Origin of the sequence: Vibrio sp. N418 (assembly GCF_000222565.1) — a bacterium.
GTDB lineage: Bacteria > Pseudomonadota > Gammaproteobacteria > Enterobacterales > Vibrionaceae > Vibrio > Vibrio scophthalmi.
The window spans coordinates 57,672-115,342 of record NZ_AFWD01000006.1 but is presented as its reverse complement, the minus strand read 5'-3'; the positions used below and the strand labels follow the sequence as shown (position 1 = coordinate 115,342).

Sequence of the window (57,671 nt, the reverse complement as noted above, 5' to 3'; positions counted from 1 at the left end):
GATTTCAGATGAGTTTGCTGGCCTTAAAAAAGCCATTGACCGTTTTATGCTAGTGCTTTCTACGCTGCATCGTATTGATCCAGAAAGCTTTTCGGAAGCTACCCAAGTTAAAGGCCGTAAGCGTGTCTACTTTGCTGATAATGAGCAAACGTTGCTAGCGAACGGTAACACCACGAAACCGAAGGCGATTCCAGCCTCGCCTTTCTGGGTGATTACTAATAACAATACCAGTCGTAAAAGACAAATGGTTGATCAACTCATGTCACGGATGAGTTTCCCTGCAGACCTGATTGAAAAAGTAACCCTCTCAATCTAGTTTGTAGCACAGAGCCTCATAATATTGCGTTAACAGTTATGGGGCTTTTTTGTATCTATAAAATTTAGAAAGGATGTCAAAATGGCTATGCACCCGAGAGCTGGACAAAAGGCTCAACAACAGGATCTTCATAATATTCCTGTTTTAGTTTCGAATTACTTCCTGTTGCAACCAGACCCAAGTAACCCCGCTCATAAAGTTGAGTTTGGTACTTCAGGTCACCGTGGTACGGCAGACAAAGCGACTTTTAATGAAAACCACATCTTAGCGATCGCACAAGCGATTGCGGAAGTACGTGCTGAGCAAGGTACTAAAGGTCCGCTGTTTGTCGGTAAAGATACTCACGCTTTGTCTGAACCTGCATTTGCTAGCGTACTTGAAGTATTGGTGGCAAATGGTATCGAAGTGATTGTCCAGCAAGATAATGGCTATACGCCAACACCGGGTGTGTCGCATGCTATTTTGACTTACAACCTTGCGCACCAAGATAAAGCTGATGGTATTGTGATTACGCCATCGCACAACCCGCCGCAGGATGGGGGTATTAAATACAACCCAACTCATGGTGGCCCTGCTGAAGATGCGTTAACTAAAGCGATTGAAAACCGTGCGAATGTTCTGATTGCAGAGGGTTTGCAAGGGGTGAAGCGTATGCCGTTAGCCGATGCCAAAGCATCGCCATTGTTTAAACAGGTGGATTTGGTTAAGCCATACATTGATGACTTAGTTAATGTTATCGATATGGAAGCGATTCAAAAAGCCAACTTAAAGCTGGGTGTTGATCCACTTGGTGGCAGCGGTATCGATTACTGGCGTCAAATTGGTAAAGCGTACAACCTTGATCTAACTCTGGTTAGCGAAGCGATTGATCCTACGTTCCAGTTTATGTCTTTGGACAAAGATGGTGTTGTTCGTATGGACTGCTCATCGCCATACGCAATGGCGGGTCTACTGGCACTTAAGGACGATTATGACTTGGCATTTGGTAATGATCCTGATTACGATCGTCACGGCATTGTGACCGCAAAAGGGTTGATGAATCCAAACCACTTCTTAGCGGTATGTATCGACTACCTATACCGTCATCGTCAAGGCTGGGGTAAAGAGGTTGCAGTAGGCAAAACACTGGTTTCTAGTGCTCTGATTGACCGTGTTGTCGCCGATCTTGGTCGCGAACTGTGCGAAGTGCCGGTTGGCTTTAAGTGGTTTGTTGATGGCTTATACAGCGGTCAGTTTGGTTTTGGCGGCGAAGAGAGCGCAGGGGCTTCATTCCTACGTAAAGATGGCACGCCTTGGTCAACTGACAAAGATGGCATCATCTTATGTTTACTTGCGGCGGAAATTACGGCAGTAACCGGTAAAAATCCACAGCAATATTACGAAGAGCTTGCGGCGAAGCACGGTGAATCGAAATATAACCGTATTCAAGCGGTGGCGAATGGCCCACAAAAAGACGTATTGAAGAAGCTTTCTCCAGAGATGGTCGCTGCCGATACGCTAGCGGGTGACGCGATCACTGCTCGTCTTACGCACGCACCAGGTAATGGCGCAGCAATCGGTGGTTTAAAAGTGACCACTGAAAATGGCTGGTTTGCCGCTCGTCCATCAGGCACTGAAGATATCTACAAGATCTATTGTGAAAGCTTCAAAGGTGAAGAACACCTCAAGCAAATCGAGCAAGAAGCCCAAGAGATCGTAAACCAAGTGTTCAAGGACGCGGGTTTATAGAATCAAGAAGTGAGAACCTAGAGGCGAGAATAGAGAATCGGAAGGCGAGAATAGAGAATAGAGAAAGAGCATCGAGCGCAATGTTCGGCTTTCGCTTTCCACCTCTCGCTTCTCGCATTTTCTCGCCTCTCAAAGCGTAGCATTCTGCTTTTAACCTCTCGCCTCTCAAAGCGTAGCATTCTGCTTTTAACCTCTCGCCTCTCAAAGCGTAGCATTCTGCTTTTAACCTCTCGCCTCTCGAAGCGCAGCGTTCTGTTTTCATCTCTCGCTTCTCAAAGCGCAGCGTTCTGTTTTCATTTCTCGCCTCTCAAAGCGCAGCGTTCTGTTTTCGCTTTTCACCTCTCGGTTCTCGCATTTTCTCACCTCTCGAAGCGCAGCGTTCTGTTTTCATCTCTCGCCTCTCAAAGCGCAGCGTTCTGTTTTCACCTCTCGCCTCTCGAAGCACAACGTTCTGCTTCGCTCAGCCGTGCGGCCAGCAATCGGGTACTACAAACCAAAACTGGCCCTGTTTAGTTTGGGCATGGATAAAGCGTTCTGGATTTGGGTTAATCGGCTCTAACTGCTCTCCTAAGCCAATCGCCCAACGTTCTTTGGGCAGATGAAATAGTGGTTGCTTGATTTGTTTAGATTGCGAGTAATAGCACCAATAGCCATTGATGAGTTGATCATTGAGCGGGTAGCCAAGGCAATGGGTTGGGGTGATTTCGTCACTAAATGGGTTGGTGTAAAGCCGCCCTTGCATCAATAAATGATGCGATGAGATTTCAAGTTGCGGGTACTGCTGGTGGAAGGTGTCAGAGCAAGACATCGCCAATTGATGATTAAGCATACGGTCGAGCTTTTTATCAAGCTGATCATGCGCATTGGGGCCAAACCATGTTCCTTTATGAAGAAGATAAAATTTGATCGCCACTTCCCAATGTTCAAGTTGATCGCGTTGCTGGTTATGCAATAACAGATCGATGGCTCCAAGTGTTTTACCCGCTTGGTTTAGTTGGACCTCTTCCATTGCAACGCGGTAATTGTCGCTGTGCTTGAACGCTTCGGTACACAAGTGTTGATAAAGAAAGCCTAAGCGGCGATTGCCGTGATACTGGCTATTTTCAGCCAGAGGTTGTACCTGCAAATGGCTAAGATCACTAAAGGGCTGATCGGCGGCTATCAGGTTAGGCTGGGTAATAATCCAATCATAAAAATCAGTTAGGGCAGTCATGATAATCCGTTAGCAATTGTTCGCGTTTTTTTCGACATTGAGCAGTGAAGTTGCTATAACCACGACAATACACGTCGCTCAAGTCAGGATACTGGAAAGTAAGATGAATAATCTACAACTAGAAAAATTACTTAACGAAAAATTGTCCCCTCATTTAATCAAAGATTACAGCCCAAACGGTCTGCAAGTCGAAGGGGCGGCTGAGGTTAACGTCATCGTTACTGGTGTCACAGCATCGCAAGCGCTAATTGATAAGGCGATAGAGCTTAACGCCGATGCGTTGTTGGTGCATCACGGCTACTTTTGGAAAGGTGAACCCGAGCCAATTAGAGGTATGAAAGGTAAGCGTATTCGTACCTTGATTAAAAATGACATCAATTTATTCGGTTATCACTTACCACTTGATATTCATCCTGAGCTGGGCAATAACGCGGAATTAGCCCGTCTGCTTGAGATTGAAGTCGAAGGTGGTCTTGAAGGGCATCCTCAATCAGTGGCCATGTTTGGTCGTTTAAAACAGCCTCTAACGGGGGCTCAGCTTGCGGAACGTATCAATCAAGTGCTTGATAGAGTCCCATTGCATATTGCGCCTGACAACGCAGACAAGCGGATTGAAACGATTGGTTGGTGCACTGGCGGTGGTCAAGATTACATTGAATTGGCTGCGCAACACGGCTTAGATGCGTTTATCTCTGGTGAGATTTCAGAGCGTACCACTTACAGTGCGCGTGAGCTTGATATTCATTACTTCGCCGCAGGCCATCATGCAACAGAGCGCTACGGCATTAAAGCGCTGGGCGAGTGGCTCGCCGCTGAGCACGGTTTGGATGTGACCTTTATCGATATCGATAATCCGGTTTAGAGAAAGGAAGGAACGGACTTCGTCCTTTAAGAGGCGAGAATTGAGAGCTTAGAAGCGAGATCTTAGAAGCGAGTTCCCCAACTCGCTCGTACCTCACTCTTGAGGATTACGACAAAGTGCAGGACTCAAATGATGTTATTCCTGATTGCGACGAAGGAGCGCAGTCGGGAATCCGTGTTTATTCAGGTGGCAGCCATAGATCCCCAACTCGCTCGTACCTCACTCTTGAGGATGACGATAAGTGCAGGGCTTAAGTGGTGTCATTCTCGATAGCGACGAAGGAGCGCACTCGGAAATCTTATTTAATCAGCTGGCTACCATAGATCCCCAATTCGCTCGTACCTCACTCTTGAGGATGACGATAAGTGTAGGGCTTAAGTGGTGTCATTCCCGATAGCGACGAAGGAGCGCAGTCGGGAATCTGTTTTTATTCAGGCGGTTGCTATAGATCGCCAACTCGTTCGTACCTCACTCATTGAGAATGACGACAAAGTGCAGGTCTAAAATGATGTTATTCCCGATAGTGTAATCGGGAATCTCTCGAATCTCGCAGCGAAGCGTTCCTGAGAGCGCAGCCCGTTCTCGAATCTCAAAAAGAAAGGGTTGACGCTTTCACGCCAACCCTCACAATTATTCGCTTCTCGCTTCTCGCTTCTCGCTTCTCGCTTCTCGCTTCTCGCTTCTCGCTTCTCGCTTCTCGCTTCTCGCTTCTCGCTTCTCGCTTCTCGCTTCTCGCTTCTCGCTTCTCGCTTCTCGCTTCTCGCTTCTCGCTATTCGCGCTCGTGAATTGGAGCAAACTCGCGTTGTGTTTGACCAGTGTAAAGCTGACGAGGACGACCGATGCGGTTGGCAGGATCACTGTGCATTTCATTCCAGTGTGCGATCCACCCGATGGTACGAGACATCGCGAAGATAACCGTAAACATAGAAACAGGAATACCAATCGCTTTAAGAATGATGCCTGAGTAGAAATCTACGTTCGGGTAAAGCTTCTTCGATACAAAGTATTCATCAGACAGTGCAATTCGCTCAAGCTCCATCGCAACATCGAGCAGTGGATCTTGGATGTTTAGCTCTGTCAGTACTTCATGACACGCTTCACGCATTACTGTTGCACGAGGATCGTAGTTCTTGTAAACACGGTGACCAAAGCCCATCAGACGGAATGGGTCATCTTTGTCTTTCGCGCGTTCAACAAACTCAGGAATGTTATCGACACTGCCGATCTCTTCCAACATCTTCAAGCAAGCTTCATTTGCGCCACCGTGAGCAGGGCCCCAGAGTGATGCGATACCCGCGGCAATACATGCAAATGGGTTAGCACCAGAAGAACCCGCTAGACGAACAGTCGAGGTGGATGCGTTTTGCTCGTGATCTGCGTGTAGGGTGAAAATTTTATCCATCGCACGTGCAACCACAGGGTTCACTTCGTACTCTTCACATGGGTTAGCAAACATCATGTGTAGGAAGTTTTCTGCGTAGTTAAGGTCGTTACGCGGATAGATGAATGGCTGGCCGATTGAGTATTTGTAACACATCGCCGCCAATGTTGGCATTTTAGACAGTAGACGATATGCCGCAATTTCACGGTGAACGTCATTATTGATATCGAGTGAATCGTGGTAGAAGGCTGCGAGTGCACCAACCACACCACACATAACCGCCATTGGGTGTGCATCGCGTCGGAAACCATGGAAGAAGCTAGCGATCTGCTCATGTACCATAGTGTGGCGAGTAACGGTTGTTTTGAATTGTTCGTATTGCTCACGAGTAGGGGCTTCACCGTAAAGAAGAATGTAACAAACTTCTAAGTAGTCAGCATTGTTTGCTAACTGATCGATAGGGAAACCGCGGTGCAGTAGGACACCCTTGCCGCCATCGATGTAGGTGATTTGGGATTCACAAGATGCAGTGGCAAGAAAACCTGGGTCAAAGGTAAAGTAGCCATTTGCTCCAAGTTTACGAACATCGATTACTTGAGGACCGATAGTCCCATCCATAATCGGCAGTTCGATTGGCGCAATGCCTTCGACATGAAGGGTCGCTTTCTTATCCGCCATAACAATCTCCTTTGTTTATTATTTAATCCATCCAGGATGTTTATGTGCCATTTTTGTACGTCTCTTCACGTACAAAGTCAATTTTTCTCCTCTGATGTGTGCACTTGTTATTATTTTTTACGCGCATTAAGTTAAAAGTCTGGTCTGTGTAGCAAAAATTGTTACATCAATTGTATTAGAATGTTGCCAATCGTATAGTAACGATGTGAAATTTGAGAGAAACCTAATAAATTCAAGGTTCGAAAGTAATTATAGTTTGAAACTTGAGTGCTGTTGTTAACATTGCGTTTACAATTAAAAGGTGCCATTTGGTGTTCGTTTGTTAACTTAATGTTAAGTTTTGTTCGGTTCAGCTCTTAATTTCTTTAATAACTATAAATGCTCTAGTGAGCTGAGTGAGCAAGCCCGTGAAAGAAAGAAAGTCAAGACCAGTAAACCTAGACTTGCAAACCATGCACTTTCCGATCACTGCTATCGCATCCATCGTCCATCGTGTGGCGGGTGTGATTACATTTGTAGCAGTCGGTATCCTGCTGTGGTTGCTGTCTCTATCTCTATCCTCTCCTGTAGGATTTATGCAAGCGGCTGACCTGATTGATGGTTGGTTCGTTACATTTATTCTGTGGGGAATCCTAACCGCTTTAGCTTACCACATCGTGGGTGGTGTTCGTCATTTGCTGATGGACATGGGCTATTTTGAAGAACTCGACACTGGCGCGTTAAGCGCGAAAGTCTCTTTTGCTGTGACTGGTGTGTTGTCGTTACTTGCGGGGATTTTGGTATGGTAAAACACGTTTCATCCTTCGGTCGTAATGGTGTGCACGATTTCCTATTGATTCGTGTGACGGCCATTCTTATGACCTTATACACGATCTATTTGGTGAGCTTTTGTGCGTTCACTGATATCTCTTACGTTTCTTGGACCCAGTTTTTCGCGGGAACCTTCACCAAAGCCTTTACCATGGTGACGCTTACTTGCGTATTAATTCATGCGTGGATAGGCCTCTGGCAAGTTCTGACTGACTATATTAAATGCACCAAATTGCGTGGTGGATTGCAAGTTGGTGTTGTTGCGTTGCTATTAGGTTACTTCTTCTCTGGTCTGTTTATTTTGTGGGGTGCGTAAGTGTCTATTCCAGTTCGTGAATTCGATGCCGTAGTAATCGGCGCAGGTGGTGCGGGCATGCGTGCTGCACTGCAAATCTCTGAGCAGGGCCTTTCATGTGCTCTGCTGTCTAAAGTTTTCCCAACCCGTTCTCATACGGTATCTGCCCAAGGTGGTATTACGGTTGCGTTAGGTAATGCGCACGAAGACCATTGGGAACAGCATATGTACGATACCGTAAAAGGTTCTGATTATATCGGTGACCAAGATGCGATCGAATACATGTGTAAAAACGGTCCTGAATCGGTGATTGAACTTGAGAAGATGGGCCTACCTTTTTCTCGTTTTGATAACGGTACAATCTATCAACGTCCGTTTGGTGGTCAGTCGAAGAACTTTGGTGGTGAACAAGCAGCTCGAACCGCAGCAGCGGCTGACCGTACCGGTCATGCGTTATTGCACACCTTGTATCAACAAAATATCAAACATAAAACGACCGTCTTTTCAGAATGGTACGCGCTTGATTTAGTCAAAAATGAAGACGGCGCTATTCTTGGTTGTACGGCACTTTGCATGGAAACGGGCGAAGTGTGCTATTTCAAATCGAAAGCAACGATTCTGGCTACAGGTGGTGCTGGGCGTATTTACGCATCAACCACTAATGCGCACATCAACACTGGTGATGGTGTTGGTATGGCAATTCGTGCAGGCGTGCCAATGCAAGATATTGAGATGTGGCAGTTCCACCCAACCGGTATCGCTGGCGCAGGTGTGCTAGTAACGGAAGGTTGTCGTGGTGAAGGTGGTTACCTTCTTAATAAAGACGGCGAACGTTTCATGGAGCGTTATGCACCTAATGCGAAAGACTTAGCAGGTCGTGACGTGGTTGCTCGCTCAATGATGATTGAAATTCGTGAAGGTCGTGGTTGTGATGGCCCATGGGGTCCACACATTAAACTGAAGCTGGATCACTTAGGTAAAGAAACATTGGAATCGCGTCTACCTGGTGTATGTGAGTTGTCACGTACCTTCGCCCACGTTGATCCGGTGAAAGAACCCATCCCAGTGATACCAACTTGTCACTACATGATGGGTGGCGTGCCAACGCAGGTGTCTGGTCAAGCGATTAAGCAAGACGATGCCGGTAATGACGTTGAAATCCCAGGTCTATTTGCTTGTGGTGAAATTGCTTCTGTATCGGTACACGGCGCTAACCGTTTAGGCGGCAACTCATTGCTTGACCTTGTGGTCTTTGGTCGCGCGACGGGTCTACACCTTGGTGAAGTGCTGGATAAGCAAGCAGAGGCAAAACCTGCAACGGATGCAGATATTGAGCGTTCACTTGAGCGTTACAATCGTTGGGAAAACAGTACTGACGGTGAAGACCCAGCTCAAATTCGTAAAGACCTACAGCAGTGCATGCAAAACAACTTCTCAGTATTCCGTGAAGGCGATGCAATGGCCAAAGGTCTTGAAGAGCTGAAAGTGATCCGTGAGCGTTTGAAGAACGCACACCTTGCCGATAAATCGACAGAATTTAACACTCAACGTATTGAGTGCCTTGAGTTGGAAAACTTGATGGAAACGGCTTATGCGACCGCGGTGGCAGCAAATTTCCGTACGGAAAGTCGTGGCGCTCATGCTCGCTTTGATTTCCCTGATAGGGATGATGAGCAATGGCTATGTCATTCGATTTACAACCCTGAGACAGAAGCAATGTCGAAGCGTGGTGTGAATATGGAGCCTGTTCATCGTGAAGCTTTCCCGCCGAAAGCTCGTACATACTAAGGGAGGATAGATGATGAAAATGAACTTCTCTTTGTATCGTTACAATCCAGATGTTGACGATAAGCCGTACATGAAAGACTACATTCTTGAGGTAGAAGAAGGCTCAGACATGATGCTTTTGGATGCGCTGATTCTACTTAAAGAACAAGATCCAACCATTTCGTTCCGTCGCTCATGTCGTGAAGGTGTGTGTGGTTCCGATGGTTTGAATATGAACGGAAAAAATGGTCTTGCTTGTATTACGCCATTATCTGCGCTTGCCGGAGATAAGATAGTGATTCGTCCGCTGCCTGGCCTACCTGTGGTTCGTGACCTGATCGTTGATATGACTCAGTTCTATGATAACTACGCGAAAGTGAAGCCATTCTTGCAGACCGAAGGGGCTCTACCACCATCGCGTGAGAATCTACAAACACCCGATGAGCGTGCGCATCTTGATGGCTTATATGAGTGTATCATGTGTGCATGTTGTACCACTTCGTGCCCATCTTTCTGGTGGAATCCGGATAAATTTATTGGTCCGGCAGGCTTATTAGCGGCGTACCGTTGGCTAATTGATAGTCGTGATACTGCAACAGATGAGAGATTGTCCGATCTCGACGACGCTTTTAGTGTTTTTCGTTGCCATGGCATAATGAATTGTGTAAGTGTTTGTCCTAAGGGATTAAATCCGACCAAAGCAATTGGCCATATCAAGACGATGCTGGTCAATCGCTCAGTGTAAATAGAGATAAGATTGCCGCTGTTCATTGTTGAACAGCGGCTTATTACAAGCTCGGGATAGACCGCAGCAAACGTGAAAACTACTGGTTAAGGGAAAATATGCACAACGGCGTGATGAAGGCATGGCTCGAGTCTTCACACTTGGCTGGCGCCAATGCAACGTATGTAGAGGATCTCTACGAACTGTATCTAAGTGATCCCGATCTGGTAAGTGAGGAGTGGATTCGTGTATTTGATGGGCTACCTAAGCCTGATCAGGATGTAGTTGAACAACCGCATTCACGTGTCCGTGATTACTTCCGTCGACTCGCTCAAGAAACAAAGCATTACAATGTCCAAGTTAGTGACCCCGATGTCGATGCTAAACAAGTTAAAGTACTCCAGCTGATCAATGCGTACCGTTTCCGCGGGCATGAAGCAGCTGAACTCGATCCCCTCGGTCTATGGAACCGCCCTCCGGTGGTTGAACTAGATCCTTCGTTCCACAATCTTACCGAAGACGACTTAGAAGAAAGTTTCAACGTAGGTTCGTTCGCGATTGGTCAAGAGACCATGCGATTGAAAGATATTCTTGCTGCGTTGAAAAAAATCTACTGTGGATCTATCGGTGCAGAATACATGCACATCATCGATACCGAACAGAAACGTTGGATCCAACAACGTCTTGAGCCGGTGGTTGGTGAGCCTCAATTTACTTCTGAGGAAATGCGAGACTTCTTGGACGAGCTAACTGCCGCTGAAGGTCTTGAGCGTTACTTAGGTGCCAAATTCCCAGGCGCGAAGCGTTTCTCATTGGAAGGTGGCGATGCCATGATCCCAATGATGAAAGAGCTGATCCGTCATGCGGGTAAAAGTGGCATGCGTGAGGTCGTCATTGGTATGGCTCACCGCGGTCGCCTTAATATGCTGGTCAACGTTTTGGGTAAAAAGCCTCAAGATTTGTTTGATGAGTTCGCGGGCAAGCATGGTGAATCGTGGGGTACTGGTGATGTGAAATATCACCAAGGTTTCTCGGCAGATTTTGCTACGCCGGGCGGTGATGTCCACTTAGCACTGGCATTTAACCCTTCTCACCTTGAGATCGTGAACCCAGTTGTTATGGGCTCGGTGCGCGCGCGTCAAGATCGTCTTGGCGATAAAGATGGCAGTACTGTATTGCCGATTACCATTCACGGTGACTCAGCGATTGCGGGCCAAGGTGTTGTAGCAGAAACCTTCAATATGTCGCAAGCGCGCGGCTATCGAGTTGGTGGCACGGTGCGAGTCGTGGTCAACAACCAAGTTGGTTTTACCACCTCTAACCCACGCGATATGCTTTCAACCATGTACTGTACTGACATTGCAAAAATGGTACAGGCACCGATCTTCCACGTTAATGCTGATGATCCTGAAGCGGTGGCGTTCGTGACTCGAATTGCGCTTGATTACCGTAATGAGTTTAAGCGTGACGTAGTGATTGATTTGGTTTGTTACCGTCGCCATGGTCACAACGAAGCGGATGAGCCAAATGCGACTCAGCCGTTGATGTACCAAAAAATTAAGAAGCACCCAACCCCACGTAAACTATACGCTGACGTGCTGATCGAACGCGGTGATTATGACATTGAAACGGCAACGCAAATGGTCAACGAGTACCGTGATGCGCTAGACCGTGGTGAAGTTGTAGTTAAAGAGTGGCGTCCGATGGCGTTGCACTCTGTCGATTGGTCTCCGTACCTTGGTCATGAGTGGGATACGCAGTGGGATAGTCAATATGGCAGAGAGCGTCTAGTTGAGCTTGGCCACCGCCTATGTCAGGTGCCTGAAAGTCACAAGTTACAGAGCCGCGTTAACAAGCTCTACAACGATCGTATTGCCATGATGAGTGGTGAGAAAGCGGTTGACTGGGGCATGGCTGAAACATTGGCTTACGCAACCCTTGTTGATGATGGCAAGCGTATTCGAATTTCGGGGCAAGATGCTGGCCGCGGTACCTTCTTCCACCGTCACTCAGTACTGCATAATCAAACCGATGCAAGCACCTATATCCCATTGGCTAACGTGCATGATAAACAAGGTCCATTCCAAGTAATCGACTCGGTGTTGTCAGAAGAAGCGGTATTGGCTTTTGAATATGGCTATGCGACAGCCGAACCAGGTGGTTTAACCATTTGGGAAGCGCAGTTTGGTGATTTCGCCAATGGTGCTCAGGTGGTGATTGATCAGTTTATCTCATCAGGTGAACAGAAATGGGCACGTTTATGTGGCCTTACTATGTTGTTACCACACGGCTATGAAGGTCAAGGTCCTGAACACTCATCGGCACGTTTAGAGCGCTATCTACAACTGTGTGCGGAACAAAACATGCAGGTGGTCGTTCCTTCGACTCCAGCTCAGGTTTATCACATGATTCGCCGTCAGGTTGTACGCCCAATGCGTCGTCCTCTGATTGTGATGTCACCTAAGTCATTGTTGCGTCACCCATTGTGTACCTCAAGCTTAGATGATTTATCAGAAGGCACGTTCTTGCCAGCCATCCCTGAAATTGATCAGATGGATGCGAGCAAAATAAAACGCGTGGTGTTCTGCTCTGGTAAGGTTTATTTCGACCTACTTGAACAGCGTCGTAAAGATGAACAGCAAGATGTTGCGATTGTCCGTATTGAGCAGCTTTATCCATTCCCACTGGAAGAAGTGAAAGCGGCGATAGAAGCGTATACCAACGTAGAAGATTTTGTTTGGTGTCAGGAAGAGCCACAAAACCAAGGTGCTTGGTATTGTAGCCAACATAACTTCCGTGCGGCGATCCCGGCAGGAACTGACCTAAAATACGCAGGTCGTCCGGCTTCAGCATCACCTGCGGTCGGATATATGTCGGTTCACTTGAAACAACAAAAAGCGTTGGTTGAAGATGCTCTGACTATTGGTGCAAACACCTCAGATTCTAAAACCTCGAATAAAGAACTAGAAGTATAAGGAAGATAGAAATGACAATTGAAATTCTGGTTCCAGATTTACCTGAATCAGTCGCTGACGCAACCGTTGCTACTTGGCACAAACAACCGGGCGATATCATTGCTCGTGATGACGTCTTAGTTGATATCGAAACGGATAAGGTTGTGCTTGAAGTCCCTGCGCCAGAAGCGGGCATACTTGAAGCCATTATTGAAGTTGAAGGTGCAACGGTGCTGTCGAAGCAGTTAATTGCCAAGATCAAACCGGGTGCGGTAGCGGGCGAGCCAACAACCGATACCACTGAAGAGTCGCAAGCGTCACCAGACAAGCGTCACAAAGCGTCTCTGACTGAAGAGAGCAATGACGCGCTAAGCCCAGCAGTTCGTCGCTTGTTAGCAGAACATGGTCTTGAAGCTAGCCAAGTAAAAGGCACGGGTGTGGGTGGTCGTATCACTCGTGAAGATGTTGATGCCCACCTTGCGAATGCAAAAGCGGCGCCTGCAGCTCAAACCGAGGTTGCACCCGCACCAGCGACGGCGCGTAGCCAAAAACGAGTGCCAATGACTCGTCTACGTAAGACGGTTGCAAACCGTCTGCTTGAAGCGAAAAACAGCACGGCAATGCTTACCACGTTTAACGAAGTGAACATGAAACCAATCATGGACTTGCGTGCGCAATATAAAGATCAGTTCGAAAAACGTCATGGTATTCGATTGGGCTTTATGTCGTTCTATGTAAAAGCGGTAACGGAAGCACTAAAACGCTACCCAGAAGTGAATGCATCGATCGATGGTGAAGATATCGTTTACCACAATTATTTCGATATCAGCATGGCTGTGTCTACACCACGTGGCCTAGTGACACCAGTCCTTAAAGACTGTGACACATTAGGCTTTGCTGATGTTGAAAAAGGCATTAAAGAGCTCGCAATCAAAGGCCGTGACGGTAAGTTAACGGTTGATGAATTGATGGGTGGTAACTTCACCATCACCAATGGTGGTGTGTTTGGTTCACTGATGTCGACGCCAATCATCAACCCGCCACAATCGGCTATTTTGGGTATGCATAAGATCCAAGATCGCCCAATGGCCGTGGATGGTAAAGTTGAAATCTTGCCAATGATGTATTTGGCATTGTCTTATGACCACCGTTTAATCGATGGCCGTGAGTCAGTAGGTTTCCTTGTGACGATTAAAGAGTTACTTGAAGATCCAGCACGTCTCTTATTAGACGTTTAATATCGCTGAAACGTCGAGTTATCGCCGATAGCTCGACGCATAAAGTGGTAGAGGCTAGACTCGCTCAACGGTCCGGCCTTCATTTGAATCGTATTGCGATTGATTTGAGAAGACCCTACAGACGTAAAAGCAGTGCTCAAACTGTGACGTTATGGAAATTATAAATCCCTTAAGGGAATAATAAACGGAATATCAAAATGAATTTGCATGAATACCAAGCCAAACAGCTGTTTGCAGAATTCGGTTTGCCTGTGCCAGAAGGCTATGCTTGTGATACCCCGCAAGAAGCGTTCGAAGCGGCAGGCCGTATTAGTACTGAGAAGAAAGTCGTTAAATGTCAGGTTCACGCTGGTGGCCGCGGTAAAGCGGGTGGCGTTGAATTACATGATACGAAAGATGGCGTAAAAGAATTTGCGCAAAAGTGGCTAGGCAAAAACCTAGTAACTTACCAGACTGACGCCAATGGTCAGCCGGTATCGAAAATCCTAGTAGAAGAAGCCTCAAGCATTGCTAACGAGCTTTACCTAGGCGCGGTTGTTGACCGTTCGACTCAACGTATTGTATTCATGGCTTCAACTGAAGGTGGCGTGGAAATTGAAAAAGTAGCGGAAGAAACGCCGGAACTTATTCACAAAGCGGCTATCGATCCACTGGTTGGCCCTCAGGCATATCAAGGCCGTGAGCTGGCATTTAAACTAGGCCTTAAAGGCGACCAAATTAAGCAATTCGTGAAGATCTTCATTGGTCTTGGCGAGATGTTCGCGCAATACGATCTTGCGCTACTTGAGATTAACCCTCTGGTGATTACTGGCGACGACAACCTATTGTGTCTCGATGGTAAAATCAATATTGATTCAAACGCACTCTACCGTCAGCCAAAACTGCGTGAAATGCACGATCCTTCGCAAGAAGATGAGCGTGAAGCACATGCGGCTCAGTGGGAGCTAAACTACGTCGCACTTGATGGCAATATCGGCTGTATGGTGAATGGTGCGGGTCTTGCCATGGGTACGATGGACATCGTTAACTTGCACGGTGGCCAGCCTGCGAACTTCCTTGATGTTGGCGGCGGTGCAACAAAAGAGCGCGTAACAGAAGCCTTTAAGATCATCCTTTCTGACAGTAATGTGAAAGCGGTATTCGTTAATATCTTTGGTGGTATTGTTCGTTGTGACCTAATTGCCGAAGGCATTATTGGCGCAGTTGAAGAAGTTGGTGTTGAAGTGCCAGTGGTTGTGCGCCTGGAAGGTAACAATGCACCACTCGGTTCGCAAAAATTGGCTGAAAGTGGCCTAAACATCATCGCTGCAAATTCTCTATCAGAAGCTGCAGAAAAAGTCGTAGCGGCAGCGGAGGGCAAATAATGTCAGTACTAATTAACAAAGATACCAAGGTTATTTGTCAAGGTTTCACTGGTGGTCAGGGGACTTTCCACTCTGAGCAAGCAATTGCTTACGGCACAAAAATGGTTGGCGGTGTGTCACCAGGTAAAGGTGGTCAGATGCACCTTGGCCTACCGGTATTTAATACTGTGCGCGACGCAGTTGAAGTAACGGGTGCAACCGCATCGGTTATCTATGTGCCAGCGCCATTTTGTAAAGACGCCATTCTTGAAGCTATCGATGCGGGTATTAAGCTGATTGTTACGATCACAGAAGGCATTCCAACGCTTGATCTGCTGGATGTAAAAGTACGTCTTGATGAAGCAGGTGTGGTGATGATCGGTCCAAACTGTCCAGGTGTGATCACACCTGACGAATGTAAGATCGGCATTATGCCAGGTCACATTCATAAGAAAGGTAAAGTTGGTATCGTATCTCGTTCGGGCACCTTAACTTACGAAGCGGTTAAGCAAACCACAGACGAAGGCTTTGGCCAATCGACGTGTGTTGGTATTGGTGGTGACCCAATTCCGGGTTCAAACTTTATCGATATCTTAAAACTGTTCCAAGCAGACCCTGAAACAGAAGCGATCGTGATGATCGGTGAGATCGGTGGTACAGCGGAAGAAGAAGCGGCGGCATTTATCAAAGATAACGTCACTAAACCCGTTGTGTCATACATCGCAGGCGTGACAGCGCCTCCGGGTAAACGTATGGGCCATGCTGGTGCCATCATCTCTGGTGGTAAAGGTACGGCAGAAGATAAGTTTGCTGCGCTTGAAGAAGCGGGTGTTAAAACGGTGAAGTCGTTGGCTGATATCGGCAAAGCACTACGCGAGATTACCGGCTGGTAATAGGTAACGGTAAACCAAATGACAAAGGCTCAGCATTGCTGAGCCTTTTTGTTTTTAGATGCTATGTTTCTAGACGCTACATAGAAGCGAGAAGAGCGAGAAACGAGAGTCGGGAATTGAAAAGCGAGAACTAAGAATCAAGAAGCGAAAAGTGGCATTGGAAAGGGGTCTTTCTTAAGCTAACTTCGCTTCTAATGCAGCAAGTCGTTGTTGCAATTCGAGTACTTGTGCTTCTAATTGAGTGATGCGGTCCGATTCCGGTTTTTTCTCTGCGGCAACCTCAATTTTGGGCACGCGATTGCTACTCTTCCAACTTTTTATTGTGCTGATGAGTGCAGGCATCGGCACTGATGTTTTAAGGCGTGCTTTAACCAATGCGACGGTAGGCTCTTTGCCTTCCGCAATTAAGGTCGTAATAATTTGCTCAAGTTCTAAGCTGACATCTTTAGTAAGCATGGCGTTTCCTTTTTAGCGCTCTAACATCATTGTTGGATTTATTGGCATCATACTAACTTGTGTTGAAATTGGCGAATGGAAAAATAGGAAATCGCCTGTGCGAGATCTCTCACAAGCATTGTAGGAAAAAGAACTGACTGCATGAAGATGTTGGGATATTAAAATCGTTAACCCTATGACTTATAAGGCTTTGCTTATTTGTTGTTCAGCGTCGCATTCTGTAAGTGTGATTGGGTGCAATTGTTTCTGCTTAGGATTCGCGTAAATTAACCCTTGTCGAATGGAGTTTGGCAAAAATATAGAACCACTAAGGATGTGGTGATCTTCAGGATGAAGGTTTTAAGTTCGCACGGAGTGATGAACTTAGCATGGAGCAAGGACTGTAGAAGGATCTCACTGCGCTAAAGGTATAGCGTAGGCACGGAATGCATAGGACATCTCTAGGATAGAGAAAGGACAGCATTAGGATGATGCAAGGGACACCGCTCAGGGATCAAGTGAAGTGCGCTAACGGGGATTGGTTAGCTAATAGGAATTAAAGGACACCGCTAGGACAGCGATGAACGGATATTACTGAAGGATTCAGTAGCTATTAAGGATGATGCATGGAGCACCTATAGTGGCTGGATTGCTACGAGTGAGACTATAGCCCCGATACTCACGTGTCGGGGCTTTTCTTATTACCAAAAATAAATCTAACAACGTTAATTCTAATCATAATAAGAACCCAACCTAGCTTCATGAAAGTGTTCGGTATAGAGGTTCGGCTAAATAAATTCGGCTTAGGCTCTTTCTTTACGGATAGGGTATTTACTACAAAGATTGTTTATTAAGCAAGGAAGTGTTGTGACTATAGTAACTCGCCGAGTGTTATTAGTGCCTTATAACGAGTCGTTACAGTCGGATTTTCTGGTCCTAAATTGTTGTGCAAAAAATCGTGCACAAATGAATGGGCCACATACCGTTGCTACCGCTAAACTGCTATTCCAAAATATCCTCAATGATGAAACCTTATATGCCCGAGCGGTACTTGATGGTCGTACACGTGATTATGTGGGGCATATTTTTATCAGCCATCTCGATAGCAAGCCAGAGCTTGGGTATATTTTCGATAAAGCGTATTGGGGGCAAGGTATTGCCTATGAAGCGCTTAGAGCATTTTTTACCAAAGCGGTAAGAGATTTACGCTTACCGCAAATTAACGCGACCTCAAAGGTTGGTCATGGAGCATCAATTCGCTTATTAGAAAAGTTAGGTTTTGAATTAATAGGCCAAAAATGCGATGACTTTGGCCCGTATAATCAGTACCGATTTATCTCGGACGACTTTCGTTCTGATGATTGTCTATCTGATGATGCTACATTCGGTGAGGGGGCAGATAAAATTTTGCGACCCGAAACCCTTGCATAATGAGTTCGCCTTGGTAGCAGTCATCACCCAGTGCTGAAAACTCAAATTGATAGATACTATGCCAACGCCAGACTCCGTCTGGCGTTTTGACTTTATGCGTTTTTAATGCGGTGCTGATTAGCTGTAGTTCTAGCTGTTCACATTTACGTTGAATCGCGATTTTGGCTAATTCAGATTGGCGACGTTGCTGCCAGAAAAGCATACAGAGGAAGCATAACGCTAAAATGGCCAATAGATCAGAAATCATAGGTCTTCTCTTGCTTAAGCTTTGGTAGCTTGTTGCAGTTTTAACAGCGCATTAGCCAGTTCTGGTGAAGGCGAAGAATGCAACAATGGCAAGAGCACCATACGCAGCTCAGGTAACATGACTAAATCTGCAAAAAGCTGATTGAAGAGTGCTTGGTTACCCGTTTGCGCTAAGCGGAGAAGAAATTGTTCGGCAGTCGTTGCATTGGCGAGTAAATGCCAGCAGCGGCCTGCAATGCCGATCAGAACTTCTTGGTGACTTAAACGTGGATGAGTCAGGATTGCATCAATCAGTGGTGCAGAAATTGCGATGTTTGCTCCGGCAAGCGCGCGCGCATAAGCGGATAGCAAAAACAGGTCGGGATTCTGACCGTCGATCTCAATGCGCGCAAGCTCAGCGATACGCGTAGCCAGTTTCTCTTTGATATCGACATGCTCAAGCGCCCCCAAGGTGGCATAGAGCGGTTCGTTGGGTAAGTGTTTGAGTGCCTTACGGAGCGATACGCCATTCTCTTCTTGGCCTAAACGGGCACACATATCTGTGATGCCTTGCAAACCGACAGTCTGCCATTTTTCCCAGCCGAGGCCGCCAGAGAAATAGTGTTGAGCATGTTCGTAGTATTGGCTGCATGGAAGATTTAATTCAGCACGAATCTGGCTGTGAAACACCGCCATTTTTTCTTCAGCAGGCTTAAACGTATAAGGATTATTCGCCAATTTTTGCTGTTGGTCTTCATTCATCTCTTGGTTTAAGCGTGTCCCCATTGCTTCTAATACATACTTAATGAAGTTGCCGACTTCTGTCTGCTTTAACAAGCCGCGTTCATCGAGTTCAAACTTGAGAAACCAAATCCAAGGTTGCTTCGCTTCGTTCCAATAGGCAATCGCAAGGTGCGCTTTACGCTGTAAAGGATACGGGTAGGGTTGCTGACCCTGTTCAATATCGGCAAAGGTTTGGTTTGAGATGGTTTTAATTCGACGTCCCAAATCAAAGATTTGGTAATTACAGCCGCTGTTTTTTAACAGTTCACTTAGAGTATGAATCGTATCCATGGAAGACTTTTCCTAACTTTCTTTCCCTTATAGATGGTACTCTATGCGCTATTTTCAAGGTCCTCGACAAAGATAAATGAAACAAGATATTCCTTTGCTCGCATTATTAGATGAGCTAGAGCTGCAGATGCGCACTCTAGGGTGTTGGCAACATGAAATGCCCTCCTCACAAGCATTGGCGAGTATAGAGCCTTTTGCGATTGATACTCTTGAGCCGCAGCAATGGTTGCAGTGGGTGTTTTTGCCGAAAATTCGCGCCATGATTAATGCTCAACAACCGTTGCCATCAGGATTCTCTATGGCCGCTTATTTTGAACAGAGCTGGCAGCAGCTGGCGCAATACTCAGCGTTAATTGCGGTCATTCGCCGTATCGATCAAGAGGTCGCTTAGATGTTAGAAATCGTTTATCAGGACGAATATTTTATTGCGATTAATAAGCCAGCAGGCATGTTGGTGCATCGCAGTTGGCTCGATAAGCATGAAACGCAATTTGCTATGCAAACCTTGCGCGATCAAATTGGTCAGCATGTTTTTCCTTTACATCGACTAGATCGACCAACATCTGGTGTCTTAGTGTTTGGTTTATCTAGCGAGATTGCGGCAAAAATGATGCCCATCTTTGCCAACCATGAAATGAAGAAAACCTATCATGCGGTGGTACGCGGTTGGATAGAAGAGGGCGGGCGTCTTGATTACGCATTGAAGGTTGATCTGGATAAAATTGCCGATAAATTCGCTAAGCAAGATCAAGAAGCGCAAGAAGCGATCACCGATTACCTTCCTTTGGCGAAAGTAGAAGTACCTCATTCCACGGGCAAGTTCCCAACGACGCGTTATAGCATGGTGGAATTGAGCCCTCTAACCGGACGTAAACACCAGCTACGTCGCCATATGGCTCATCTGCGTCACCCGATCGTCGGAGACACGACCCATGGTGAAGGTCGTCATAATCGCTTGTTCAATAACGTTTATGATTCGCATCGTTTGCTTTTGCATGCCTCATCGCTTGAATTTATTCATCCGTACACTCAACAAAAGATCGTAATTTCTGCTGGATTTGATGATACCTGGCTGAAGTTATGCGCTGAATTTGAATGGCAAGTGCCGAACCACCAAGCCTAAATTGACAAAAAGCCCTCGAGAGAGGGCTTTTTATATTAGAGCAGATTAGTCAGTTTGAATGACGACATTTATTTCGCCAAATAGTCACGGATGGCTTGTTCAATACCTTGAGCATCTAAGCCAAGTTCTGCGTACAGTTCTTCTTGAGTGCCCTGTGGCACAAAGTAGTCCGGTAAACCAAGGTTCAATACTGGTTTCAGGATCTTCTCGTGCATCATGTACTCAATCACACCTGCGCCAGCACCGCCGGCAATGGCGTTTTCTTCGATCGTTACTAGTACGTCGTGATCAGCGGCAAGCTGTTTAATCAAATCATGATCGAGAGGCTTGGCAAAGCGCATATCTGCAACCGTAGCATTCAGCGCTTTGGCTGCTTCAAGTGCGTTTGGCATGAAAGTACCGAAGTTTAGAATCGCTACTTTTTCACCTTGACGAACCAAACGACCTTTACCTATTTCAAGTGCGGTAAACTCAGTTTCAATGTCGGTACCCATACCGCTACCACGTGGGTAACGTACTGCACTTGGACCAGTGTGAATATGACCGGTGTAGAGCATTTGACGACACTCATTTTCGTCACTTGGTGTCATGATCACCATATTAGGAATGCAGCGCATAAAGCTAATATCAAACGCACCTTGGTGAGTTTGACCATCAGCGCCAACCAAGCCCGCACGGTCAATGGCGAACATCACAGGCAAGTCCATGATCGCTACGTCGTGGATCAATTGATCATAACCGCGTTGTAAGAACGTTGAGTAAATAGCCACAATCGGGCGGTTGCCTGCAATCGCCATACCTGTTGCTAGTGTTACGGCATGTTGCTCAGCAATCGCAACGTCAAAGTACTGCTGTGGAAATTCTTTCGAGAAACGAACCATGCCTGAGCCTTCACGCATTGCTGGCGTAATCGCCATCAACTTAGGATCTTGCGCGGCCATATCACACAGGAAGTCACCGAAAATCTTAGAGAAAGTCGGTTTGCTGCTGGTGCTCTTTGGCAAGCTCGAATGGCTTGGGTCGAATTTTGGTACGCCATGGTAACCAATCGGATCTTTCTCCGCTGGCTCATAGCCTTTACCTTTTTTGGTCATAATGTGCAGAAATTGCGGACCTTTAAGTTCACGCATGTTCTTGAGCGTTTTCACTAACTCAATCACATCATGGCCATCCACTGGGCCGATATAGTTAAAACCAAGCTCTTCAAATAAAGTGCCCGGGATCATCATGCCTTTTAGGTGTTCTTCTGTACGTCGTACCAACTCCTTGATTGGTGGTACTCCTGAAAGTACGCGTTTGCCACCTTCTCGAATTGAGGTATAAAAGTTACCCGATAGCAGTTGTGCAAGGTGGTTATTCAATGCACCGACGTTCTCAGAAATTGACATCTCGTTGTCGTTAAGGATCACCAACATATCTGGATGAATGTCACCGGCGTGGTTCATCGCTTCAAAGGCCATACCTGCGGTAATTGCACCATCACCAATGACACTAACAACTTTACGATTCTGCGCTTCTTTGTGAGCACTGATTGCCATGCCAAGTGCTGCGCTAATCGATGTTGATGAGTGGCCGACAGAAAGCGTGTCGTATTCGCTTTCACCACGCCATGGGAATGGGTGCAGCCCGCCTTTTTGGCGAATGGTTGGCATCTGCTCACGGCGACCAGTCAGAATTTTGTGTGGGTATGCTTGGTGGCCTACGTCCCAAATAAGTTGATCAAACGGGGTTTTATAGACGTAGTGAAGCGCCACGGTTAATTCAACCGTGCCTAACCCTGATGCCAAGTGACCACTCGACTGGCTCACAGAGTTCAAAAGATAGGTGCGTAGCTCATCACATAGCTTTGGCAGCACATCTTTCGGTAGGCTGCGCAGCTCATCAGGCGTATTTGCCAGTGCCAGTGTTGGGTACTTTGATATATCAAGAGTCATAGTATTGCGCGCTTATAGTGTTAATTTTTGCGCTCGATGACGTATCGGGCGAACTCTTCTAGTAATCGGGTATTGTAGGGGATCGCTTGCAAAGCTTGAAGCGCTTCCTCTAATAGATTGTTAGCTTTATTTACAGCACCCTCTAATCCTAGCAAAGCCGGGTAGGTGCTTTTATTTAATTCTTGGTCCGAGCCTTGTGGCTTACCAAGAGTTTCTGTGTCGCCGATGATATCTAAAATATCGTCTTGTACTTGGAATGCTAAACCGATGGCATCGGCGTACTTATCCAGCAAAGGCAATACTTCAATACCTTTTTCACCAGCGGCGAGTGCGCCTAAACGAATTGCACACTTCATTAATGCGCCAGTCTTATTACGGTGAATTTCTTCTAACTCACTCAAGCAGACTAAACGATTTTCCGCCTGCAGGTCAAGCGACTGTCCCATACACATGCCGGCTGCGCCAGAGGCTTGTGCCAGCACTTGTACCATTTTAATACGTTGTGCTTCGGCGATCGGATTAAGTTGACCTTCAGCCAAAATGGTAAAAGCCATCGTTTGCAGTGCATCGCCAGTTAAAATCGCGGTCGCTTCGTCAAATTTGATATGGCAAGTCATTTGGCCACGACGCAGTTCGTCGTCGTCCATCGCGGGCAAGTCATCGTGAATCAGCGAGTAAGCATGAATGCATTCAACGGCGGAGGCTGGCGTATCGAGATGCTCGACGTCACAACCTAGCATTTGCCCTGTAATATAGACTAAAAATGGACGTGCACGTTTTCCGCCTAGTAAAAGGCCGTAACGCATCGCTTCAATCAGCGTTTGATTTTGGTGCGGATATTGCTCTAGCCACCACTCAAGTTGCTGGCTATTTCGTTGTTGAAACGATGTTAATGCTTCAAGCATACAGTAATCTTCTAACGGTATTATTCAGGCTGAGAGGAAAAATCAGATAACGGTGCGTCATCGTCATTTTGCAATAAGATGCTAACGCGCTGTTCGGCGTCATTCAGTTTGCTTTGGCCTGCACGAGCTAAAGAGATGCCACGCTCAAATTTCTTCAGCGCATCATCCAGCGCTAAATCTCCATTTTCTAAGTCTTCAACGATGGTATCTAACTCGTCAATGGTCGCCTCAAAGGTCATATTTTCAGGTTTCTTGCTCGCCATAATATTTCTAGATTAGGAAAGATGCACGAAAGTTACCTTAGCCGCTAATGATGGTCAAATTTAACCGCGGAAAATTGTGGTAAAAATCGAGCTTAAACAGGGTTAATGTCGCATTAAAAACGGCTTATTACTGTTGGTGTTGAGTATCAATTTGGTTACAGAACGCTACTCGCGCAACAAAAGTAACCATTCATTTGGGGAGAATGTGAGTGTGATACCAATAAAAAGCTAAAGATTCACAACCGCAGCCGATATAATTCCAGAGAAAGTTTAAAAGGTTAGCATGAGGAGTGCTTTGTGGATTTAGCAACGCTAATTGGACTCATTGGCGGTTTCGCATTCGTTATTATGGCGATGCTACTAGGCGGAAGCCTAGGGATGTTCGTCGATACTACGTCTATCTTAATCGTAATTGGCGGTTCTTCTTTTATTGTGTTGATGAAGTTCACCGCGGGGCAATTCTTTGGCGCAGCAAAAATTGCTGGCAAAGCATTCATGTTTAAAACCGATGAGCCAGAAGATCTGATTGCTAAGATTGTCGAAATGGCGGATGCCGCGCGTAAAGGTGGTTTCTTAGCACTTGAAGAGATGGAAATTACCAACAGCTTCATGCAAAAAGGCATCGACTTACTGGTTGATGGCCATGATGCTGATGTGGTGCGTTCAGCACTGCAAAAAGATATCGCGTTAACGGACGAGCGTCATGAGAAAGGCACTAGCGTATTTAAAGCCTATGGTGATGTTGCCCCCGCGATGGGGATGATCGGAACCTTGGTGGGTCTTGTTGCGATGCTTTCCAACATGGACGACCCGAAGTCGATTGGTCCAGCAATGGCGGTGGCACTTTTAACCACACTCTACGGTGCGGTATTGTCTAACATGGTGTTCTTCCCGATTGCCGATAAATTGTCACTGCGTCGTGAACAAGAAAAACTCAATCGTCGTTTGATCATGGATGGCGTGCTGGCAATTCAAGATGGCCAAAACCCGCGCGTGATTGATAGCTACCTGAAAAATTACCTCAATGAAGGCAAACGAGCCATCGACGTGGACGGTTAGTAAGGAATCGCTATGGATGATGAGAACGACTGTAAATGTCCCCCACCGGGTGCCCCGTTATGGATGACGACATTTTCAGACTTAATGACGCTGCTAATGTGTTTCTTCGTACTGCTGTTGTCATTTTCAGAGATGGACGTACTGAAGTTTAAACAAATCGCGGGTTCGATGAAGTTCGCTTTCGGTGTACAGAATCGACTAGAAGTGAAAGATATTCCTAAAGGCACCAGCATTATCGCTCAGGAATTCCGCCCTGGTCGCCCAGAGCCTACGCCGATCGATGTGATTATGCAGCAGACCATCGACATTACTCAGCAGACGCTAGAGTTTCATGAAGGTGAGTCAGATCGTGCTGGTGGCACCCAACGTGAGAAAGGTAAATTGACCGGTGGTCAATCACCAGAAACGTCAACCAAAGACAATCAGAATACCGAATCAGATAAAGAACAATCGCAAGAATCTGAGATGTCGCAAGAGATGGAAACCTTGTCTGAAGCGCTGAAAAAAGCGTTAGAACGCGAGATCAAAGATGGTGCAATTGAAATCGAAAATCTCGGTCAACAGATTGTGATTCGAATTCGTGAGAAAGGGGCATTCCCAGCCGGTTCTGCGTTCTTGCAACCTAAGTTCCGTCCGTTGGTGCGTCAAGTGGCCGAGTTGGTCAAGGATGTTCCGGGGATCGTTCGCGTTTCAGGTCATACCGATAATCAACGTTTGGATTCGGAACTGTATCGTTCAAATTGGGATCTCTCCGCGCAGCGTGCGGTGTCTGTCGCGCAAGAGATGGAGAAGGTCCGTGGTTTTTCTCATCAGCGCTTGCGCGTTCGTGGCATGGCCGATACAGAACCGTTAGGGCCTAATGATACTGAACTACAACGTTCGAAAAACCGTCGGGTTGAGATCAGTATTATGCAAGGTGAACCGCTCTATAGCGATGAAGTTCCCGCTATCGGTCACTAATAAATGACTAAACTAAAAAGACGAGCAGCACGCTCGTCTTTTTTATGCTCTTTTCATCATGTATAATCCGCGCCCTTAGGATCTCTATACTGTGATGCTCGTGAATAAACGGCCGGTATATTGATGATGATTGCGAACAACTGTTAACCAGTGAAGTGAAGTATGAAATTTATTGTAAAACCTCATCCAGAAATTTTTGTAAAAAGTGAATCGGTGCGAAAACGCTTCACAAAGATTCTTGAAGGGAACATTCGCAACATTATCAGAAACCGTACTTCGGCTGTTGCGGTATTTAACCGTCGCGACCACATTGAAGTCACGTCAGAGAGCGATCAGTACTACAAAGAAGTACTAGAAATCCTGACACACACACCAGGCATTCATCATGTACTGGAAGTGAAGCAGTCAGAATTTACCGATTTACACAATATCTATGAGCAAGTGCTAGAACTAAGCGGCCCATTGGTAGAAAACAAAACGTTTGTGGTACGTGCTAAACGTCGTGGTCAACATGACTTTACCTCTATCGAACTAGAGCGTTATGTTGGTGGCGGTCTAAACCAAGCCGTTGCAACCGCAAAAGTGAAACTGAAATCGCCAGATGTGACGATTAAAGTAGAAGTAGATCACGATAAACTGAACCAGATCCTTGCGCGTCATAAAGGCCTAGGTGGTTTCCCTCTAGGGACACAAGAAGATCTATTGAGCTTGATTTCAGGTGGTTTCGACTCAGGCGTATCGAGCTACCTGCACATTAAACGTGGTTCAAAAGTGCATTACTGTTTCTTCAATCTTGGTGGCCCTGCACACGAGATTGGTGTTAAACAAGTCGCGCATTACCTATGGAACAAATATGGCTCATCAGCCAAAGTGCGTTTCATCTCAGTGGACTTTGATCCTGTTGTTGCTGAAATCCTTGAAAAAGTCGATGACGGCCAAATGGGCGTTATCCTGAAGCGCATGTTTATGCGTGCGGCAGGTATGATTGCTGAGAAGTATGATATTCAAGCGCTTGTGACAGGTGAAGCTCTAGGCCAAGTATCAAGCCAAACGCTAACCAACCTCCGTCATATTGATAACGTGACAGATACCTTGATTCTACGTCCTCTTATCAACTGGGATAAAGAAGACATCATCAACGTTGCGCGCGATATTGGTACCGAAGATTTTGCGAAAACGATGCCTGAATACTGTGGTGTTATTTCTAAAAAGCCAACAGTGAAAGCGGTGAAATCGAAGCTAGAAGCTGAAGAAGCGAAATTTGACTTTGATATCCTAGAGCGTGTTGTTCTTGAAGCGCGCAGCATGGATATCCGTGAAATTGCGAAACAGACGGAAGAAGCGGTTCCTGAAGTTGAGCAAGTTCAAGCGGTTGAAGAGAATGCTGTTGTGCTTGATATTCGTAGCCCAGATGAAGAAGACGAGAACCCACTTGAGATTGATGGTGTTGAAGTAAAACACCTACCGTTCTACAAGCTAGGCACTCAGTTTGGTGATCTTGACCAGAGCAAGACCTACCTTCTTTACTGTGAGCGCGGTGTAATGAGCCGCCTGCAAGCGCTTTACTTGCAAGAGCAAGGCTTTGCTAACGTGAAAGTTTACCGTCCATAGCCAGAGGCTAACGACGTTAGTGTTGATGCATGGTTAGCGCATCGATGACTGAGAATAAAGGCGCAAATCGTTGATTCGGTTTGCGCTTTTTTTTTGTGGGAATAGAGAAGAGAGCAAAGCGAGAGGTGAGAAAGCAAGAGGCGAGAGACGAGAAAAGAAAAGCGAGATTCCCTATCACGCTCGTGCCTCGCTGTAGGGAATGACGAGGCAGAGTTTTGTTAGGCCAATTACTTGTTGTGTTCATCTCTGTCATTCCCGATAGCCCGAAGGGCGCAGTCAGAAATCAAGATGCGAGAGATGAGAAAAGAAAAAAGAAAAGCGAGATTCCCTATCACGCTCGTGCCTCGCTGTAGGGAATGACGAGGCAGGGTTTTGTTAGGCCAATTACTTGTTGTGTTCATCTCTGTCATTCCCGATAGCCCGAAGGGCGTAGTCAGAAATCAAGATGCGAGAGACGAGAAAAGAGAAAAGAAAAGCGAGATTTCCTATCACGCTCGTGCCTCGTTGTAGGGAATGATGAGGTGGTTTTTTGTTTGGTTGTTAGCCAATAATATACGAATGTCGTCATTCCCTAGACTGACTAAGGAAGGAGCAGGGAATCTTTATGCTGAATGAGAGTATAGAAGCGAGAAAAGAGAGCCGAGAGCGAATTTTAGGCATAAAAAAACACCGCCTATAGGCGGTGCTAAAAAATTTGACAGACAGGTCAAAAAAATACAGGAAGTATACGTTTCGTCTCTGGGATTGATGAGACAAAACCATGGTAGAAATTCTACCTAACTCGAAATACGAGTTTGCAAACACAACATCGCAACAACAAAGCCAATTGATTTCAAAGAAACCAAGCCGTTCAGGCTTGTATTGCGAGACGAAATATAGAATTTCTCTGGTCGTCAGGCAATGGACATTTTATAATGTTTCAGATTAAAAAAACTAATCCAATTTATTGAAGGCGCCTATGTCCAGAAGATTACCCCCTTTGAACTCGTTGAAGGTATTTGAAGCCGCGGCTCGCCACTTGAGTTTTACTCGTGCGGCAGAGGAATTATTTGTGACGCAGGCAGCAGTTAGCCATCAAATCAAGGCGTTAGAAGAGTTTCTTAGCTTGAAGTTATTCCGCCGTCGTAACCGTTCATTGTTGTTGACCGAGGAAGGGCAAAGTTACTTTCTCGACATCAAAGACATTTTTACTTCATTAGCTGAAGCGACAGATAAAGTGCTTGAGCGCAGTGAAAAAGGCGCACTAACCATTAGTTTGCCGCCGAGTTTTGCGATTCAATGGTTGGTTCCTCGCTTAGCGGATTTTAATCAGCAAGAACCAGATATTGATGTACGCATTAAAGCCGTTGATATGGATGAAGGTTCATTAACTGATGATGTGGATGTGGCGATTTATTATGGACGAGGTAATTGGCCGGGATTACGTGCCGATAAACTTTACCAAGAGTTTCTTATCCCACTGTGTTCGCCGTCACTATTATTAGGCGCTAAGCCATTAGAAGAATTAGGTGATCTGAAAAACCATACCTTATTGCACGATACGTCACGTAAAGATTGGAAGCATTTTGCTAAATTTCATGGTGTTGAGGGCGTGAATTTAAATCATGGACCAATTTTTAGCCACTCAACCATGGTGCTACAGGCGGCGGCGCATGGCCAAGGTGTTGCGTTAGGCAATAACGTATTAGCGCAGCCCGAATTAGAAGCGGGTCGTTTGATTGCACCGTTTGATGAAGTATTGGTGTCAAAAAATGCATTTTATGTGGTCTGCAATGAGAAACAGGCTGATATGGGCCGAATTGCGACCTTCCGCGATTGGATGCTAGCGAAAGCACACAGCGAGCAAGAGGAATTATTGGAAGATGACGAATAAGGTAATTATTGATGGCGCTGAGAATGCGCCGCTGTTCATTTTTGCCCATGGCGCCGGAGCGGGAATGGATCACGCCTTCATGCAACAAGTCGCCACGGGGCTGGTTGAGAAAGGCATTCGCGTAGTACGCTTTAATTTTCCTTATATGGTGCAACGCGCTGAATTCGGTACCAAACGCCCACCCGATCGCGCGCCTAAATTACTCGAAACGTTTGAGCAGATCATCGCACAATACACCGATAAACCGGTAGTGATTGGCGGTAAGTCGATGGGCGGGCGCATGGCTAGCTTATTGAGCGAGCATCCTTTGGTTGCGGGTATTGCTTGTTTAGGCTTCCCTTTCCACCCTCCTGGTAAACCCGAAAAATTTAAAGGTGAACACTTAGCGACGTTGAACAAGCCTTGTCTTATTCTCCAAGGTGAACGTGACACTTTTGGAACTCGTGATGAGCTTGAACAGTTTGATTTAGCCCCGAGTGTACGCAGTAGCTTTATTCCTGATGGTGATCATGGCTTCAAGCCGCGTAAACGATCGGGGTTTACTGAGCAGGGGAATATTGATTTAGCGGTTGAAAGATTGAGTCAGTATATTTTTGAACTCTACGATACGGCTGAGGAGTAGTATGAAAGCGAATAATGTGCTGGCGGCAGGGGGACTATTAGCAGGCATTGGTGTTGCGTTAGGGGCATTTGCTTCGCACGGCTTAAAAGCAATGTTGTCGCCCTATCTACTTGAAGTCTTTAACATTGGTGTCCAATATCAATTTATCCATGCATTGGCGATCATTGCTTGTGGCATCCTAATGACGAACAAAGTCAGTGCAAAAGCTCAAAAGTATTTTTTCATCGCCGCGATTTGCTTTATTATCGGCATCTTTTGTTTTAGCGGCAGCCTTTATGCCTTAGCGCTAAGTGGAATTAAATGGTTTGGACCAATTACTCCGCTAGGTGGCATGACCTTTATGTTAGGTTGGGCTTTGTTCGTCTATGCAGCACTACAGAACAACAGAGGTGAGTAAGTGAAACAACTAATGCTCTATTGCCGTCCTGGCTTTGAGAAAGAGTGTGCGGGTGAAATTCAAGATCGAGCGAGTTCGCTGGAAGTGTTCGGTTTTCCGCGCGTTCAAAAAAACTCTGGATTCGTGTTGTTTGAGTGTTACCAACAAGGTGATGCAGCTAAGCTAGTGAAGTCGTTAGATTTCAAATCGCTGATCTTTGCTCGCCAAATGTTTGCCGTTGCTGTTGAACTGACCGACTTGCCACGTGAAGACCGTATTTCGCCAATTCTGCACGAACTGAGCGAAGCGGATGGCATGCCAATGTGTGGTGATCTACGCATTGAAACACCGGATACTAATGAAGCGAAAGAGCTGCTCAAGTTCTGCCGTAAGTTTACCGTGCCAATGCGCCAAGCATTGCGTGGTAAAGGTATTTTGTTTAATAAAGATAACCCGAAGAAACCGGTATTGCATATCTGTTTCGTTGAGCCGGGTCATTGCTATATTGGTTACTCACTGCCGATTAATAACTCACAGTTCTTCATGGGCATTCCTCGTCTGAAATTCCCAGCAGATGCGCCGAGTCGCTCAACGTTGAAACTGGAAGAAGCGTTTCACGTATTTATTCCTCGCGAAGAGTGGGATGAGCGTTTGGCTTCTGGTATGTGGGGTGTCGATCTGGGTGCATGCCCAGGCGGTTGGACTTACCAACTTGTGAAACGTTCAATGTTCGTTCACTCAGTGGACAACGGTCTGATGGCGCAAAGCCTGATGGATACTGGTCAAGTGAAACATCACCAAGAAGATGGCTTTAAGTTTGAGCCACCACGTAAGAACGTGACTTGGCTGGTATGTGACATGATTGAAAAACCATCACGCGTGGCGCAATTGATGGGTGAATGGATCATTAGTGGCTGGGCAAAAGAGGCGATTTTTAACCTTAAACTGCCAATGAAAGGTCGTTACGACGAAGTACTGCAAGATATCGAAAACCTTAAAGTATTCCTAATTAAAAACGACGTGAAGTTTAAGCTGCAAGCGAAACATCTTTACCATGATCGTGAAGAAATCACTGTTCATGTACAGAGCTTGTCGAACATCTCGCCTTACTAAACCAAGCGCTATCTCAACTATGCGTTGAGTATGTATGGTCAATTAAAAAGCTCCCAATGGGAGCTTTTTTTGTTTTTCTGCTGGGTTTTGCGTTCGTGTTGTCGGCGGCCTGCAGCAATCAGAGCAACAATCACAGTAACATCAAGTTATGCTTGATTCGGTCCTTCGTAGCGTAAGTCTTGCAGGTTAAAACCTAACTCAATATCGGTTTTTAACTGCGCAACTTGGCGGCAAGTTCGCGCCATTTCGATATGTTCATCAAACTTTTTACGGTACTTTTTCACCAGTTCGTCAGCGCTATAAGCCTGCTCAATGGTCTCAAATTGCGTTAAGATCTCTTTGGCTGCTTTTGGTCCGATACCAGGGATCCCTGGAACTTGGCTAGAACTGACGCCAGTTAATCCCCAATAATCGGCCAATTGACTTGGCTTCACGCCAAACTCTTTTTCTATAAAAGGTGCATCTAACCAGCGATGCTGGAAGTAGTCACGAATTTGCAGCGTTGGGGAAAGCAACTGACAGTAGCCTTTATCGGTGGATATGATGGTGACTTTCTCGTTGTGGCTTGCGACCTTAATCGCCAAGGTTGCCACCAAATCGTCAGCTTCATCACCATCAGAGAGTAGCGAATCAATGCCCATTTTCCACCATGCGTCTTGAATCGCGTCAAGCCCTTTGAGTAACGGCTCTGGCATGGGTTTACGGTTTTGTTTGTATTCGGGCAGAATTTCCGCGCGCCAACCGCGTTCTTGCAGGTGATGATCGAACACCGCGACGATGTGTGTCGGTTGCGCTTCATTGATAATACGGGTGAGGGTTCGCCCTGTGGTTTCTATCGTTCTTGCAATGTCGGTAGGATCGGGCTGTACAGAGTGTACGCGGCGAATCAGGTTTAGAGCATCGATAATGACAAGATGAATAGACATAAGCGTTTAAAAAGTAAGGGCCTCAAGGCCCTTATTGTAAATGAAGTGGGGGATAAAGCCAGTCAGAGACGGCGATATCCCAATGTATCAATGACTATTTTGAATCGGTTGAGATTCGATAGCATGGCTCGTAAGCGGTATTGCCAGGGAGTTTCATGCGGTGCTGGGTGACGAAGTCTTTTAGTAATAAGTCCATTTTCTTCATCAGTTCTCTATCGCCGTCTAAGATGAATGGCCCGTGACGTTCTATTTCACGGATACCTTCTGCTTTTACGTTACCTGCAACAATACCAGAGAAGGCTTGGCGCAGTGCCGCAGCCAAGTTTTCTGGGCGTTGATTGAGATGTAAATCAAGACTGGCCATGTTTTCATGGGTCGGATCGAACGGTAACTGGAATTCCGGTTCAATTTTTAGTGACCAGTTAAAGCTATAAGCATCGCCGGTATCTTTACGATGTTGACGGACTTGATCCATACTTTGCTTCATGATTTTGGCCACTTTAGCCGGATCATCAATTACGATTTGGTAATGTTTTTGCGCCGCTTTACCTAAAGTGTCACCAATAAATTGGTCGATTGAGCGGAAGTAAGCTTCGCTCTCTTTAGGGCCAGTGAGTACGATTGGCAGCGGTTGTTCTGCGTTCTCTGGGTGCATCATGATACCCAAGATATACAACAGTTCTTCTGCTGTGCCTGGGCCGCCAGGGAAGATCACAATACCATGTGCCATACGTACAAACGCTTCAAGGCGTTTTTCAATATCGGGCATGATCACCAATTCATTCACGATTGGGTTTGGCGGCTCTGCAGCAATAATTGAAGGTTCTGTTAAACCAAGATAGCGTTGCGAGGTATAACGTTGTTTGGCATGACCAATCGCGGCGCCTTTCATCGGCCCTTCCATCGCACCCGGTCCACAACCGGTACAGATATTCAGTTCACGCAACCCCATTTCGTTACCCACTTCACGGGTGTACTGATATTCGGTAGGGTTAATGGAGTGGCCGCCCCAGCACACCACCATATTTGGCTCAAGGCCTGGGGTCAGGGTGCCTGCATTACGTAAAATACCAAACACCAAGTTGGTGATATGGGTGGCATTGGTTAAGTTTAAGCGTTGGTTGTCAGCCAAATGCATGTTGACGTAGACAATGTCACGTAGCACCGAGAACAGGTGTTCTTGGATGCCTTTGATAATTTGTCCATCGACGAAAGCATGCTCAGGTGGATTGGTTAATTCGAGCTTGATGCCACGCTCACGACGCATCACGTTAACATCAAACGATTTGTGCTTTTCGAGCAGCTCTTTTGAGTTGTCGGTGTGGCTGCCTGAGTTAAGCACGGCTAGCGTACAGTTGCGATAGAGTTGGTAAAGATCACTGGATGCCGTTTTTTTAAGGCGCTCAACTTCAAGTTGAGAAAGTAAATCCATACTACCCGCTGGGCTGATGTGGGTGATCATAGTGACCTCCTTGAAATAATGATCGATCGCTGCTTTGTGGCGAGCGAGTCCTTAGCAAGCCTGAGTGGCAAAATACGGTGGTGTATGCAGAGACTCGATAACATGACCGTATTTTTGAGCTTAGCACTGTTAGCGTAAGAATAAAGACTAACCAATTGATATCAATACATCTATCACGCTTAGCGTACGATAATTGACTTGGGAGAGAGTGTGAGAAATAAAAAAGCCGCTTGGTGATAACTCAAAGCGGCTTTATTGATTAACGGTTTTATTTGTCGCGGTTATTTCCACACCAATTGATTAGTGCCCACCTTTTTGCTTTCTTGCAACTGTACTCGCAGTCGTTCCAGAACTTCTTCCGGTGTGTCGGATTCTTTAAAAACGGTACTGACGGCTGTAAGCGTAATGCTTAAGCTTTGTTCGCGGAATTTGAAAGGCAAACGCGCCACTTGAGCTTGAATGGCTTTGACCAGCTCGAGACTCTCAGGATCGGCACGTTCTGGCATGATCACCAAGAACTCTTCACCAGAATAGCGCGCGATAATATCGGCATCGGTTAACTCGGCTTTGATACAGCGGGCAATGATCTTCAGTGCTTTATCACCGGCGGTATAACCAAAACTGTCGTTAACTGATTTGAAGCCATCAATATCGAAGTGCACTAAACGCAGATTATGTTGATTGCGGATCCAGCGACGATATTCAATTTCCATTTTCTCATTGAACGCAGAGCGGTTCAGCACGCGAGTCAGTGGGTCTTGTTGGATACGTTCCGCTTGATCTTCCAAGCGACGACGGTGGTCTTGGGCGGTTTCTGATAACGACTCCAATTGACCATGACCAAACTTCATACGCTCAAGCAGTGCTTTTTCGCGGCTTTCAGCATGCTTCAAACGCTCAGAAAGTGAAGATAGTTGATCCAACAATGGGGATAAATTTTGCTGCGCGGCCTCAAGTGATTGAGCCCCTTGTAAAACCGAGTAGCTGTTTGTAATCAAGGATTGCAATTCTTTACCATGCTCAACACGCTGATCAAAATAACTGATGCTTTGGTCGGTAATTTGCGCGGAGCTTTTTAAAGAACTGGAGATGGATTCGTTAACTTGATTGAGAAACTGCTGCGAGGTTTTACGTTCAAAGTCGGTGCCTTGAATGACCAACTTTAGTATGTGTAAGGTTTCTTCAAGTAGTACCTGAGTGTTGACGCCCAGTAGTAATTTGGCACGAATATCATTCAGTAACTCACCTGACTCCCCAGTAAAATCTAGTTCCGTAATCAGATTTTGTAGCTCTTCGTTGAGTTTGTTGAGTAACTCTTTTTCGCCATCGCTACTCGGTAAAGAGGCACTACTATCAGGGTTCGTGGTGAGGATTTTGAGCGAGCGTTCATAGATAGTAAGCAACTTGATTGCTTGCTCTGAACGAGAGGTTGGGTTACTGGCACAGAAGCTCAATAAATCACGCAGATCTCGTTTGATTTTCGATGGGATACCAGCGACCCGTAATAGGGTTTCACCAGCATGTTTCACTTGTGAATCAAGCTGTTTTTTCTGTTTATCCATAACCACTGTGTGTTGTTTTATTAAACGTTCTAATATCACCAATTTAGGAATTAGCGAGCTAATATCTTTCTGTTTTTCAATCGCCACTTTTAGCTCGAGCAAGCTCGTGAGTAATCGTGGATCGTTGGTGCAACAGGCGTCACTCAAAGAGGTGACGACACGCTGTAAAACCTGCTGCTCTCGTTTAAACTTGAACGAGCTATCTCTTTGTGTCAATCGAACTTGTTCCAATTGAGACTTCAGATTGTGTAACTGCGACTGAATATCTTGTTCGAGTGCACCCATGTAGATCTAAACTTTATGATTACGTGATCTAAAAAGATCTTATTAATTAATTTATTGATAATAACAAATTAATTTCGTTCGTCACGGCTTGTCACCGCGGAACGGCACGGTTTTACTCATCTTTTAATATTTTTTTTGAGGCTCTCCTCATTATTGTAAGAAGAGTGTACCTTTATTAGCCCTTGGTTAATTGCGTGCTTACAGGCTTTGCGTACGTTACCGGTTGCTAGACTGGCTGCAGGGGCATTTTCAATCGCTTTCAAATAAACCCATTGGCTCGTCTGTTCTTGCATACTGATCGTGCGCGCAACTCCTGTTGCCATTAACAGGATGTCCAACAACTCTTTATCGTTAAGTGCGGTATAGGCACGAGGAAGAAATGGGTAATCTACCATCCCGACACGTACAACTCGGTTAAGGGAGCGCTCAGGTTGGAACTGGTCGACCCATTGTTGAATCTTTTCAACTAATTCTGTTGGGTCACTATTGCGATTAGTGTTGGGCTCGATATAAAGCAAATTAGCATCTGAAAAATGGTAGATGCGCGCTGGAGACGTGATCTCTTTACGCAGGTAACGGCCAAACTCTTTTTCCAATTTTAAGCCTTCACTGTAGCCGTGTTGCATGTGTAGATTACGTAGAAAGGGAACGTCGATCATCACAAAACGTAGACGGTCATTAAGTGGCTCGTGGATCAGTTCGCCGATATGCCATTTTTCAAATTGACCGCTGCTGGCTTCCAAAGAAGCGGCTAACTTGGCATTTAGCATACGTAAGTTGCGTAACCCTGAGCGAGAGTGGGTGAATAGGTTTTGATTTAACTTGTCGATCTCCGCTTTTTGCAGTTTGAGGATATGCCCGCGACGCAAAAGGAAGGTAAATAGAATTGAGCTGATAATAAACAACCCAAAAGCGATTTTCTGGAATTTTCGATACTCAGTTTCAGCGTGATCGAGCTCTTGCTGTTGACCACTCATGTGAATCGAACGTTCAACAAAATCCTTTTGCTGACGGAAAGCATCCTCACTGATGATGTCGAGCTCTCTTTGTTCAATAGTGGCAAACTTACTGTACTGTTTGAAGTATTTCAACGCCGTTTGATATTGTTTGTTGAGCTCGTAGCCATGATAAATCAAGCTGTAGGCGTTTTTCTGTAGTGCAACATTATTGAGCTGAGTACCAATTTCTAACGCTTTTTTGGCATTGTCGATGGTTTGTTGACCTAGTCCTTGGTGCGAGGCTAAGCCCGATTTTAGTAAGTAAGCGTAAGCCTGCAGTTTAGGCGCATCTGTGTCTACTAACAGTTCTTCAGCACGCTCTAGATATTGTTCTGCTAGGGTAAAGTTAACCAGCTTTAGGTAGGTCGCGGCTAATGAAATACGAATATCGATCTCATTGATAACGTTGTTCTGCGTACGTTCATGATCCATCGCATTGAAGAGCTGGACCAGTGCGAGATTGTACTTACCTTGCTGGTAATAGATGTCACCCATCATTTTCAATACTGATGGCAGTACCGGCGAGTTTTGGTAGTTATCGTAAAAATCGGCGGCTTGGGATAGATGGACAATGGCTTTATCCAGTACACGGCGGTCATAAAACAGTGCACCTAAGCGATAGTTTACTTTGCCCAGTTGTGCGCTTGAATCTTCTTCAATCGCTTTCCAGTAGGCAATTAAAAACTCTGATAGCGCTTTATTGTATTGCTTGTGGGCAAGGTAGTGCTCGCCGACGGTAATGTGGTAGTTTATCAGCGTGTAGGTCGATTTGATCTGATTAACATACGGTGTAAGCTGAGCAAAAAGTTGATTCGCTAACTCGACTTCCCCTTCTTTAGAGGCGATCTCTGCCTTGAGCATGACGTGCTGATATTTCAGCCCTTTTGCTAATTGCTCCGGGCTTTTGATCGATTTATATACGTCGCTGACTTGATGCAGTTGTTCACGCGCTTTAATGCCATCACCGGAATACAACCAAGCTAAACGGATCTGTTGCAGTTCGACATCAAGGCCAAGATAGGGCAGGTGATAGAGTTTGGCTAACGCTTTAGCTTCATCGAGATGAGCCAATGCCAGTTTTGGGTTGCCAAGATTGAATTCGGCGTCAGCTAAAATTTTTAGGGCGTCGATGGAAGCCCCTGGGCTGCGGACGCGGTTATCGGCTTCATCACGTGAAATAGCGGAAGGGCTTTTTTCCGCGTTATTAGTCAGTGTGCGCTGGGTGAGAAAGTCCAATGCGAGTTGCCGAGCTTGCTTTGGAACAATATCAATCAGGCTATTGGCTTCATTTAATATCGGCGAAGTGTACACCGGTGTCGCAAAGCTCACCGGTGACAATAATAAAAGCAATAAGCAGAGCCAACGCTCCCAGCGCAAAGTATGCATCCTAAAAACTATCCTTATTGACGAGCCATACGCTGATTATGGTTAGGCTGTGCTTGCTCTGTCGAACGGTAAGGGTTGATATCTAAACCACCTCGACGAGTGTAACGCGCGTAAACAGTCAACTTTTCTGGCTGACAATAGGTCATGATGTCAGTAAAGATGCGTTCAACACACTGCTCGTGAAACTCGTTATGTTCACGAAACGAAACGATGTATCGTAACAGAGCTTCACGGTTAATTTTTTGACCGTGATATTGAATTTCGACACTGCCCCAGTCCGGTTGGTTGGTAATTAGGCAATTTGATTTCAATAAATGGCTATGCAGTGATTCGGTGACAATCTCTTGTTCCGCAGCACCCTCAAGTAAGCTTGCGTCAAACTCATAATGCGTGATTTCTATATCTTGATGATCAATGCACTCACCTGCCATCGTGACGATAACCGTGTCGGTGTAATCTTCGACTGAGCGCAGTGTTACGCTGACGGTTTCACCAGCGCAGTGAGAGAGATCTTTGATCAATGTTGCTTCGACATCATCCCAGCAAGTAAAGCGCGTTTGGTTCAAGCTATTAAGGTAAAGTTTAAAGGACTTTGATTCGATCAAGTTTGCGCTAGTGGCGGGAATGCTCACATCACCCACCGCAACTTGAGGTAATCCTTTGTCGTTCAACCAAGAGAGTTCATACAAGGTCCAAATGTCGCAACCATGAAAAGGGAGCGTGTCACCCAGTTCAAGATCATCACGGTTTAGGCTACGTGGTACAGGCTGAAGTAGCGATGGGTTGTAGAGACTTGCGTACTCAGTCTTTTGGCCTAGTGTTAACCCGGCGAGCTCTTTAGCGTTGGAATATTTACTCATACTTTGGATCGATTTGGATTAGAATTACGGGAATTTTACGCAATCTCGCACCCAGTGTCATTAAATTGGAGAACCGAATGGCTGACAACGTTTTGCATGCCTTACGCACATTCAGTGAAAAATACCGCTCAGCCTTCCAAGAGCAACACGGCTCATTGCCAATCAGTGAAGAATTGGCCGACCTCGTTTCCCCTTGTGTTGAACAAAAACGCGCAGATAGCGTTGAGTGGCAAGCGTTTTCTCGCGATGAGTTTGCTGATTTCACTAATGTGGAACAAGGCATTGAATTGACATTGCATGACGATATTAAACATTTTTATGGCAGCCAATACAGTGCCGACATGGATGCAAGCTGGAATGGTAATGGTTTGTCACTGTTGCAAGTTTGGAATGATGAAGATTTTGTTCGCCTACAAGAGAACATTCTTGGCCACTTGGTGACGCAACGTCGTTTAAAACTTAAGCCAACGGTATTTATTGCGGCGACAGACGCGGAGCTTGATGTGATCTCCATTTGTAACCTCACCGGCAATGTCGTGCTTGAGCGCCTAGGCACCGATAAGCGTGATGTTTTGGCCGAGAATGTGGCTGAATTCTTAAATCACTTAGAGCCTGCGGTGTAACCATGTACGTTGTTGAACTTCAATTTGAGTGTTTTGATAACACCACCATTAGTGCCGTAGACAAAGCCATCAATGGTTTGATGGATGCGTTACGTTACAACGGCCAAGTGCTTGGTCGCGAATTCCCGATTGTGATGGGGGATGGCGAGTTTTATGTGCGTGTTGTCTGTCCTGAAAAACAGAGCTTACATCCTAATAACCATTCTGACTTTGTTAAAGTGTGCATGAACCGTTTAGCGGAGGCGAGCTTACTGGCACCCAAAATGCGTATGCTGGGGCGTGACTTAAATTCAGAAGAAGCAGCAGAAGAAGAGACGCCAAGTTGGCAAGTGCTCTACACCACTTACGTTCATACGTGCTCACCACTGCGCAGCGGTGAAACCTTGTTGCCAATCCCTCTGTACCGTAATGGACCAACTTTGAATGGCGATCATAAAGCGGTAGTGAAATGGCAAACAGAGTGGCAAGCGTGTGATGAATTGCAAATGGCGGGCGGTTGCCGCGCTGAACATGCCGCGCTGCATGAAATTTGCGACACCGACAGCGTATTATTCCGCCGTGGTTGGGATTTGCGTGGTCGGATTGAGTTTTTGACCACCATTCCGACGTATTACTATCAATACCGCGTTGGTGGTGCGAGCTTAGCGGAAGAAAAGAGCCGCAAGTGCCCGAAATGTGGTGGGGAGTGGCTGTTGGACGCGCCGTTACACGATATTTTCTACTTCAAGTGCGATGATTGCCGAATCGTCTCTAATATCTCGTGGGATCACATTAAGTAGCGCATATTAAATTGCAAGTGAGCAACGATAAGCAAGTTATCGTTTAGATGAAATAAAAGACCCGCCGGACGAGCCCATAGTTGGTTTATTAGTCTTTAGGTGGGTTTTTGCTTTCTGGCGGTTCTTCTTGATGTGACGACGTTTTGTGATCGGTAGGGTCGCGCTTTTTCATCTGCCCCATCTTCATATTGGCGGTATATTTTAAGGCGGCGATATTACCAATGATGACGCATAAAACGATGGTAATGATGACCCACGGATTAGTTAGTAAATCCATCATACTTCTCCACAAATATTGGTAATAAACTGAGTGTAGATGTAATCAAGCTGGCTTAACACCTCTTCCATCGCCAAGATGGGATCAAGACGCAATTGTTGCTCAAGTATCGCTGGAGAGAATTGCGCTAAACAATCGTGCGCGGTGTGCTTGTGGCTAATATGCCAAGGCTCTGGGGCCACGCCACCAAGATCGTCGGCATAGGGAAAGAAAAAACCAAATTGAGCGAGATTGTCTTTTAACCATTGATAAAATGGCGTTTGATGACCTTGTAAATACTCCCATGGCTCCAGCTTTAACTGCACGCCTTGTGGTAACAAATCACGGTCAAACAGATCAAATTCACACCCCCAATGATGACGACTGCCGCCGGGCAGTGCTGACCAGCGTAAAATTGCCATCACTTTCTCTAACTCGCTCAGTGTTGTGCTATCAATGGGTTGGCTATCACTATCGAGAATAGCGCTGTGACCTAAAATCTTATTGTTCCAAATGGTTTTCTGTCGTTCAAAGTCGCGAAAGCCACTGGCGATATTGAGATTAAACCCCGCCTGAGTCGCCGCTTGCTTGAGGCGTAGCAAATCATTGCCAACCTCAAGATGAACTAAGAAGGCTTTCTGACCAATCACCACCTCAGAGAGGTGGCTTTGGCTTTGGCCTGTGAGCTGCTCAGGCGTCATGATCACGCGAGGATATTCTCCAGTACTTTTTGATACATATCGGTCAGTTTTTCTAGGTCGGCAATACTGACACACTCATTCACTTTGTGAATGGTGGCATTCACAGGACCAAGCTCAACTACTTGTGTCCCCATTTGTGCAATAAAGCGCCCATCAGAGGTGCCACCGGTGGTCAGTAACTGTGGCTCTTTATGGTTTACGTCGGCAACGCCTTTCACTACCGCACTGAGTAATGTCCCTGTATCGGTTAAAAATGGTTGGCCGCTTAGCGTCCACTTTAGATCGTAGTCTAAACCATGCGCATCGAGGGTTGAGTGTACACGGCGTTTGATTTCACTATCCGTTAGCTCGGTACTAAAACGGAAGTTGAATTGCACGTCGAACTCGCCAGGAATAACATTTGAGGCACCAGTGCCTGCGGCTAGATTCGGGATCTGGAAGCTGGTGGGTGGGAAGTAGTCATTGCCATTATCCCATTGCGTTGCAGCAAGTTCAGCTAAGGCCGGCAGTGCTTGATGAATCGGGTTGTTGGCTAGGTGAGGATAGGCGACATGGCCTTGGGTACCCTTCACTCTTAGATCACCGGTAATTGAACCGCGACGGCCATTTTTAACCACATCACCGACGGCATGCGTACTTGATGGCTCGCCAACAATACACATATCGATGATTTCATCGCGCGCCATTAAGGTATCAACGACGCGAGTTGTGCCATTAATAAACGGGCCTTCTTCATCGGAAGTGATCAAAAAGGCAATCGAACCTGTATGGGCGGGATTCTCTTCGATGAAACGTTCGACAGCCACAACCATACAGGCGAGTGAGCCTTTCATGTCTGCTGCGCCGCGGCCATGTAAGTAGCCGTCAATCACTGTTGGCTCAAAGGGCGGGGTACGCCATTGTTCTACTGGGCCAGCAGGCACAACATCAGTATGACCGGCAAACGCAAATAGGGGCGCTTCCGCACCACGGCGAGCCCAGAAGTTGGTGGTGTCTTCAAACACCATCACTTCAATCTCAAATCCGAGTGATTTGAGACGATCTATCATCACTTGTTGGCAACCCGCATCTTCAGGGGTTACTGATTGTCGGCCAATTAAATCTTTTGCCAGAGCCAATACAGGGCTATCGCTCATCCTTGAAATCCTTTTAATAAAATATTGCTATGCAAAAACTGCTGCGTATTGATCGGCTTTAAAACCAAGGTGATATTGCCCATCAACCAGTAAAATTGGTCGCTTGATCATTGCTGGCTGCTCAACCAACAGTGAAATTGCGCTTTGCTCGTTTAAGCCGTCTTTTTGTTCCTGGCTTAGCTGACGAAAAGTGGTGCCACGCTTATTGACGACATTTTCCCAACCGAGTGCTTGGCAAAACTGAGTAATCATTTCGGAATCAACACCTTGCTTACGGTAATCGTGAAAGTCAAATTCCACGTTTTGCTCGCTGAGCCATTTCTTCGCTTTTTTTATCGTATCGCAGTTTGGAATACCATACATGATGACTTTCATTTTTCTCTCCTAAGAGGCATTTATTGTTATTTATGAATCCTATCAGGAAGTTGGTAATGAGACAAAAGTGTGACGGATATATTTTGATGAGTAAAAAATACCCCCTAAAGGGGTAGGGGAATGGCGAGTTATTGATCAAACGCAACAAACGGATTGGATAAAAGGAAATAATGTCCTTTGAAGTTTATAGGAGGTATCAATGGAACTGAGTCCTGTGTTTGCAAGGCGTTTGTATTTAGCTCTGCTAGTTGAAAGTCTAGAGAGACCAAATGTTCCTAAACTAATTGAGCAGACTGGCTGGCCACGTCGCACAATTCAAGATGTAATTAAAGCTTTACCGGGTATCGGTATTGAACTTGCTTTTGTTCAAGATGGTCGACGTCATAATGATGGCTATTATCAGCTATCGGATTGGGGCCCTTTTGATAGTCAGTGGGTGACAGACCGTGAACCGGATATTGCCGCGAGTTTAGGTTTCCGAGCTTAATCTTTGCAATAGCGTTTTACAGCATCGAGTTTGGAACTTATGTTTTTGCAATAGAGATTTTTGAAACATAGAGTTTGAGCTGAAATCACAAGTAAATGAATAACTCCCGTATTCTGGCCGTCGTTTCTATTTCGTTATGATCTCATGACATTGATATGCATTGCCAACGACGGTGAACGAGGTTGCAAAATCTTGTGGGGTGATCATGTACACCGTGTCCGCGCCAAGTTGATTGGCGCGGTTTTTTATGTCGTGCAACGCGCCCTGAATCAGCACATCATTGGCAAAGAATAAGTAAGAGTACCAGTGACCTTCACTGCCCGTAACTTCCCCTAACCACAAACAATCATCCGCATTAAAACCACTGTCCATTCTTAAATGAACCGTTTCGGCATGCTTGTCCATTATCGTTGTGGGTGTCGTGCAACCCAATATGCTGATTGAGAATAGTGCAACGACAACCGATTTACATAGCCTGTGAAACATAAACAAAAAATCCTATCCAGCTGACGGCAAGTAGCATCCAAGGCAGTATAGATCTTTTTGTGTTTGTTGAAGTTGATGTTGTTTCAGGCTGTTGAGTCTCATCACTCTTTTCGTTGTCAATGCGTTTACTTCGCTGAATTTTTTTCTTCGCTTTGTCTGCTTGGCGTGCTTTTTCTTTTTGCTGTTTTTTATATTGTGCGATGCCTTTCTCAATCCCTTGCGTGATCAGTTTGGTCTGTTCTTTTAACTTGCCCTTGTTTTTGCGTCGCCTTGGCGATGCTGGTGGCTTCTTGTTGTGTTTGTTGCGATGGGATAATTTTGTTTTTCATCTGAGGTATTTACTACTGGATCAAAGATAAGCTCATCCTAGCACGATATAATCTGTAATTAATCGCACAATCTAGCAAGAGGCACATTTGATGAAGAAAATGATTCTCGCCAGTATTCTGGTTTCGGTGCCTCTGTTTGTTTGGCTGAGAGGTTCGCCTCCGCCTAATGCGTTGTTAGAGCAAAGTGCGTTTAGCCATCAACAACAAATGAGCGATTTGCAAACCCAGTTAAAGGCTGACCCTAATCAAGCCGATTTATGGTTTCAGCTAGGTCACGGTTACTTAAATCAACAAGAGTTTACTGCTGCGCTCACTTGCTTTGACTATGCGATGCGGCTTAGTGATACACCTAGCGCCAGCCAATTATCGGCTAAGGCGAGCGCCCTGTACTATCAAAATAAGCAGCAAATGAGTGCTGAAGTGAAAGGGTTACTTAACCAGTCATTGGCATTAGAGGCGGATAATTTAACTGCATTGACTTTGCTCGCGAGTGATCACTTCATTAGTTTTCGCTATCAGCCCGCCATAGAGCTGTGGACACAGATTTTAGACTCGCAGCATCCAGATGTGGATCGCATCACGATCATTCAACTGCTCAATCAAGCCAAGCAAATGCAAGCGGGGCAGTAAACCTATTTCCGTTGACTTACCCTGACGATTATTACCTCTAGTGAGCAATTCGCAATGAGAGCAAGTGATTAAAACAAGCGAGACAAAAAAGCCGGCAATCAGTGCCGGCTTTGTGTTTAGAGGGATTGTTTAATCAGGCATTAATATTGCGCTTCGCGTTTTTCTGCCTTTTCTTCCCATTGTGGAACCACGGTGTCTAAGAAGTGCTTCTTCTCGCTGTTCATCTTGTCCATATCCATACCAAGGGCCTGTTGTGCTTTGGCTTTGGTTGAAATGTCAGGCATTTCAATTGGATCGGTGATGCCTTTTTTCGCCAGCAAACGAACCAACTTGGTACGTGCATCAGCGGCTTTATCTACCGCAGTGCCGAGTACTTCTAGCGCGACTTCCGGTGCGTGCATGTGCACCCCGTGAGAAGCAATAGCGTAATCCCAGCGCCACTGAGCATGGCGAATGTCTTGGAGGATCTCGGCCATTTCGGCGTCGGTCGCGCCTGCTTCCCATGCTGCGCCCGCTTCAAAGTGTGCGGCAACAATTTGTTTTTCAGCGGTCAACTTCATATTGAGGACTTGTGCTTTACGAGTGTTTACAATCTCCAGCATTTGATCTTTTGATTGAGTATGGCAGTTGGCACAGGTGTCTTCGAAGCGGTCAAATGGATTACCGACTTTATGATCGGTATAAACAGTGCCATCTTCTTTGGTGACCTTTGGCATATGACAATCGACACAAGCCACTTTGTTTTTGCCGTGAATCCCATCTCGCCATGTTTCATAACCCGGGTGCTGCGCTTTTAGCATTGGTGCTTTTGATACTTTGTGCGTCCAATCCTTGAAGCCGATTTCATCGTAGTACTCTTCCATTGCGCCAACAGTGGTGCCTTTATCCCAAGGGAATTTGACCGCTTTGGTTGGGCCGGTGAAGTAATATTCCACATGACATTGGCCACACACAGAGGCTTGCTGATCAAGTCGAGACTGCTGGTCGAATGGTTTGTCGATCGCTGTAAATGCGCGTTCTACATAAGGTTTGGCAAGTGCAAGGGCGGGTTCACCATTTTTGAAGCCTTCACTGCGGGTATCGTGACAGTCAGCACAGCCAATTGGGTTGACGATTTGCTCGCCTCCGCGCGCCCACTTACCAGAGAAGTAGCCGTCTTCACCTTGCTCGTCGATTACGCGCCCCACATCCGGGCTTTTACAACTCCAACAAGCCATTGGCATTGGCCCTGAGTTTTCATCGGTTGGTCCACCGGTGCGCAGAGTTTGACGTACATCATCGAGGGCGTAAAAGTGGCCGCGGGCTTTGTTGTAGTCTTTGGCAAAGCCATAACCGGCCCACAAAATAACCATGTTAGGGTCGTCCGCCAAAGCATCATCAATGCCATCACTTTCTGATGTTGCTCGCCATGAATGATATTGGTCGGGGTGTTGTTGCTCGTAAGCGTCGTTACGAGGATCGATTAACGCTTTGTCTTCAGACGCAGCAACGCTAGTAGCCGTCATGATTGAACTTGCCACTATCACTATTGCTGCAGCGGAACGTTTTATCCATTGCAATTTATTCACAGTGCTATCTCCATATTCTGTTTTTATTAGCAGCGTTGTGATCTGGCTATATTCCAAACTAAGAATTGGAGTTGCTAAGAGTGAGTTTAAAGAATTGTAAATATTTATGTGTTGGTCATTTATTGTTCATTGTTTGAGATCAATTTAAGTAGGTGACCGAGTTCAAAAATGGCCATTTATACCACTAAAGGGGTAGTTGCTCTTATTTGTTTGGTAATGAGTTTCAATTGCATTAATTGTTTTTATTCAGTGGGTTAGCGTGAGCGTTGTGACTGGTAAAGGGTGATCAGTATCGAGTTTTTAAGCTTGTTAGGTGCGGGATAAAGTCAGCAGGGGTAGTATATCCATAGAAGCGTTGTGGCTTTATCCAAAATAGGAATTGATTTCATTTGATACAAAGTGTGTATCAAAGGATTTTAATTTTTACTCATTTCTATGTCAGTTGTCTTTAGAACTGTGGAATAGAATGAGAACAAGGAAAGGATAATATGGGCAATATAAAGTTGGCCATAGTCATAATGCTGAAGTTATTCCTCTCATTATGCCTCTATGGTTATTCTCTTCATGCCGTTGCCGACACAATAGCGGTTGAGTCTCCAACCTCCTCTGCACGACATGAAGTCACTCTGATCCGTGATAAAGACTACAAATGTATTCAATGTCATAAGGATTCCAAACAAACCTTATCTGGTTCGCATGGTGAAACGGCGCATCAAGCGCTCGGACGAGATGTCAATTGCGTTGATTGCCATAGCAGTATTGGCCCAGATCACCGTGAAGGCGCACCTAAAGTCATTAAATACTCGAGTGCACAATCGCAAGCGGGCAGTGATAAAGTGTTTCTTGATCCCGACACGATTCTTAAAGCCAATAGCCAATGTGTTGACTGCCACCAACCTGGTGATTTACGTGAATCAAGTTGGACGCATGATGTACACGCCAAAAACTTAACCTGTTCAAATTGCCACGATGTTCATGCGACCAAAGCCAAAGTGTTGGAGTTTGAGCATAAGCAGCGCGTTAAGCTCTGTGTTGATTGCCACGCGGATTTCACTCAATTGAATAAGGAGAAGTAGCATGAAATGTTCTCGACGAAACTTCTTAACGAGTGCCGGTGCTGGCGCGGTGATCTTTACCACTGGCGGGTTGGGTGTGGCGGCTCTACAAAATGCTCAGGCAAGCAGTGATGAACAGAAGCCCCCTAAGCGCTATGGCATGGTGCATGACGAAACTGCTTGCATTGGCTGTACCGCTTGTATGGATGCGTGCCGCGAGGTGAATAAAGTGCCAGCTGGCGTTTCTCGCCTTGAGATCTTGCGTAGTGAGCCGCAAGGTGAATTTCCTGATGTTGATTACCGTTTTACCCGAAAATCTTGCCAACATTGTGAAAATCCACCGTGTGTTTACGTTTGCCCTACGGGCGCTGCTTATAAGGATGAAGAGACCGGTATTGTTGATGTACATAAAGAGAAGTGTGTCGGCTGTGGTTATTGTTTAGCCGCTTGTCCTTACCAAGTGCGCTTTTTTAATCCGGAAGATCACGCGGCGGATAAATGTAATTTCTGCCGAGATACTAATTTGGCACAGGGCAAGCAACCAGCCTGTGTTGAGTCTTGTCCCACTCAGGCGCTCACTTTTGGTGATCTCAATGATCCGAATAGTGACGTCAATAATATTATCGACAATAAGGTGGTTTATCGCGATAAGGCCCATTTAGGCACCAAGCCTAAATTGTATAAAGTGCCTCATCAAAAAGGGGAGATCTCATCATGATAGGATTCGACAGTGCGTTCCAATTTGATTCGTTGGTTTGGGACTGGATTATTGCGGTGTATCTCTTCTTGGCTGGTATGTCTGCGGGTGCTGTGATGATTGCGCTTTATCTTAAGCGCCATGTTATTGAGGGCGACCCTGCTAATAATGGCATTATCAAAGCCATGGCGTGGCTGGCGCCGTTTGGCATCATCTCTGGTTTAACCATACTTATTTTCCACCTGACGAAGCCGCTTTCGTTTTGGAAGATCATGATCTTCTTCAACCCTAATTCAGTGATGTCGATGGGGGTGATTTTATTCCAAGTCTATATGGTGGTTCTGTTTATCTGGATAGGTATGCTGTTTAGAACGCCAATCATGAATTGGTTTGATGGAAAACTGCCCGATAAACTGCTCAATTTTGCCGATGGCCTGTTGCTGAAAAGTGGCCGATGGAGCAATGGTATTGAGCTGTTCCTTGGTTTTCTAGCGATTGTGCTAGCCGCTTATACTGGCTTTTTACTATCGGCATTGAAAACCTATCCAATGCTCAATAACCCTGTTTTACCTTTGCTGTTTTTGTTCTCAAGTCTGTCATCGGGAGTCGCAGCGTGTTTGATGTTTGGTATCTTGCTGTTTAAAGAGCCTGTGAGCAGCCCAAGTGTGGCTTGGGTGCACTACATTGAAAAACCGATTGTGATGTTCGAGCTGTTTATTTTGGTCACTTTCTTTACCGGTTTGATTTTCAGCGGCGGGCAAAACGAAGTGTCTGCTTGGAATGCCATCGGTGGTGGTTTCTGGTCAAACTGGTTCTGGTTTGGTGTGGTCTTGATGGGGATGTTACTGCCATTAACACTGAATAGCGTGATGTCGAAACGTATTCAGCATCAATGTGGTTATATCTTTGTTGTCACCATGCTGAGTTTAGTTGGGGTACTGATGCTACGTACCTTTATCCTTTATGCTGGTCAAATGACGGTGGTGTAATCGATGATTGGAGAGGTAGGGCATTTTGCTTTAATTTGGCTGGCAGTCTCGAGCTTAATGAGTACGGTTTGCTATGCATGGCAAAAGTGGCAACTAAAGCGAGTACCTACTTCTTTATCGTTTATTGTCGGTCTTAATGGCGTGGTCGCAACGTTAAGTTTATTGATGTTGGCGCTACTGTTTGTTCAAGACCAATTTCAATATGATTACGTGGCTTCTCATTCCAATTCGGCTTTACCTGTCTATTTTAAGGTGGCCGCAGTTTGGGGGGGCCATCAAGGTTCGATGCTGTTTTGGGTCTTTACTTTATCACTCTGTTCGGCATTAATTTCACGCCTAAGTACGAGTAAAGAGTCTGCTTTAACCGGTTATATTGAGGATGTCTGCTGGGTGATGCAGCTGTTTGTGGCTGCCTTTGCCTGGTTTACCTTATTGGCCTCCAATCCATTTGTTTATGCTTCCGTTCTGGTCGAACAGGGGCGCGATCTTAACCCTATGTTGCAAGATATTGGGCTGATCTTTCATCCACCGCTGCTCTATTTAGGTTACATTGGTTTTTCTACTGTATTTGCTTTTGCTTTCGCGGCGTTACTTCAAAGACCTTATAATCCCGCTTGGATAAAACTCTGTTTGCCTTGGGCGATTCTTGCGTGGTTCTTTCTCACCATTGGTATCGTTGTGGGGGCTTGGTGGGCGTATAACGAACTCGGTTGGGGTGGCTGGTGGTTTTGGGACCCGGTGGAAAATGCTTCACTTCTCCCTTGGCTTACTGGTAGTGCATTGTTGCATGTCATGCTTGCGGCAAGGCGCCAGCAACAATTGATGATCTGGGTGGTTATTCTGGCACTGGTTACCTTTAATTTGAGCATTCTTGGCACTTTTATTGTGCGCTCAGGTATTTTGACCTCCGTACATGCATTCGCCGTCGATCCGAGTAAAGGTATTGCGCTTCTGTTGATTTTAGCAGTGACCTTGCTGGTGGGCTTTGTGTTATTGATGCTGAGGAGTGACATGATTCAAAGCGCGCCGATTCAATCGTTGTTCGGTCGAGGCTATTTGATTCTACTCTCACTGGGCTTGTTTTTAGTGGCTACGCTCACGGTGTTACTTGGTACCTTTTATCCGATGTTGTATGAGATGATCGGCTTGGGGCAGATTTCAGTTGGGGCACCTTATTTTAACACCCTGTTTTACCCATTAAGCTTGATCGCATTATTGGTCATGGGGGCGGTTCCACTTCTGAAATGGCATCACGGCAGTCATCTAACACCAACTCAGATCATTTCCCTTGCTAGCATCAGCTTAGCGGCGGGTGCAAGCCTTTACGTACTGCAAGTTGAGGCATTTTCCTTTGCGACATTACTGGTTTGGGCTGGCGCGTGTTGGGTGATCGTGACGCACAGCTATTTCGCTATGATGCAGCGAAAAGTGACCTTTATGTTACTTGCTCATGTCGGCTTTGCGATAGGCTCGATTGGCGCGGTAATGAATGCTGAACACTCTTATGAACTGAATCAGAAAATGTCAGCCGGGACGGTGATCGAAGTGGGTGACTGGCAGGTTGAGTATCTAGAGAGTCATTGGTATATCGGAGCAAATTACACTGCACAGCAAGGCATTATTGAATTTCGTCGCGGTAACGACCACTTTATCGTTAAGCCTGAACGTCGCCATTATCCTGTACGAGTGATGAACATGAGTGAGCCATCAATCAAGAGTGTTTGGAATGGTGATTACTATCTTACGCTCGGCCCAAAAGTGAGTGCACAAGCCTACGCGGTTAAGATTCAATTCAAAGCATATGTTAATTGGATTTGGTTCGGTGCACTGCTGGCGGCTTTTGGGGCTTTAATTCCTTTATCAGCACGAGTTGTCGCTCGTTATAAAGCTCGGAGTGCGTATGGCATTATCGCACAAGCCTAAAGTCATTATGCTACTCGCAGGGCTTTTGATTTTTCTTCTTTTTTTATTGTTGGGTATTCGCGCGCCTCACTCGCCGTCGCAGGGAAAATCGGCTGTGGCGATGTTTCCAACTCAGGCAGTCACCACGTTGGCAGCAACAAAACAAATTACACCTCAAACTTTGTTTCAATCTGACTACCAGTTGGTGAATGTGTGGGCTTCATGGTGTGGTGTTTGTCGTGTCGAGCACCAGTTCTTAAACCAACTCGCGGTAAAAGATATTCCCCTGATTGGGTTGAATTATCGTGATAGTCAGACGCAAGCTCAGCGTTACCTCGACTCATTGGGTGACCCATACCAAACGGTGATCTATGATCCTAACGGCAACCTTGCGATTGATTTAGGAGTAATAGGCACACCGGAAACCTATTTGGTGGATCGGCATGGCGCCATTTTATATAAACACACTGGCGTGCTTGATCAGCAAGTATGGCAGAGTGCTTTTGCTGATTACTTTGACTGACAAGGAGGGGGGATGAGGACGATAGTATGGTTATCAATGTTGATGGTGAACCTTGTTTGGGCTGACTCTTCTGAGTTGTTTATCCCATCGGCACAATCGCAAATTACCCGCGTTGAATTATTCCAATTTACCTCGCCGGAAAAGCAGCGTCAGGCAATTGAGTTGGCGAAATCATTGCGTTGCCCACAATGCCAAAATCAAAACTTGGTGGAATCTAATTCACCGATAGCACTGGATCTACGCTTGTTGGTGTTTGAAAAAATCAATCAAGGTCAGAGTGAACAGCAAGTGATCGATTTTATGACCGCAAGATATGGTGATTTTGTGTTGTATAAGCCGCCATTTGTCTGGGCGAATGCGTTATTGTGGGGGCTTCCGGTATTTATGCTGTTGCTGTTTTTGTGGCATAGTGCAACGCGGATTCGAAAAGGGCGCTATGCTTCGGCTGAGGTTTCCTCTGATGATTCAGGTGCACAACGTCGATAAATAGCCGCCCTATGGTATTACCCCTCTCTTCATTTTATCTAACTCGTTCAGCAGCGGTACTTTTCTAAAATGGCTGGAAAAATTGTCTTTAGTTCGTCGCCAAAGATGGGGTAGAGTGACGGTAAATTCAATTCAGAAAAGTCTTTCCCCGTGCAGTACACAATTGAACAATACGATAAAAATGGCTTTCTTAACGCACCGAAATGGCTTTGGCTCGGCTGGATGTTACTGGCAAAAGCATGGGTGGTTTTTGTGGTTGCAGGCGCGAGCCGTGATAGTGGTAGTACGATATTAAGTTACGTCTACCCAGATCATGACATGCTGTATCTCGGTTTGATGATGGGAATTCCGAGTATCGCGTTAATGTGGTTAGTCAGTTTACGTACACCAGAACGCCGCTGGGCAAGTTTATTTGTTTCTTGGGGCAAGCCGATTACGCTCGCAACTGCGGTTAGCCAATTGATCCAAAGTGTTTACCATGTTTATCTGCAGGCTGGCGCATTTAGCTGGGCTAATGGCTTAATAATGTTACTACTTTTATGGTTTTGCATTTATGTTTACAAAAGCAAAACGGTACGAGATTGTTTTCTGATCCCAGCAACAGATAACAACTGATCCCAATCAAAACACCGATTTCAATAATCATTACACTGAGCAAAAATAAAATAACGAGGAGCTCTTAAATGTCACAGCCTCAAACGGCCATCCTTCCAGAAGCGGAGCCATTTGCACAGTACATTCAGCTAAAAGTACGTCAAAATGCCGCGCAAGTTCTTACTCAACTACAAGCTTTACCAAGCTTGGTGGACGAACTTAATCAACAGCAATCCAATGCGAAGTTAAGTCTTTCTATCGCATTCACTCATCATTTTTGGGCGCAATTGAATCAAGCCATGCCAGCTGAGTTGATTGAATTTCCTCAACTAGGTGAAGGTGACATTGTTGCTCCAAGCAGCGATGTTGATGTTTTGATTCATCTGCATTCAACCCGTCCTGATTTACACTTTTATGTGGTACGCAAACTGCTTGCCGAAATTGCAGATGATGTTGTGGTTGTCGATGAAACCGCCGGTTTCCGCTACCTTGATGCGCGTGACATGACGATGTTTATCGATGGTACTGAAAACCCGAAAGAAGGCATGCGTGAAGAAGTCGCCATCGTTCCTCAAGGGGAGTTTGTTGGCGGTAGCTACGTGATGGTTCAACGTTTTATCCATAACTTACCGGCATGGAATCGTCTTAGTGTACAAGCACAAGAGAAAGTGATCGGCCGTACTAAACCTGATTCGATCGAGTTAGACGATGTGCCTGCCGCTTCGCACGTGGGTCGTGTTGACATCAAAGAAGATGGCAAGGGATTGAAGATTGTTCGTCATAGCTTGCCATATGGTAGTGCAAGTGGCGAGCATGGACTGCTGTTTATCGCTTACTGCAATACACTACATAATTTTAAAACCATGCTAGAAAGCATGTATGGCGTAACCGACGGTAAAACCGACCAGATGTTGCGTTTTACGCACGCGGTAACCGGTGCGTACTTCTTTGCACCAAGCCAAGAAATGCTGCAGAGTCTTCGCGTTAAGTAATCGTTCATTACTTAGCATGATAGATTGAAAAACCGAGCCTGCGAGCTCGGTTTTTTTATACTTGTTCCTCTCATGCGCAAAAAAGCTAAAGATCTCTGAGATTTGCCGATAAAAAGACAATACCGGTAAAAGGCTATTTATCTTATGACGATCACTGTTAATACCAATGTCTCGGCAATGACCGCGCAACGCCATCTTGGCAACGCAACGCAATTGCTGAATCAATCCTTGGAGAGACTCTCTTCAGGGAGTCGTATTAATAGCGCTAAGGATGATGCGGCGGGATTGCAGATATCCAATCGTCTTGAAAGCCAAATGAGTGGACTTGATGTGGCGATGCGTAATGCCAATGATGGTATTTCCATCATGCAGACTGCGGAAGGGGCGATGACAGAGTCGACCAATATCCTGCAACGCATGCGTGATCTCTCTTTACAATCTTCTAATGGCTCGAATAGTGGTTCGGAGCGGCAAGCCCTTCAAGAAGAAATGACGGCTTTGAATGATGAATTGAACCGAATTGCTGAAACCACCTCTTTTGGTGGTCGAAAATTGCTCAACGGATCGTTTAAAGAGGCTGCTTTTCAGATTGGTGCCAGTTCTGGTGAAGCGGTGCAGGTATCATTGAATAATATGCGTACCGATACGTTGGCTATGGGTGGTTTTAGCTATGTCGCGGGAGCTAAGGCGAATGAAGAGTGGCAGGTCGGCGCGGATAATCGCCAATTAAATCTCTCTTTTACTAACGCGAAAGGCGTGCAAGAGCAAATTAATATCCAAGCCAAAGTAGGTGATGATATCGAAGAGTTGGCTACCTATATTAACGGTCAAACCGATAGAGTATCGGCTTCTGTGAATGAAGAGGGACAACTGCAGCTCTATATGGCTGGCAAGGAAACTTCCGGTACGATCAGTTTTTCCGGTAGCTTAGCCAACCAACTGCAGATGAACCTGACTGGATATGAGTCGGTTGATAGTCTCGATATCACTCAAGCCGGTGGAGCACAGCGCGCGGTCTCGGTGATTGATACTGCTTTGCAGTTTGTTGATAGCCATCGAGCTGAGTTGGGGGCAATGCAAAATCGTTTTGGTCACTCGATTAATAATCTCAGTAATATTAACGAGAATCTTGCTGCCTCGAACAGTCGGATTAAAGATACCGACTACGCCAAAGAAACCACGCAAATGGTTAAGCAGCAAATCTTGCAGCAAGTGAGTACCTCTATTTTGGCGCAAGCGAAACAACAACCTAACCTCGCTTTAACCCTTTTAAATTAATCTTGTATAGCCAATAGGGCGCGTGAATGCGGATAGCATAAGGCGTGGCTTGTGCGCTTGTCTTAAAAAAGAGAACGCTATCGACCAGTGATAATAAACCTTTAGTAAATAAATCGACTTTTTATTGTTTTTATCCCGCTCATCACACTCTTCTGGCTAAAGCGTCTTTTTTCAAAAAAAACTTAAAAAAATTCTAAAGGTTTTCAAAACCGCGCCGTTAATAAAAGTAACTTTGAGAGAACTACTTGGTTTTCCGAGACGTCGGAAACCGGAAACATCGGAAAATCAATTGGAGATAACACCATGGCAGTGAATGTAAATACTAACGTTTCAGCAATGACAGCTCAGCGTTACCTTAACCAAGCAACTAGCGCACAACAAACTTCAATGGAGCGTCTATCGTCTGGTTCTAAAATCAACAGCGCAAAAGATGACGCTGCTGGTCTACAAATTTCAAACCGCTTGAATGTACAAAGCCGCGGTCTAGATGTTGCAGTACGTAACGCGAACGATGGTATCTCTATCGCTCAGACTGCTGAAGGCGCGATGAACGAAACAACGAACATCCTGCAACGTATGCGTGACCTATCGCTACAATCTTCAAACGGTTCTAACTCTGATTCAGAGCGTGTAGCAATCCAGGAAGAAGTAACATCTCTAAACGATGAGCTTAACCGTATTGCTGAAACTACCTCTTTCGGTGGTAACAAGCTTCTAAACGGTACGTTCAGCACTAAATCAATGCAAATTGGTGCGGACAACGGTGAAGCAGTAATGCTAACGCTAAACGACATGCGCAGCGATAACGCGGGCATGGGTGGTACAGCGTACAAAGCAGCGGCTGAAAACGCTAAAGATAAAGATTGGGGTGTAGAAGCGGGTAAAAACACGCTAGAAATCACTCTAACTGCTAAAGATGGTGCAGCACCTGAAACTATCGCTATCAACGCGAAAGAAGGTGACGATATCGAAGAACTAGCAACTTACATCAACGGTCAAACAGATAAAGTTAAAGCATCTGTTGACGAAGATGGTCGTCTACAAGTGTTCGCTGGTAGCAACAAAGTTGACGGTGCAGTGTCTTTCGGTGGTTCACTAGCGGGTGAACTAGGTATGAGCGCAGGTAAAGCGGAAACGGTTGATACTATCGACGTAACTTCTGTTGGTGGCGCACAGCAATCTGTAGCGGTAATCGACGCAGCACTAAACTACGTAGATAGCCACCGTGCAGAACTAGGTGCATTCCAAAACCGTTTCGACCATGCAATCAGCAACTTAGATAACATCAACGAAAACGTGAACGCATCTAAGAGCCGCATCAAAGACACTGACTTCGCGAAAGAAACAACAGCGCTTACTAAGTCGCAAATTCTTTCTCAAGCATCAAGCTCAGTTCTTGCTCAAGCGAAACAAGCGCCAAACTCTGCACTAAGCCTACTAGGCTAATCGTCAGAATAAAAAAACCCAGCCTCGGCTGGGTTTTTTTGTATCTGACTATTACCACTCAACAAAAGATTTCGATGAATTTCACGCTTTTGTTATCAATTTAGCTGAATGATAAAAAAAGCGAATTTTTCTCTAAAGGTTACATTTTCCTCGCCGTTAAAGGACTGAGAGAAATGATATGCGTCAAAGTGAGGTGAGAGACACTGCGGCGCATGCCCCGATGCCAAAGGAGATCAATTATGGCGATCAACGTAAACACGAATGTGTCTGCAATGACAGCACAGCGGTACGTAAACAATGCAACCGACGGGATGCAGAAGTCTATGGAACGCTTGTCGTCAGGTTACAAAATCAACAGCGCGAAAGATGATGCTGCTGGTCTGCAAATTTCAAACCGCTTAACATCTCAAAGCCGTGGTTTGGATATGGCAGTAAAAAATGCCAATGATGGTATTTCGATTGCGCAAACCGCAGAAGGTGCGATGAATGAAACCACCAATATTCTGCAACGTATGCGCGATCTATCATTGCAATCATCAAACGGTTCGAATTCAAGTTCTGAGCGTGTTGCGATCCAAGAAGAAGTGACAGCATTAAACGATGAACTCAATCGTATTGCGGAAACAACTTCCTTTGGTGGTAATAAGCTATTGAATGGACAGTACGGTAGCCAATCTTTTCAGATTGGTTCAAGCTCGGGTGAGGCGGTAAAACTGACCATGGGTGACATGCGTTCAGATACGGCCAACATGGGTGGTAAAACGTACCAAGTGACAGCCGGTAAAACGCCTGATTGGCGAGTACAAGCGGACACCACTGACATCACATTTGATTATTCAGATGCGAACGGTGAAGCGAAGTCATTGACGATCAACGCGAAAGCAGGTGATGATATTGAGCAATTGGCCACTTATATTAATGGTCAAAGCGACGATGTTAAAGCCTCTGTGGGCGAAGATGGTAAAATGCAGTTATTTGCAGCAACAAACCAAGTGAAAGGCGAAGTCACCGTGGGTGGTGCACTGGGCAGTGATCTCGGTTTTGCAGCCGCAAAAGACGTGACAGTCGCTGACGTGGATGTGAGCACAGTGGCAGGATCGCAATTAGCGGTTTCTGTGATTGATAGCGCGCTTAAATCCGTTGATAGCCAACGAGCATCGTTAGGTGCTTTCCAAAACCGTTTTGATCATGCGATCAGCAATTTGGATAACATCAATGAAAACGTAAACGCATCGCGTGGACGTATTCGTGATACTGACTATGCAAAAGAAACAACCCAAATGACCAAGTCGCAGATTTTGCAGCAAGCCAGTACTTCGGTTTTGGCACAAGCGAAGCAGAGCCCAACTGCAGCATTAAGTCTCTTGGGTTAAGGTCAAGCAATACCGAGCTGACTAAGCCAAGCTCCTGAAGGTGGATTGGCTTATGAGGTGGAAGGGAGATTGTTATGGAGATACCGTCCTACGCATCGAACATCCAGTCCCATGGCTCACAAAGTGGCACTAAAATTGCTTCAGGATATGATAATTCGCAAGGCACTTCCTCGGCTTCGAAGGCAGTTGTGGCATCAGAAATAAGCCAGTTAACCTCACGCGGAATTGAACAAGCAATGGAAGCGACTCAGTCTCAACTGAAGTTTTCAGAGCAAGAACG

Annotated in this window: 56 protein-coding genes and 1 pseudogene (2 of these 57 cut by a window edge); 37 read left to right on the top strand and 20 right to left on the bottom strand. The window is 45.8% G+C overall.

The features are described 5' to 3' along the window. Nucleotides 1–316, top strand: the 3' portion of a protein-coding gene (seqA, locus tag RH86_RS01685; protein WP_005599356.1) for a replication initiation negative regulator SeqA. 224 nt of this gene lie to the left of the window's left edge; the window shows 316 of its 540 coding nt (coding positions 225–540); its start codon lies beyond the left edge, outside the window; it ends in the stop codon at nucleotides 314–316. Nucleotides 317–397: 81 nt separating this feature from the next. Next, the gene (gene pgm / locus RH86_RS01680) at nucleotides 398–2,044 is read left to right on the top strand and encodes a phosphoglucomutase (alpha-D-glucose-1,6-bisphosphate-dependent) (RefSeq protein WP_009384569.1); all 1,647 of its coding nucleotides are present in this window, start codon (nucleotides 398–400) and stop codon (nucleotides 2,042–2,044) included. 460 nt (nucleotides 2,045–2,504) lie between these two features. On the opposite strand, the gene RH86_RS01670 is transcribed toward pgm, so the two are convergent. Further along, nucleotides 2,505–3,257, bottom strand: a complete 753-nt coding sequence (locus RH86_RS01670; RefSeq protein ID WP_009384567.1) for a DUF1853 family protein — start codon at nucleotides 3,255–3,257, stop codon at nucleotides 2,505–2,507. Between the two features lie 103 nt (nucleotides 3,258–3,360). On the opposite strand from RH86_RS01670, the gene RH86_RS01665 reads away from it, so the two are divergent. Further along, nucleotides 3,361–4,119 (top strand): Nif3-like dinuclear metal center hexameric protein, encoded by a 759-nt coding sequence (locus tag RH86_RS01665; protein ID WP_009384565.1) that lies wholly within the window; start codon nucleotides 3,361–3,363, stop codon nucleotides 4,117–4,119. Nucleotides 4,120–4,889: 770 nt separating this feature from the next. Here the strand turns inward: RH86_RS01665 and RH86_RS01660 are convergent. Next, nucleotides 4,890–6,179: a citrate synthase gene (locus tag RH86_RS01660; RefSeq protein WP_005599020.1), complete on the bottom strand. Its 1,290-nt coding sequence runs from the start codon at nucleotides 6,177–6,179 to the stop codon at nucleotides 4,890–4,892. Nucleotides 6,180–6,574: 395 nt separating this feature from the next. Here RH86_RS01660 and sdhC point away from each other — a divergent pair, with 395 nt between their 5' ends. The 8 genes from sdhC (at nucleotide 6,575) to sucD (ending at nucleotide 16,203) form a co-directional block, all read left to right on the top strand. After that, complete coding sequence (gene sdhC / locus RH86_RS01655; protein ID WP_005599018.1) at nucleotides 6,575–6,967, top strand: succinate dehydrogenase cytochrome b556 subunit; 393 nt, start codon at nucleotides 6,575–6,577, stop codon at nucleotides 6,965–6,967. After that, nucleotides 6,961–7,305: a succinate dehydrogenase, hydrophobic membrane anchor protein gene (gene sdhD, locus RH86_RS01650; RefSeq protein ID WP_009384561.1), complete on the top strand. Its 345-nt coding sequence runs from the start codon at nucleotides 6,961–6,963 to the stop codon at nucleotides 7,303–7,305. Before sdhC ends, sdhD begins: the two co-directional genes overlap by 7 nt. Continuing rightward, nucleotides 7,306–9,072, top strand: coding sequence for a succinate dehydrogenase flavoprotein subunit (gene sdhA, locus RH86_RS01645; RefSeq protein WP_005599014.1), 1,767 nt, complete (start codon nucleotides 7,306–7,308; stop codon nucleotides 9,070–9,072). A 13-nt stretch (nucleotides 9,073–9,085) separates the two neighbouring features. Further along, a complete protein-coding gene (locus RH86_RS01640; RefSeq protein ID WP_005599012.1) occupies nucleotides 9,086–9,796 on the top strand; it encodes a succinate dehydrogenase iron-sulfur subunit in 711 nt (236 codons plus the stop codon). A 98-nt stretch (nucleotides 9,797–9,894) separates the two neighbouring features. Next, nucleotides 9,895–12,750, top strand: coding sequence for a 2-oxoglutarate dehydrogenase E1 component (sucA, locus tag RH86_RS01635; protein ID WP_009384559.1), 2,856 nt, complete (start codon nucleotides 9,895–9,897; stop codon nucleotides 12,748–12,750). An 11-nt stretch (nucleotides 12,751–12,761) separates the two neighbouring features. After that, complete coding sequence (gene odhB, locus RH86_RS01630) at nucleotides 12,762–13,967, top strand: 2-oxoglutarate dehydrogenase complex dihydrolipoyllysine-residue succinyltransferase (RefSeq protein WP_009384557.1); 1,206 nt, start codon at nucleotides 12,762–12,764, stop codon at nucleotides 13,965–13,967. A gap of 197 nt (nucleotides 13,968–14,164) precedes the next feature. Further along, a complete protein-coding gene (gene sucC / locus RH86_RS01625; protein ID WP_005599007.1) occupies nucleotides 14,165–15,331 on the top strand; it encodes an ADP-forming succinate--CoA ligase subunit beta in 1,167 nt (388 codons plus the stop codon). Continuing rightward, nucleotides 15,331–16,203: a succinate--CoA ligase subunit alpha gene (gene sucD, locus RH86_RS01620; protein WP_005599004.1), complete on the top strand. Its 873-nt coding sequence runs from the start codon at nucleotides 15,331–15,333 to the stop codon at nucleotides 16,201–16,203. The genes sucC and sucD overlap by 1 nt, the downstream gene beginning before the upstream one ends. 174 nt (nucleotides 16,204–16,377) lie before the next feature. On the opposite strand, the gene RH86_RS01615 is transcribed toward sucD, so the two are convergent. Then, a complete protein-coding gene (locus tag RH86_RS01615) occupies nucleotides 16,378–16,659 on the bottom strand; it encodes a hypothetical protein (protein ID WP_009384554.1) in 282 nt (93 codons plus the stop codon). A gap of 846 nt (nucleotides 16,660–17,505) precedes the next feature. On the opposite strand from RH86_RS01615, the gene RH86_RS01610 reads away from it, so the two are divergent. Further along, nucleotides 17,506–18,069, top strand: coding sequence for a GNAT family N-acetyltransferase (locus RH86_RS01610; RefSeq protein WP_009384552.1), 564 nt, complete (start codon nucleotides 17,506–17,508; stop codon nucleotides 18,067–18,069). On the opposite strand, the gene RH86_RS01605 is transcribed toward RH86_RS01610, so the two are convergent. Then, nucleotides 18,017–18,316, bottom strand: a complete 300-nt coding sequence (locus RH86_RS01605) for a DUF3301 domain-containing protein (RefSeq protein ID WP_005599000.1) — start codon at nucleotides 18,314–18,316, stop codon at nucleotides 18,017–18,019. The two genes, RH86_RS01610 and RH86_RS01605, sit on opposite strands and share 53 nt — an antisense overlap. Before the next feature lie 14 nt (nucleotides 18,317–18,330). Continuing rightward, nucleotides 18,331–19,368: a DUF3549 family protein gene (locus tag RH86_RS01600; RefSeq protein WP_009384550.1), complete on the bottom strand. Its 1,038-nt coding sequence runs from the start codon at nucleotides 19,366–19,368 to the stop codon at nucleotides 18,331–18,333. A gap of 76 nt (nucleotides 19,369–19,444) precedes the next feature. Between RH86_RS01600 and RH86_RS01595 the strand changes: the two genes are divergently transcribed. Both RH86_RS01595 and truC read left to right on the top strand, forming a co-directional pair. Then, nucleotides 19,445–19,759, top strand: a complete 315-nt coding sequence (locus RH86_RS01595) for a YqcC family protein (protein ID WP_009384548.1) — start codon at nucleotides 19,445–19,447, stop codon at nucleotides 19,757–19,759. Beyond that, entirely contained in the window at nucleotides 19,760–20,491 is a 732-nt protein-coding gene (gene truC / locus RH86_RS01590; protein WP_009384546.1) for a tRNA pseudouridine(65) synthase TruC, read from the top strand. It begins immediately after the preceding gene. 68 nt (nucleotides 20,492–20,559) lie between these two features. Here truC and dxs read toward each other — a convergent pair whose 3' ends face one another. The 3 genes from dxs to xseB are packed head-to-tail and all read right to left on the bottom strand — an operon-like array spanning nucleotide 20,560 to nucleotide 23,593. Next, complete coding sequence (dxs, locus tag RH86_RS01585) at nucleotides 20,560–22,425, bottom strand: 1-deoxy-D-xylulose-5-phosphate synthase (RefSeq protein WP_009384544.1); 1,866 nt, start codon at nucleotides 22,423–22,425, stop codon at nucleotides 20,560–20,562. A 20-nt stretch (nucleotides 22,426–22,445) separates the two neighbouring features. Next, the gene (gene ispA / locus RH86_RS01580) at nucleotides 22,446–23,330 is read right to left on the bottom strand and encodes a (2E,6E)-farnesyl diphosphate synthase (RefSeq protein ID WP_009384542.1); all 885 of its coding nucleotides are present in this window, start codon (nucleotides 23,328–23,330) and stop codon (nucleotides 22,446–22,448) included. Between the two features lie 20 nt (nucleotides 23,331–23,350). After that, a complete protein-coding gene (gene xseB / locus RH86_RS01575) occupies nucleotides 23,351–23,593 on the bottom strand; it encodes an exodeoxyribonuclease VII small subunit (RefSeq protein WP_005598985.1) in 243 nt (80 codons plus the stop codon). Between the two features lie 297 nt (nucleotides 23,594–23,890). On the opposite strand from xseB, the gene pomA reads away from it, so the two are divergent. The 7 genes from pomA (at nucleotide 23,891) to rlmM (ending at nucleotide 31,207) form a co-directional block, all read left to right on the top strand. Then, nucleotides 23,891–24,652 carry a flagellar motor protein PomA gene (pomA, locus tag RH86_RS01570; protein ID WP_005598983.1) on the top strand — a complete coding sequence of 254 codons (762 nt, stop codon included), beginning with the start codon at nucleotides 23,891–23,893 and terminating at the stop codon, nucleotides 24,650–24,652. A gap of 12 nt (nucleotides 24,653–24,664) precedes the next feature. Continuing rightward, entirely contained in the window at nucleotides 24,665–25,612 is a 948-nt protein-coding gene (locus RH86_RS01565) for a flagellar motor protein MotB (protein WP_009384540.1), read from the top strand. A 162-nt stretch (nucleotides 25,613–25,774) separates the two neighbouring features. Continuing rightward, on the top strand, nucleotides 25,775–27,223 hold the full coding sequence (gene thiI, locus RH86_RS01560) for a tRNA uracil 4-sulfurtransferase ThiI (protein ID WP_009384538.1): 1,449 nt from the start codon (nucleotides 25,775–25,777) through the stop codon (nucleotides 27,221–27,223). Between the two features lie 958 nt (nucleotides 27,224–28,181). Then, entirely contained in the window at nucleotides 28,182–29,096 is a 915-nt protein-coding gene (locus tag RH86_RS01555) for a transcriptional regulator GcvA (RefSeq protein WP_005598972.1), read from the top strand. Further along, nucleotides 29,086–29,718 carry an alpha/beta fold hydrolase gene (locus RH86_RS01550; RefSeq protein ID WP_009384536.1) on the top strand — a complete coding sequence of 211 codons (633 nt, stop codon included), beginning with the start codon at nucleotides 29,086–29,088 and terminating at the stop codon, nucleotides 29,716–29,718. The genes RH86_RS01555 and RH86_RS01550 overlap by 11 nt, the downstream gene beginning before the upstream one ends. A 1-nt stretch (nucleotide 29,719) precedes the next feature. Then, complete coding sequence (locus tag RH86_RS01545; protein ID WP_005598968.1) at nucleotides 29,720–30,115, top strand: DUF423 domain-containing protein; 396 nt, start codon at nucleotides 29,720–29,722, stop codon at nucleotides 30,113–30,115. Further along, on the top strand, nucleotides 30,116–31,207 hold the full coding sequence (gene rlmM / locus RH86_RS01540; RefSeq protein ID WP_009384534.1) for a 23S rRNA (cytidine(2498)-2'-O)-methyltransferase RlmM: 1,092 nt from the start codon (nucleotides 30,116–30,118) through the stop codon (nucleotides 31,205–31,207). Nucleotides 31,208–31,353: 146 nt separating this feature from the next. Here the strand turns inward: rlmM and xni are convergent, their stop codons facing one another. From xni to queF, 5 genes are all read right to left on the bottom strand, one after another. Further along, the gene (gene xni, locus RH86_RS01535; protein ID WP_005598964.1) at nucleotides 31,354–32,133 is read right to left on the bottom strand and encodes a flap endonuclease Xni; all 780 of its coding nucleotides are present in this window, start codon (nucleotides 32,131–32,133) and stop codon (nucleotides 31,354–31,356) included. A 94-nt stretch (nucleotides 32,134–32,227) separates the two neighbouring features. Then, a complete protein-coding gene (gene ppnN, locus RH86_RS01530) occupies nucleotides 32,228–33,595 on the bottom strand; it encodes a nucleotide 5'-monophosphate nucleosidase PpnN (RefSeq protein ID WP_009384533.1) in 1,368 nt (455 codons plus the stop codon). A 281-nt stretch (nucleotides 33,596–33,876) separates the two neighbouring features. Beyond that, nucleotides 33,877–35,442, bottom strand: coding sequence for a diguanylate cyclase (locus RH86_RS01525; RefSeq protein ID WP_009384532.1), 1,566 nt, complete (start codon nucleotides 35,440–35,442; stop codon nucleotides 33,877–33,879). A gap of 116 nt (nucleotides 35,443–35,558) precedes the next feature. Then, nucleotides 35,559–37,826 (bottom strand): tetratricopeptide repeat protein, encoded by a 2,268-nt coding sequence (locus RH86_RS01520; protein WP_009384531.1) that lies wholly within the window; start codon nucleotides 37,824–37,826, stop codon nucleotides 35,559–35,561. A 14-nt stretch (nucleotides 37,827–37,840) separates the two neighbouring features. Continuing rightward, entirely contained in the window at nucleotides 37,841–38,686 is an 846-nt protein-coding gene (gene queF, locus RH86_RS01515; protein ID WP_009384530.1) for an NADPH-dependent 7-cyano-7-deazaguanine reductase QueF, read from the bottom strand. A 77-nt stretch (nucleotides 38,687–38,763) separates the two neighbouring features. Here queF and syd point away from each other — a divergent pair, with 77 nt between their 5' ends. Together syd and RH86_RS01505 are read left to right on the top strand one after the other, a co-directional pair. After that, complete coding sequence (gene syd, locus RH86_RS01510; protein WP_009384529.1) at nucleotides 38,764–39,309, top strand: SecY-interacting protein; 546 nt, start codon at nucleotides 38,764–38,766, stop codon at nucleotides 39,307–39,309. A gap of 2 nt (nucleotides 39,310–39,311) precedes the next feature. Continuing rightward, nucleotides 39,312–40,088: a Zn-ribbon-containing protein gene (locus RH86_RS01505; protein WP_009384528.1), complete on the top strand. Its 777-nt coding sequence runs from the start codon at nucleotides 39,312–39,314 to the stop codon at nucleotides 40,086–40,088. Between the two features lie 88 nt (nucleotides 40,089–40,176). Here the strand turns inward: RH86_RS01505 and RH86_RS01500 are convergent, their stop codons facing one another. The 4 genes from RH86_RS01500 to RH86_RS01485 are packed head-to-tail and all read right to left on the bottom strand — an operon-like array spanning nucleotide 40,177 to nucleotide 42,556. Beyond that, on the bottom strand, nucleotides 40,177–40,365 hold the full coding sequence (locus tag RH86_RS01500; RefSeq protein ID WP_009384527.1) for a DUF2897 family protein: 189 nt from the start codon (nucleotides 40,363–40,365) through the stop codon (nucleotides 40,177–40,179). Next, nucleotides 40,365–41,045, bottom strand: coding sequence for a M15 family metallopeptidase (locus tag RH86_RS01495; protein WP_038219064.1), 681 nt, complete (start codon nucleotides 41,043–41,045; stop codon nucleotides 40,365–40,367). The genes RH86_RS01500 and RH86_RS01495 overlap by 1 nt, the downstream gene beginning before the upstream one ends. A 2-nt stretch (nucleotides 41,046–41,047) precedes the next feature. Then, complete coding sequence (gene dapE, locus RH86_RS01490) at nucleotides 41,048–42,181, bottom strand: succinyl-diaminopimelate desuccinylase (RefSeq protein ID WP_005598948.1); 1,134 nt, start codon at nucleotides 42,179–42,181, stop codon at nucleotides 41,048–41,050. Between the two features lie 27 nt (nucleotides 42,182–42,208). Further along, nucleotides 42,209–42,556 carry an ArsC family reductase gene (locus tag RH86_RS01485; protein ID WP_009384525.1) on the bottom strand — a complete coding sequence of 116 codons (348 nt, stop codon included), beginning with the start codon at nucleotides 42,554–42,556 and terminating at the stop codon, nucleotides 42,209–42,211. A gap of 199 nt (nucleotides 42,557–42,755) precedes the next feature. On the opposite strand from RH86_RS01485, the gene RH86_RS01480 reads away from it, so the two are divergent. Beyond that, nucleotides 42,756–43,043, top strand: coding sequence for a helix-turn-helix domain-containing protein (locus RH86_RS01480; protein WP_005598943.1), 288 nt, complete (start codon nucleotides 42,756–42,758; stop codon nucleotides 43,041–43,043). Between the two features lie 126 nt (nucleotides 43,044–43,169). Here RH86_RS01480 and RH86_RS01475 read toward each other — a convergent pair whose 3' ends face one another. Both RH86_RS01475 and RH86_RS01470 read right to left on the bottom strand, forming a co-directional pair. Beyond that, the gene (locus RH86_RS01475) at nucleotides 43,170–43,529 is read right to left on the bottom strand and encodes a DUF4156 domain-containing protein (RefSeq protein ID WP_038219062.1); all 360 of its coding nucleotides are present in this window, start codon (nucleotides 43,527–43,529) and stop codon (nucleotides 43,170–43,172) included. Next, nucleotides 43,510–43,858, bottom strand: a pseudogene (locus RH86_RS01470) (DUF2956 domain-containing protein). Before RH86_RS01470 ends, RH86_RS01475 begins: the two are co-directional and overlap by 20 nt. Before the next feature lie 90 nt (nucleotides 43,859–43,948). Here RH86_RS01470 and RH86_RS01465 point away from each other — a divergent pair. Next, nucleotides 43,949–44,488: a nitrite reductase gene (locus tag RH86_RS01465; protein WP_009384522.1), complete on the top strand. Its 540-nt coding sequence runs from the start codon at nucleotides 43,949–43,951 to the stop codon at nucleotides 44,486–44,488. A gap of 140 nt (nucleotides 44,489–44,628) precedes the next feature. Here the strand turns inward: RH86_RS01465 and nrfA are convergent, their stop codons facing one another. Then, entirely contained in the window at nucleotides 44,629–46,056 is a 1,428-nt protein-coding gene (nrfA, locus tag RH86_RS01460; RefSeq protein WP_005598936.1) for an ammonia-forming nitrite reductase cytochrome c552 subunit, read from the bottom strand. Nucleotides 46,057–46,544: 488 nt separating this feature from the next. On the opposite strand from nrfA, the gene nrfB reads away from it, so the two are divergent. The 12 genes from nrfB to flaG all read left to right on the top strand — a co-directional run. After that, nucleotides 46,545–47,132: a cytochrome c nitrite reductase pentaheme subunit gene (gene nrfB, locus RH86_RS01455; protein WP_009384521.1), complete on the top strand. Its 588-nt coding sequence runs from the start codon at nucleotides 46,545–46,547 to the stop codon at nucleotides 47,130–47,132. A 1-nt stretch (nucleotide 47,133) separates the two neighbouring features. Further along, a complete protein-coding gene (gene nrfC / locus RH86_RS01450; protein WP_005598932.1) occupies nucleotides 47,134–47,829 on the top strand; it encodes a cytochrome c nitrite reductase Fe-S protein in 696 nt (231 codons plus the stop codon). Further along, nucleotides 47,826–48,797: a cytochrome c nitrite reductase subunit NrfD gene (nrfD, locus tag RH86_RS01445; protein ID WP_009384520.1), complete on the top strand. Its 972-nt coding sequence runs from the start codon at nucleotides 47,826–47,828 to the stop codon at nucleotides 48,795–48,797. The genes nrfC and nrfD overlap by 4 nt, the downstream gene beginning before the upstream one ends. Before the next feature lie 3 nt (nucleotides 48,798–48,800). Beyond that, the gene (locus RH86_RS01440; protein ID WP_009384519.1) at nucleotides 48,801–50,720 is read left to right on the top strand and encodes a heme lyase CcmF/NrfE family subunit; all 1,920 of its coding nucleotides are present in this window, start codon (nucleotides 48,801–48,803) and stop codon (nucleotides 50,718–50,720) included. Next, complete coding sequence (locus RH86_RS01435) at nucleotides 50,698–51,222, top strand: DsbE family thiol:disulfide interchange protein (protein ID WP_009384518.1); 525 nt, start codon at nucleotides 50,698–50,700, stop codon at nucleotides 51,220–51,222. Before RH86_RS01440 ends, RH86_RS01435 begins: the two co-directional genes overlap by 23 nt. Before the next feature lie 12 nt (nucleotides 51,223–51,234). Next, on the top strand, nucleotides 51,235–51,708 hold the full coding sequence (gene nrfF / locus RH86_RS01430) for a heme lyase NrfEFG subunit NrfF (protein ID WP_038219059.1): 474 nt from the start codon (nucleotides 51,235–51,237) through the stop codon (nucleotides 51,706–51,708). Nucleotides 51,709–51,858: 150 nt separating this feature from the next. Further along, nucleotides 51,859–52,323, top strand: coding sequence for a DUF2919 domain-containing protein (locus RH86_RS01425; protein ID WP_009384516.1), 465 nt, complete (start codon nucleotides 51,859–51,861; stop codon nucleotides 52,321–52,323). A gap of 68 nt (nucleotides 52,324–52,391) precedes the next feature. Beyond that, a complete protein-coding gene (locus RH86_RS01420) occupies nucleotides 52,392–53,294 on the top strand; it encodes a Dyp-type peroxidase (RefSeq protein WP_009384515.1) in 903 nt (300 codons plus the stop codon). Between the two features lie 144 nt (nucleotides 53,295–53,438). Continuing rightward, a complete protein-coding gene (locus RH86_RS01415) occupies nucleotides 53,439–54,572 on the top strand; it encodes a flagellin (protein ID WP_009384514.1) in 1,134 nt (377 codons plus the stop codon). A gap of 303 nt (nucleotides 54,573–54,875) precedes the next feature. Then, nucleotides 54,876–56,018, top strand: coding sequence for a flagellin (locus tag RH86_RS01410; RefSeq protein WP_006710514.1), 1,143 nt, complete (start codon nucleotides 54,876–54,878; stop codon nucleotides 56,016–56,018). A 239-nt stretch (nucleotides 56,019–56,257) separates the two neighbouring features. Further along, entirely contained in the window at nucleotides 56,258–57,391 is a 1,134-nt protein-coding gene (locus RH86_RS01405; protein ID WP_009384513.1) for a flagellin, read from the top strand. Between the two features lie 74 nt (nucleotides 57,392–57,465). Beyond that, a protein-coding gene (gene flaG, locus RH86_RS01400; RefSeq protein WP_005598399.1) for a flagellar protein FlaG crosses the window boundary here: on the top strand, nucleotides 57,466–57,671 show its start. The gene runs 223 nt beyond the window's last position; 206 of the gene's 429 nt are visible here — the first part of the coding sequence; the start codon lies at nucleotides 57,466–57,468; the stop codon falls past the right edge of the window.

Coding starts and splice junctions, on each gene's coding strand:
- pgm (WP_009384569.1), top strand. CDS start 398: ATGGCTATGCACCCGAGAGCTGGACAAAAGGCTCAACAACAGGATCTT.
- RH86_RS01670 (WP_009384567.1), bottom strand. CDS start 3,257: ATGACTGCCCTAACTGATTTTTATGATTGGATTATTACCCAGCCTAAC.
- RH86_RS01665 (WP_009384565.1), top strand. CDS start 3,361: ATGAATAATCTACAACTAGAAAAATTACTTAACGAAAAATTGTCCCCT.
- RH86_RS01660 (WP_005599020.1), bottom strand. CDS start 6,179: ATGGCGGATAAGAAAGCGACCCTTCATGTCGAAGGCATTGCGCCAATC.
- sdhD (WP_009384561.1), top strand. CDS start 6,961: ATGGTAAAACACGTTTCATCCTTCGGTCGTAATGGTGTGCACGATTTC.
- RH86_RS01640 (WP_005599012.1), top strand. CDS start 9,086: ATGAAAATGAACTTCTCTTTGTATCGTTACAATCCAGATGTTGACGAT.
- sucA (WP_009384559.1), top strand. CDS start 9,895: ATGCACAACGGCGTGATGAAGGCATGGCTCGAGTCTTCACACTTGGCT.
- odhB (WP_009384557.1), top strand. CDS start 12,762: ATGACAATTGAAATTCTGGTTCCAGATTTACCTGAATCAGTCGCTGAC.
- sucC (WP_005599007.1), top strand. CDS start 14,165: ATGAATTTGCATGAATACCAAGCCAAACAGCTGTTTGCAGAATTCGGT.
- sucD (WP_005599004.1), top strand. CDS start 15,331: ATGTCAGTACTAATTAACAAAGATACCAAGGTTATTTGTCAAGGTTTC.
- RH86_RS01615 (WP_009384554.1), bottom strand. CDS start 16,659: ATGCTTACTAAAGATGTCAGCTTAGAACTTGAGCAAATTATTACGACC.
- RH86_RS01605 (WP_005599000.1), bottom strand. CDS start 18,316: ATGATTTCTGATCTATTGGCCATTTTAGCGTTATGCTTCCTCTGTATG.
- RH86_RS01600 (WP_009384550.1), bottom strand. CDS start 19,368: ATGGATACGATTCATACTCTAAGTGAACTGTTAAAAAACAGCGGCTGT.
- RH86_RS01595 (WP_009384548.1), top strand. CDS start 19,445: ATGAAACAAGATATTCCTTTGCTCGCATTATTAGATGAGCTAGAGCTG.
- truC (WP_009384546.1), top strand. CDS start 19,760: ATGTTAGAAATCGTTTATCAGGACGAATATTTTATTGCGATTAATAAG.
- dxs (WP_009384544.1), bottom strand. CDS start 22,425: ATGACTCTTGATATATCAAAGTACCCAACACTGGCACTGGCAAATACG.
- ispA (WP_009384542.1), bottom strand. CDS start 23,330: ATGCTTGAAGCATTAACATCGTTTCAACAACGAAATAGCCAGCAACTT.
- xseB (WP_005598985.1), bottom strand. CDS start 23,593: ATGGCGAGCAAGAAACCTGAAAATATGACCTTTGAGGCGACCATTGAC.
- RH86_RS01565 (WP_009384540.1), top strand. CDS start 24,665: ATGGATGATGAGAACGACTGTAAATGTCCCCCACCGGGTGCCCCGTTA.
- thiI (WP_009384538.1), top strand. CDS start 25,775: ATGAAATTTATTGTAAAACCTCATCCAGAAATTTTTGTAAAAAGTGAA.
- RH86_RS01555 (WP_005598972.1), top strand. CDS start 28,182: ATGTCCAGAAGATTACCCCCTTTGAACTCGTTGAAGGTATTTGAAGCC.
- RH86_RS01550 (WP_009384536.1), top strand. CDS start 29,086: ATGACGAATAAGGTAATTATTGATGGCGCTGAGAATGCGCCGCTGTTC.
- RH86_RS01545 (WP_005598968.1), top strand. CDS start 29,720: ATGAAAGCGAATAATGTGCTGGCGGCAGGGGGACTATTAGCAGGCATT.
- xni (WP_005598964.1), bottom strand. CDS start 32,133: ATGTCTATTCATCTTGTCATTATCGATGCTCTAAACCTGATTCGCCGC.
- ppnN (WP_009384533.1), bottom strand. CDS start 33,595: ATGATCACCCACATCAGCCCAGCGGGTAGTATGGATTTACTTTCTCAA.
- RH86_RS01525 (WP_009384532.1), bottom strand. CDS start 35,442: ATGGGTGCACTCGAACAAGATATTCAGTCGCAGTTACACAATCTGAAG.
- RH86_RS01520 (WP_009384531.1), bottom strand. CDS start 37,826: ATGCATACTTTGCGCTGGGAGCGTTGGCTCTGCTTATTGCTTTTATTA.
- queF (WP_009384530.1), bottom strand. CDS start 38,686: ATGAGTAAATATTCCAACGCTAAAGAGCTCGCCGGGTTAACACTAGGC.
- syd (WP_009384529.1), top strand. CDS start 38,764: ATGGCTGACAACGTTTTGCATGCCTTACGCACATTCAGTGAAAAATAC.
- RH86_RS01505 (WP_009384528.1), top strand. CDS start 39,312: ATGTACGTTGTTGAACTTCAATTTGAGTGTTTTGATAACACCACCATT.
- RH86_RS01500 (WP_009384527.1), bottom strand. CDS start 40,365: ATGGATTTACTAACTAATCCGTGGGTCATCATTACCATCGTTTTATGC.
- RH86_RS01495 (WP_038219064.1), bottom strand. CDS start 41,045: ATGACGCCTGAGCAGCTCACAGGCCAAAGCCAAAGCCACCTCTCTGAG.
- dapE (WP_005598948.1), bottom strand. CDS start 42,181: ATGAGCGATAGCCCTGTATTGGCTCTGGCAAAAGATTTAATTGGCCGA.
- RH86_RS01485 (WP_009384525.1), bottom strand. CDS start 42,556: ATGAAAGTCATCATGTATGGTATTCCAAACTGCGATACGATAAAAAAA.
- RH86_RS01480 (WP_005598943.1), top strand. CDS start 42,756: ATGGAACTGAGTCCTGTGTTTGCAAGGCGTTTGTATTTAGCTCTGCTA.
- RH86_RS01475 (WP_038219062.1), bottom strand. CDS start 43,529: ATGTTTCACAGGCTATGTAAATCGGTTGTCGTTGCACTATTCTCAATC.
- RH86_RS01465 (WP_009384522.1), top strand. CDS start 43,949: ATGAAGAAAATGATTCTCGCCAGTATTCTGGTTTCGGTGCCTCTGTTT.
- nrfB (WP_009384521.1), top strand. CDS start 46,545: ATGGGCAATATAAAGTTGGCCATAGTCATAATGCTGAAGTTATTCCTC.
- nrfC (WP_005598932.1), top strand. CDS start 47,134: ATGAAATGTTCTCGACGAAACTTCTTAACGAGTGCCGGTGCTGGCGCG.
- nrfD (WP_009384520.1), top strand. CDS start 47,826: ATGATAGGATTCGACAGTGCGTTCCAATTTGATTCGTTGGTTTGGGAC.
- RH86_RS01440 (WP_009384519.1), top strand. CDS start 48,801: ATGATTGGAGAGGTAGGGCATTTTGCTTTAATTTGGCTGGCAGTCTCG.
- RH86_RS01435 (WP_009384518.1), top strand. CDS start 50,698: ATGGCATTATCGCACAAGCCTAAAGTCATTATGCTACTCGCAGGGCTT.
- nrfF (WP_038219059.1), top strand. CDS start 51,235: ATGAGGACGATAGTATGGTTATCAATGTTGATGGTGAACCTTGTTTGG.
- RH86_RS01420 (WP_009384515.1), top strand. CDS start 52,392: ATGTCACAGCCTCAAACGGCCATCCTTCCAGAAGCGGAGCCATTTGCA.
- RH86_RS01415 (WP_009384514.1), top strand. CDS start 53,439: ATGACGATCACTGTTAATACCAATGTCTCGGCAATGACCGCGCAACGC.
- RH86_RS01410 (WP_006710514.1), top strand. CDS start 54,876: ATGGCAGTGAATGTAAATACTAACGTTTCAGCAATGACAGCTCAGCGT.
- RH86_RS01405 (WP_009384513.1), top strand. CDS start 56,258: ATGGCGATCAACGTAAACACGAATGTGTCTGCAATGACAGCACAGCGG.